The sequence below is a fragment of the Streptomyces sp. NPDC019224 genome, from assembly GCF_040632605.1.
Lineage (GTDB): Bacteria > Actinomycetota > Actinomycetes > Streptomycetales > Streptomycetaceae > Streptomyces.
The window spans coordinates 1-56,079 of sequence record NZ_JBEYCF010000009.1; the positions used below are offsets into that span (position 1 = coordinate 1).

The following is a 56,079-nucleotide window of genomic DNA, read 5'->3' on the forward strand; positions in this document are numbered from 1 at the left end:
TTTCCCTTTCCGGCGACTCCGACTCTATCAGATCCTTTCGGGCCCGATTCCCAGTCAGCGGGATTTGCCTTCCCGGCCGTTGGGCCGTTCCGACGAGTGAGACATTAGCGGAATCCGGGGCCCCGACGCTAATCGGGGTCGCGTTCCTTCGAACGCGGATTCCTCATTCCGTACAGGCGCACGTAAAGACATGCGACAACTGTCGCGTGCTCGTTGTGTTTACTGCGGAATGGCTGTCCGGGGACCAACCTGAGTCGGCGCTCACGTCGGACAACTCGGAGCACACTACGGATCCGGAGGGGGCGTGTCAACCCCCGGGTGCGCCGGGGGTGACGGGGCCCTGGTCAGCCGTTGCCGGAGGCCAGTTCGCGGCTGCGGTCGCGGGCCGCTTCGAGTGCGGCGATGAGGGCCGCGCGTACGCCGTGGTTCTCCAGTTCGCGGATGGCGCTGATGGTGGTGCCGGCCGGACTGGTGACGGCCTCGCGGAGCTTGACCGGGTGCTCACCGCTGTCGCGGAGCATCACGGCGGCGCCGATCGCGGCCTGGACGATGAGGTCGTGGGCCTGGGCGCGCGGCAGGCCGAGCAGGATGCCGGCGTCCGTCATCGCCTCGACGAGGAAGTAGAAGTACGCGGGGCCCGAGCCGGACAGGGCGGTGGCCGCGTCCTGCTGGGACTCGGGAACGCGCAGGGTCTTGCCCACCCCCTTGAAGATGGCCTCCGCCGAGGCGAGGTGCTCGCCGGTGGCGTGACTGCCTCCGGAGATGACGGACATGCCCTCGTCGACCAGGACGGGGGTGTTCGGCATGACGCGGACGACCGGGGTGCCCGCGCCGAGGCGGTCCTCGATGAAGGCGGTCGTGATGCCGGCCGCCGCGCTGACGACCAGGCGGTCGGCGGTGAGGTGCGGGGCGAGTTCGTCGAGGAGGCGGCCCATGTCCTGGGGCTTGACCGCGAGGATGAGGATGTCGGCCTGCTTGGCGGCCTCCGCGTTGGTCACCGCGTCCACGCCGTAGCGGTCGCGCAGTTCGGCGGCCCGGTCCGAGCGGCGGGTGGTGACCAGCAGGTTCGACGGGCGCCAGCCGGCCCGGATCATCCCGCTGAGCAGGGCCTCGCCGATCTTGCCGGTGCCGAGGACTGCAACTGTCTGGGTCATGCCGTTCACCCTCCGGGCGGTGCTCGATGTGCGCGGTGCTCAGTGCTCGTCGGCGTCATCTTCGCACCGCCCCGTCAGGCGGTGCGGCGGCGGAGGGTGGCCGCGCCGAGCGCCAGTACGAGCAGGGCGCAGCCCGCCACGATGAGTACGTCGCGGACGAAGTCGCCGGTGACGTCGGCGTGGTGGAGGACCTCGTTCATGCCGTCCACGGCGTACGACATGGGCAGCACGTCCGAGACGGCCTCCAGGAACGGGGCCATCCGGTCGCGGGGGATGAAGAGGCCGCAGAGCAGCAGCTGCGGGAAGATCACCGCCGGCATGAACTGGACGGCCTGGAACTCGGAGGCCGCGAACGCCGAGACGAACAGCCCGAGAGCCGTGCCGAGCAGCGCGTCGAGCAGGGCGACCAGGAGCAGCAGCCACGGCGACCCCATGACGTCCAGGCCGAGGGCCCACACCGACAGGGCGGTGGCCAGGAGCGACTGGAGGACGGCGACCGCGCCGAAGGCGAGCGCGTAACCGGCGATGAGGTCGCCCTTGCCGAGCGGCATGGCGAGCAGGCGCTCCAGGGTGCCGGAGGTGCGCTCGCGCAGGGTGGCGATCGAGGTGACCAGGAACATCGTGATCAGCGGGAAGATGCCGAGCAGTGAGGCCCCGACCGAGTCGAAGGTCTGCGGGCTGCCGTCGAAGACGTACCGCAGCAGGGTGATCAGGAGGACCGGGACCAGCAGGAGCAGCGCGACCGTGCGGGGGTCGTGGGCGAGCTGGCGCAGGACGCGGGCGGCGGTGGCGAGGGTGCGGGCCGGGCTCAGGGGTGCGGTGCCGGTGGTGGTGCTCATCGGGCGTTCTCCTTGCGGGTGGCGGCCGCGTCGACCAGGTGGAGGAAGGCCGCTTCGACGGTGTCGGTGCCGGCGGTGGCGCGCAGGGCCTCGGGGGTGTCGTCGGCGAGGATCTCGCCCTCGCGCATCAGGAGGAGGCGGTGGCAGCGCTCGGCCTCGTCCATGACGTGGGAGGAGATGAGGAGCGTGGTGCCGCGTTCGGCGGCGAGGGTGTGGAACAGCTGCCACAGGTCGCGGCGCAGGACCGGGTCCAGGCCGACGGTCGGCTCGTCGAGGACGAGCAGGTCGGGGGTGCCGAGCAGGGCGACGGCGAGGGAGACGCGGGTGCGCTGGCCGCCGGAGAGGTTGCCGGCGAGGGCGTCCTCGTGGCTGGTCAGGTCGACCTCGGTGAGTGCGCGGGTGACGGCTTCGTGGCGGGCGTCGCGGTGGGCGCGGCCGGGCTGGAGGACCGCCGCGAAGTAGTCGAGGTTCTGGCGGACGGTGAGGTCGGCGTAGACGGAGGGCGCCTGGGTGACGTACCCGACGCGGGGGCGCAGGGAGGGGTGGCCGGCGGGGCTGCCGAGGACCTGGAGGGTGCCGGTGACCTTGGCCTGGGTGCCGACGACGGCACGCATGAGGGTGGATTTGCCGCATCCGGAGGGGCCGAGGAGGCCGGTGATCCTGCCGGGTTCGACGGTGAAGTCGAGGTCCCTGAGGACCGTGCGGCTGCCTCGTCGGACGGTGAGGCCATGGGCCTCGACGGGGACGCCCGAGTAATTCATCATGTGATGAATATTGGCTCCGCGGGGCACCGCCGTCAAGGGACGGGGCGGGGCTGTCTCGGCTCAGCGCACGGCCGCGTGCAGCTCGACGACGTACGCCTCCTCCACCGTGCCGTCCGGGAACTCCGCCAGGAGCCGGGCCCGCTCCTCGGCGAGGAAGCCGCGGGCCGCCTCGTCGTCGGTGGTCAGGAACGCGGAGTGACTGCCGAGGTTGTCGAGGTGGGTGGCGAGGGGGACGCGCCGGGTCCACGGGATGCACCGGTGCGTGAAGGCGAGATCCGGCGGCAGGGCGCGGTCCTGGGCGGCCGAGCCGTGGGCGCTGCGGTCGTCGCCCGTCTCGGTGCCGAAGAACCGGAGGAGCCGCGCCTCCTGCCGGGCGAGCCACGGAACCGTGCGGTCGGCGACGTTCCACCAGAGGGCGAGCGCGCCGCCCGGCCTCAGGACGCGCCGGGCCTCGGCGGCCGAGCGGGCGGGGTCGGTCCAGTGCCAGGACTGGGCGTACGTGATCAGGTCGGCGGTCCCGTCGGCGAAGGGCAGCCGGTTGCCGTCGCCGCGCACGAGCGGGACGTCCGGGAGGCCCCGGCGCAGTTCGGCGGCCATGCCGGGGCCTGGTTCGACGGCGACGACCCGGGCGCCGCGGTCGCGGAGGCGGCGGGTGGAGATGCCGGTGCCCGCGCCCACGTCGAGAATGCGGGCTCCTCGCAGGAGGCGGCCGGCCATGTCCTCGACGGCCTCGAAAAGCGCGTCCGGGTAGCCGGGACGGGCGGCGGCGTACTGGGCGGCGGCCCGGTCGAAGGACAGGGCGCGCGAAGGCGCGGACGAGGCGGCCGGAGAACGTGTCGCGGTCATGGGGCCATCGTGCCCGCGCCGGGGCGGGTCAGGCGCGAGGGCGCTTCTTCCTGCGGGCCGCCGGGTTGCCGGTGCGGGACGCGCGGCGCTTCGTGTAGCGGGCGAGGGCCTCCTCGTACTCCGTGCGCCGCAGCTTCTCGCCGGGCGCCTCGGTGAACGTACGGAAGAAGTACGCGAGCAGGGAGCCGACGAAGCCGATGGCCTTCAGGCCGCGCAGGGCCTCCTCGCGGGCCGGGTCGGCCGGGCGGCGGCTGAAGCCCTCCCAGGTCTTGCGGAAGGCGATCGCGCTGCAGACGGCGAACATCAGGACCACCAGCACGTTGACGAAGCTGCCGATGTCGGCGATCTCCAGGCCCTCGTAGGCGAAGCGCAGGAGGAAGCAGGCGGCGACGGCCGCGGCGAGCGCGCCGACGGCGGCTCCGGCCCGGCGCAGGCCGTAGTGGCCGTCGTGGGCGACCCAGGTGGTGCCGAAGAAGCGGAGGGGCTCGGGCTGCGGGCCCTGCGGGGTCGCGGGGGCACCGGCGGAGGCCGCCGCGGTCTCGGACGGGCCGGAGGCCATTCCGTCGGGGGTCTCGCTGTTCTCGCTCACGGGGTCGAGTATCCCGCAGCCGGGGGCGGGGCCCGGGGGCGGTTACTGCCGGCCGTGCGTGCGGCCCCCGCGCCGGCGGGGGCCGCGTGCCGGGGTCAGCCCAGCTTCGAGACGTCGCGGACGGCGCCGCGGTCCGCGCTCGTCGCCATCGCCGCGTACGCGCGCAGCGCGGCCGAGACCTTGCGTTCGCGGTTCTTCGGCGCGTACACGCCGTTCAGCGCCGCGCGGCGGGTGGCCAGCTCGTCGTCGGAGACCAGGAGCTCGATCGAGCGGTTCGGGATGTCGATCCGGATGCGGTCGCCGTCCTCGACGAGCGCGATCGCGCCGCCGGAGGCAGCCTCGGGCGAGGCGTGGCCGATGGACAGGCCCGACGTACCACCGGAGAAGCGGCCGTCGGTGATCAGGGCGCAGGTCTTGCCGAGGCCGCGGCCCTTCAGGAAGGACGTCGGGTAGAGCATCTCCTGCATGCCGGGGCCGCCGCGCGGGCCCTCGTAGCGGATGACGACGACGTCGCCGTGCGTGATCTCCTTGCGGAGGATCTTGTCGACGGCCTCCTCCTGCGACTCGCAGACGACCGCCGGGCCCTCGAAGGTCCAGATCGACTCGTCGACGCCGGCCGTCTTCACGACGCAGCCGTCCAGGGCGAGGTTGCCCTTGAGGACCGCGAGGCCGCCGTCCTCGGAGTACGCGTGGGCGACGTCGCGGATGCAGCCGCCCTCGGCGTCCAGGTCGAGGGTGTCCCAGCGCTCCGACTGCGAGAAGGCGGTGGCGGAGCGGACGCAGCCGGGGGCCGCGTGCCACAGCTCGACGGCCTCGGGCGACGGGGAGCCGCCGCGCACGTCCCAGTTCTTCAGCCACTCGGCGAGGGTGTCGGCGTGCACCGCGTGCACGTCCTCGTTGAGCAGTCCGCCGCGGTTCAGCTCGCCCAGGAGGGCGGGGATGCCGCCGGCCCGGTGCACGTCCTCCATGTAGTACGTCCCGCCGGGCGCCACGTTGGGGGCGACCTTGGAGAGGCAGGGGACGCGGCGGGAGACCTCGTTGATGTCGTCGAGGTCGAAGTCCAGCTCCGCCTCCTGGGCGGCGGCCAGCAGGTGCAGGATCGTGTTGGTGGAGCCGCCCATGGCGATGTCCAGCGCCATGGCGTTCTCGAACGCGGCGCGGGTGCCGATGGAGCGCGGCAGGACCGTCGCGTCGTCCTGCTCGTAGTACCGCTTGGTGATGTCGACGATCGTGCGGCCGGCGTTCTCGTACAGCGCCCTGCGGGCCGTGTGCGTGGCGAGGACCGAGCCGTTGCCGGGGAGGGAGAGGCCGAGGGCCTCGGTCAGGCAGTTCATCGAGTTGGCGGTGAACATGCCGGAACAGCTGCCGCAGGTGGGACAGGCGTTCTCCTCGATACGGAGCATGTCCTCGTCGGAGATGCTCTCGTCGACCGCGTCGCTGATCGCGTTGACCAGGTCCAGCTTGCGGACCGTGCCGTCGACGAGGGTGGCCTTGCCGGCCTCCATCGGGCCGCCGGAGACGAAGACGGTCGGGATGTTCAGGCGCATCGCGGCCATGAGCATGCCCGGGGTGATCTTGTCGCAGTTCGAGATGCAGATGAGGGCGTCGGCGCAGTGGGCCTCGACCATGTACTCGACGCTGTCGGCGATCAGGTCGCGGGAGGGCAGGCTGTAGAGCATGCCGCCGTGGCCCATGGCGATGCCGTCGTCCACCGCGATGGTGTTGAACTCGCGGGGCACCGCGCCGGCGGCCTTGATCGCCTCGGAGACGATGCGGCCGACGGGGGCGAGGTGGGTGTGGCCGGGGACGAACTCGGTGAAGGAGTTGGCGACGGCGATGATCGGCTTGCCGATGTCCTCGCTCGCTACGCCGGACGCTCGCATGAGGGCGCGGGCGCCGGCCATGTTGCGGCCGTGGGTGACTGTGCGGGACCTCAGCGTGGGCATCGTCTTTCGCTCCTTCTGCGTCTAAGACTGTTCTTGAGGGTACGGCGTTCGGGCCAGGATGTGGGCCGGGTGTCCGCTATGCGGAAGCCTTCGGTGGGGGCGGGGGCGTGGGGCGGTGCGGGGGCGTTGCGCCTGCGGCGGGCTTGTTCCCCGCCCCGCCCCTTCCCGTACCCGGGGCTCCGCCCCGGACCCCGCGCCTCAAACGCCGGCGGGGCTGGGAGGGTCGACGCCGGGGCTGGGAGGTTCAGCGGCGGGGAGGGAAGGTTCCGCGGCGGGGCCGGGAGAACGGCTGGAAGGTTCGGCGGCTGGGACGGGAGGTTCGGCGCCGGGGGGATCGGGGGAACGGGTGGGGGGTTCGGCGGCGGGGGCCGGGGGGGTGGGGTCCGCCAGGTAGTGCTGAAGCGTGGGGGCCACCATCGTGATGATCTTTTCGGGGGGCGTCGACGCCAGCGGTTCCGCCTTCAGTACGTATCTCAGTATCGCGATGCCCACCATGTGCGAGGCGGCCAGCTCCGCACGGAAGGTGGCGTCCGGGACGTTCAGCCCGGCCGCCACGCGTTCCAGGAGGCGGCGGAGTACGAAGTCTCGGAGGACCTCGGCGGCCGCCTCGTTGGTGAGGGCGGAGCGGAGGACGGCCAGGAGGGGGGCGCGGGCGGCCGGGTTCTCCCAGATCGCGATGAAGGCGCGGGCCAGGCGTTCGCCCACGTCACGGGTGCCGCCTTCGAGGACCGCCGGGATCAGCAGGGCGGGCTCGAAGGACAGCTCGATCGCGGCGGCGAAGACCTCGTCCTTCGTACCGAAGTAGTGGTGGACCAGTGCGGAGTCCACGCCGGCCGCCCGGGCGATGCCCCGGACCGAGGTCCTGTCGTAACCACGCTCGGCGAACTCCGTGCGGGCGGCCTCCAGGATGCGGGTCCGCGCGTCCGGGCCGCTGTCCGCCGCGGCACGGGCGGGGCGGCCCCGGCGCCTGGGGGCCGGCGCGTCCGGGGTCATGGGCGGGGGGCCCGCTCGGCGGACGAGGCGAGGTGGAGCCGGGTGAAGGCGAGCGCTTCGGCGAGGTCGGCCTCGCGTTCGGCGGTGGACATCGCGCGGCGGGTGTTGACCTCGATGACCACGTGGCCGTCGAAGCCGGAACCCGCCAGCCGCTCCAGCAACTCCGCGCAGGGCTGGTCGCCCCGGCCGGGCACCAGGTGCTCGTCCTTGTTGGAGCCCTTGCCGTCGGCCAGGTGGACGTGGGCGAGCCGGTCGCCCATCCGGTCGACCATGGCCAGGCCGTCCGTGCGGGCGGTCGCGGTGTGCGACAGGTCCACCGTGAAGTGGCGGTAGTCGTCGTTGGTGACGTCCCAGTCGGGGGCGTACGCGAGCATCTCGCGGTCCCGGTAGCGCCACGGGTACATGTTCTCGACGGCGAACCGGACGTCCGTCTCGTCGGCCATCCGCCAGATCCCGGTGACGAAGTCGCGGGCGTAGTTGCGCTGCCACCGGAACGGGGGATGGACGACGACCGTGGACGCGCCGAGCTTCTCGGCCGCGGCCCGGGCCCGCTGGAGCTTGACCCACGGGTCGGTGGACCAGACCCGCTGGGTGATCAGCAGACAGGGCGCGTGGACGGCGAGGATCGGCACCTGGTGGTAGTCGGAGAGCCGGCGCAGGGCCTCGATGTCCTGGCTGACCGGGTCGGTCCAGACCATGACCTCGACACCGTCGTAGCCGAGGCGCGCGGCGATCTCGAAGGCCGTCGCCGTCGACTCCGGATAGACCGAGGCCGTCGACAGGGCGACCTTCGCATCCGGGACGCGCACCACTGGTTCTGCCACGCAGACAGCGTACGGGCAGTGGTGCGCCCCACCGAGGGAGTGCGGCGGAAAGTGAGAAGGGCCATGGGCCCGGACCCCGCCGGTGCGGCGGTCAGTTCAGGGCGGCGGCCTCGCGCGACGGCAGGTGGTCCAGGCGGCGCAGGATCACGCCCTCGCGCAGCGCCCAGGGGCAGATCTCCAGCTCCTCGACGTCCAGCAGGTCCATCGCTCCCTCCGCCACCAGCGCCCCGGCCAGCAGCTGCGCGGCGCGGCCCTCGGAGACGCCGGGCAGGGTGCCGCGCTCCTCCGCGGTCATCGCGGCCAGCTTCGGCACCCACTCCTCCAGCGCCTTGCGGCTGAGGGTGCGCGGCACGTACTGGCCCTCGGTGGAACGGGCCGCGCCCGCGATCCTGGCGAGCTGCTTGAACGTCTTGGAGGTGGCCACGACGTGGTCCGGGCGGCCGATGCGGGCGAAGTCGCCGACGCTGCGGGCGATGCGCGCCCGTACGTGCCGGCGCAGCGCCTTGACCTCCGCCGGATCCGGCGGGTCGCCCGGCAGCCAGCCCGCGGTGAGGCGCCCGGCGCCCAGCGGCAGCGACACGGCGGCGGCCGGTTCCTCGTCCATCCCGTACGCGATCTCCAGCGAGCCGCCGCCGATGTCCAGGACCAGCAGCTTCCCGGCCGACCAGCCGTACCAGCGGCGGGCGGCGAGGAAGGTGAGCCGGGCCTCCTCCGTGCCGCTGAGGACCGCGAGGTCGACGCCCGTCTCGTCCCGTACCCGTTCGAGCACCTGGTCGGCGTTGCTCGCGTCACGTACCGCGGAGGTCGCGAAGGCGAGGACGTCCTCGCAGCCCTTGTCCTCGGCGGCGTCGAGCGCGGCGGCGATCGTCCCGACCAGCCGGTCCACGCCGAGCGGGCCGATCGCGCCGTCCTCGTCGAGAAGTTCGGCCAGGCGCAGCTCGGCCTTGTGCGAGTGCGCGGGCAGCGGGCGGGCGCCGGGGTGCGCGTCGACCACCAGCAGATGAACCGTGTTCGACCCCACGTCGAGGACTCCGAGTCTCATACGGGGAACGCTACTGCGGGCGGCGGACTTACTCTGGGCGCGTGCCAAAGACGAAAAAGGCGAAGCCGGGCAAAGCCGCGAAGAAGCAGGACCGCGCGCAGGACATCAAGCACGTGGAGAAGGTGGAGATGCGGGTACCGGCGACGACGGAGCCCGATCCCTCCGACGAGACGGAGCTCGACTTCCCGCGCGCCTGGGTGGAGTTCCCCGACCCCGCCGACGACGAGCAGGTCTTCCGCTGCGACCTGACCTGGCTGACGTCCAGGTGGACGTGCATCTTCGGCAGCGGCTGCCAGGGCATCCAGGCGGGCCGCGCGGACGACGGCTGCTGCACGCTGGGCGCCCATTTCTCGGACGAGGACGACGAGAAGCGGGTGGCCGGTCATGTCGCGCGCCTCACTCCGGAGCTGTGGCAGTTCCACGACGTGGGTACGGAGACGGGCTGGACCCAGACCGACGACGACGGGGAGCGGCAGACGCGGCGCTGGCAGGGCTCGTGCATCTTCCAGAACCGGCCGGGTTTCCCCGGCGGGGCCGGTTGCTCGCTGCACATCCTGGCGCTGCGGGAGGGCCGGGAGCCGCTGGAGACCAAGCCGGACGTGTGCTGGCAGCTGCCCGTGCGGCGTACGTACGAGTGGATCGACCGCCCCGACGACACGCGGGTGCTCCAGGTCTCGATCGGTGAGTACGACCGGCGGGGCTGGGGGCCGGGCGGCCACGACCTGCACTGGTGGTGCACGTCGGCGACCTCGGCGCACGGCGGCGGTGAGCCGGTGTACGTGTCCTACCGGCCGGAGCTGATCGAGCTGATGGGCAAGGAGGCGTACGGCAAGCTGACCGAGCTGTGCGAGCAGCGGCTCGCCTCGCTGCTGCCGATGGCCCCGCACCCGGCGGACCCGGCGTAGGCCCCGGGGCCGCCGCCCCGCACGGTCAGTCCGCGCGGGGCGGGGTGCTCGGGCCCTTCGGCGGGGCGGGCGGTTCGGACGAGCCGGCCGGGTCCGGGGTGGGGTCCGGCCCGGTCTCCGTGGGCGTCGGGGTGGGCGTGGGGTCCGGTGGGTCGGGCGTCGGGGCGGAGGGGTCCGGGGTGGGCTCCGGCTCCGGCGATGTGGGCGTGGGGTCGGCGGGGACCGGCGGGTGCGGGTGGAGGTTGCCGCGCGGGTGGCCGGTGCGTGGCGAGGGGCCTGGGGCCGGTGGCTCGGCCCCGTGGCCGTGCAGGGCGACGACCGCGCCCGAGGGGGCGAGGGTGAGGTGGGCGGTCCAGGGGCCGGCGGGCTCCCGGGCGTGGTCCACGAGGGCGCGGATCGTGATGCTGCCGCCCGCGGGGAGCTTCCCGGAGGATTGGCTCAGGCGCACCCAGGACCGGTCGGTGGCCGCGGACCAGGAGACCGGTCCGGCCTTGGACGCGGTGAGCGTGACGAAGGTGGTGGAGCCGGAGGTGCGGGCCTCGACGGTGAGCCGGCCCTCGCCGTGGCCCGCGGGGTCGCGGGACGGGCCGGCACCCGGGCTGATGATCTCGGCGGAGACCTCCGGCAGGGTGTCCCCGTCCGTGAAGGGGCTGCCGGCGTCGGGGCGGGCGTTGCCGGCGTTCTCGTAGGGGGCGTAGGGGGTCTCGTCGGCGCCGGTGTCGCTGTCGGCGGCGCTGACCGTGGAGCCGTCGCGGCCCTCGCCGGTGAGCGGCGCCCCCCGGTAGGCGGACCACAGGGCGATGACGGGGGCGGCGACGACGGTGGCGACGACCGTCGTCGTCATGACCCGGGAGCGCAGCCGGTCGCGGCGCGCGGCGTGGTCCTTGGGGTCCATGGGGAAGCCGGTGCGGTCGAAACGCGGAGTGGCGGACCGATTCTTCTGGTGTTTCTGCGCATGCAGCATGGCCACGTAAGCGGAGGGGCGCGGTGCCTCCACGACCGGCAGCACGGCGGCCGGCGTCACCGTCTTCCCGGGCCACGGCCCCTCGGCGCCGGCCCGCTCGGCGGCGCGGCGGCAGCGCGGGCAGTCGTCCACGTGCCGCACCAGCTCGCGGCGCAGGGTGGCGGAGAGCAGCGCGCGGTGGTCGCCGGTGAGCCGGCCGGCCGTGGGGCAGTTGCCCTTCTCGACGACGGCCAGGGCGGCCCGGGTGCGCTCGACCTCGCAGGCGGCGCCGGCCAGCAGCTCGCGGGCGGACGTGGGGTCGAGGCCGAGGACGGCGGCGACCGCGCGCGGGGTCAGTCCGTGCCGTACGGCCAGCTCCAGGGCCTCGCGCTGCTCCGGCGTGGTGCCCGCCGCCTCGGGCCAGGCCAGCTGGGCCAGCTCCCGGCGGTGCGCCTCGGTGGCGGCGGGGCTCTCCGGCTCGGCGGGGGCCGGGTCCTTGGGGGCGTGGACCGCGGGCGGTGCGGTGCGGGGCGTGCGGCGGGCGGTTCGGGGTGCGGGCGGGGCGGGGCGGTCCTCGGCGGCGGGCCTGCGGTGCGGGCGGGCGCCGTCGGGGCGGCGGTGGGCGCGGCGGCCCTGCTTCTGCTCGGTGAGCCGGCGCAGACACGTCCACCTCGCCAGGGCGTACAGCCAGGTTTTACGTTCCTCCTCGTCGGCCGGGCAGCGGGCGCCCTGCCGTTCGGCCAGGGCCAGGACCCCGCCGAGCGCCTCGGTGGCGGCGTCGTGGTCGCAGAGGACGGAGAGGCAGTAGGTGAACAGGCCGTCGAGATGCGGCTCGTAACGGGCGGGCGGCCGCTTCGGCGAGGAGTGGGGCGCGCGATGCTGCCCCCGGTGCGCGCCGGGGGTGTCCGTGGGCGTCTCCAGCCTGCTGCTCGTCACCTTGCGACCGTAGGCAGGGCGGGGCGGGCGCCCCGTGCTCCCCGAGGAGATTTAACCCTTACGGGTGAATGTATCGCGCGATAAAGGACAGGAGTTCCCCGCCCCACTGTCCGACCCCACCTATACGGTGGCGCCATGGCTGCCCGTACGAAATCCGCGAAGGACCGGCCGTCCTACCGCTGCACCGAATGCGGCTGGACCACCGCGAAGTGGCTCGGCCGTTGCCCCGAGTGCCAGGCGTGGGGGACGGTCGAGGAGTTCGGCGGTGCCACCGCCGTCCGGACCACGGCGGCGGGCCGCGTCTCCACCGCCGCGCTCCCCATCGGCCAGGTCGACAGCCGGCAGGCCACCGCCCGCCCCACCGGTGTGGGCGAGCTGGACCGGGTGCTGGGCGGTGGTCTGGTGCCCGGGGCCGTGGTGCTGCTCGCGGGCGAGCCGGGCGTCGGCAAGTCCACGCTGCTGCTCGACGTCGCGGCGAAGGCGGCGAGCGACGAGCACCGCACGCTGTACGTGACCGGCGAGGAGTCCGCTTCCCAGGTCCGGATGCGGGCCGACCGCATCCGGGCGATCGACGACCACCTGTATCTGGCGGCGGAGACCGATCTGTCGGCGGTGCTCGCCCACCTCGACGCGGTCAAGCCCTCGCTGCTGGTCCTGGACTCGGTGCAGACCGTGGCCTCGCCGGAGATCGAGGGGGCGCCGGGTGGGATGGCCCAGGTCCGCGAGGTGGCGGGGGCGCTGATCCGGGCCTCCAAGGAGCGGGGGATGTCGACGCTGCTCGTCGGCCATGTGACCAAGGAGGGCGCGATCGCCGGGCCCCGGCTCCTTGAGCACCTGGTCGACGTGGTGCTGTCGTTCGAGGGCGACCGACATGCCCGGCTGCGTCTGGTGCGCGGCGTCAAGAACCGGTACGGGGCGACCGACGAGGTCGGCTGCTTCGAGCTGCACGACGAGGGCATCACGGGTCTGGCCGACCCGTCCGGCCTCTTCCTCACGCGGCGCGACGAGCCGGTGCCGGGCACCTGCCTCACCGTGACCCTGGAGGGCAAGCGGCCCCTGGTCGCGGAGGTGCAGGCGCTCACGGTGGACTCCCAGATCCCTTCGCCGCGGCGCACCACGTCGGGCCTGGAGACGTCCCGGGTGTCGATGATGCTCGCGGTCCTGGAGCAGCGCGGCCGGATCAGTTCGCTGGGCAAGCGGGACATCTACAGCGCGACGGTGGGCGGCGTGAAGCTGTCCGAGCCGGCCGCGGACCTGGCCATCGCGCTGGCGCTGGCGAGCGCGGCGAGCGACACACCGCTGCCGAAGAACCTGGTGGCGATCGGCGAGGTGGGGCTCGCGGGCGAGGTCAGGCGGGTCACGGGGGTGCAGCGGCGGCTGGCCGAGGCGCACCGGCTGGGTTTCACGCACGCCCTGGTGCCGACCGATCCGGGCAGGGTCCCGGCCGGTATGAAGGTCACGGAAGTGGCCGACATGGGCGACGCACTCAGAGCACTCCCGCGCCGGACCCGTGCCCAGGCCCCCGGGGAGGGCGACGCGCGCCGGTAGACTTTGCCCTGGTCTCGCCCGTCCGTACGAACGGTACGAGGGACCACGGGGATGTGTCAGACACCCCTGGGTCCTTCGATTGGATCCGGCCTGCTCCGAGAGACAGGCCCCGAGGGCACCGCAAACCTGTGACCGGAGGAGTGCAGTGGCAGCCAGCGACCGGGCAGCATCGCCCGGAAAGTCCGGCCAAACCACCGGTAACGAGGCGCTGATGCGCGCCTCGTTGAGCGCCGTCGCGCCCGGTATGGCCCTGCGGGACGGCCTGGAGCGCATTCTCCGCGGCAACACCGGGGGTCTGATCGTGCTCGGCATGGACAAGACCGTCGAATCGATGTGCACCGGCGGCTTCGTGCTGGACGTGGAGTTCACCGCGACCCGGCTGCGGGAGCTGGCGAAGCTCGACGGGGCCCTGATCCTCGACAAGGACATGACCAAGATCCTGCGGGCCGGGGTGCAGCTGGTCCCGGACGCGTCGATCCCCACCGAGGAGACCGGTACCCGCCACCGCACGGCGGACCGGGTCTCCAAGCAGTGCAACTTCCCGGTCGTCTCGGTCTCCCAGTCGATGCGCCTGATCGCGCTGTACGTGAACGGGGAGCGCCGGGTCCTGGAGGAGTCGGCGGCGATCCTGTCCCGCGCCAACCAGGCGCTCGCGACGCTGGAGCGGTACAAGCTGCGGCTCGACGAGGTCGCCGGGACGCTCTCCGCGCTGGAGATCGAGGACCTGGTGACCGTCCGGGACGTGACGGCGGTGGCGCAGCGCCTGGAGATGGTCCGCCGGATCGCGACGGAGATCGCGGAGTACGTGGTGGAGCTCGGCACCGACGGCCGGCTGCTGTCGCTCCAGCTGGACGAGTTGATCGCGGGCGTGGAGCCGGAGCGCGAGCTGGTCGTGCGCGACTACGTGCCGGAGCCGACCGCGAAGCGTTCGCGCACGGTGGCGGAGGCGCTGACCGAGCTGGACTCGCTGACCCACACGGAGCTGCTCGAACTCCCGGTCGTGGCGCGGGCGCTGGGCTACAGCGGCTCGCCCGAGACGCTGGACTCGGCGGTGTCGCCGCGCGGTTTCCGGCTGCTGGCGAAGGTGCCGCGGCTGCCGGGCGCGATCATCGACCGGCTCGTGGAGCACTTCGGCGGTCTGCAGAAGCTGCTCGCGGCGAGCGTGGACGACCTCCAGACGGTGGACGGGGTCGGCGAGGCCCGGGCGCGCAGCGTGCGCGAGGGCCTGTCCCGGCTGGCCGAGTCCTCGATCCTCGAACGGTACGTGTAGGCCCCGGGCCCGGGCCCTCTCCGGCCCGGCCCGTGGCCGCGTTCAGTCCTTCGCGAGGACGAACGAGGCGCGCTGCACGGGCTCTCCCGGCGCCTTGGCCTCCACGAGGTACGTGCCCGGCTTGGCCTTCCCCGGCGGCGGCGTCGCGCACTTGGGGGCGCTCCTGGCCCGGTCCCACTCCACGGTGTGCACGACGGTCGTCCCGGCGGGCACCTCCAGGAGTACGGGCGCCGGTTTGCGCGGGCAGTCCTTCGACGACCACACCTCGTCGTCGTCCCCGCCCGCCTCGGTGACGGTGAGCACCGCGTTCTTCGGGCCGAAGTCGGCCTTGCAGGCGGTGGACGAGGTGTTCGTGGCGAACAGGCGGAACTTCGGCTTCTGGTCGGGCCCGTAGCTGAGTTCGGTCTTCAGGCCGAGCCGGATCGCGCCCGGGGCGCAGTCGGGGAGCGAGGAGCCCGCCGGCACCGGCCGTGCGGCCTTCACGACGCCGCCGGAACCGGGGACGGAGCCCGAACCGGAAGCGGGACCCGAACCGGTGTCCTGGCCACCGCCGTTGGCGTCCGCGGCGTCCGAGCCGCCGCCCGTACCGGCGGAACCGCCGTCCGAACTGCCGTCCTTGTCACCGCCGCTGCCGCCGGAGCCGTCCGACTCGTCGCGCCCGCCGGGCTGTTCGCTGATCGCCGGACCGGAACCGGAAGGTCCTGGGGTGATCGAATCGACGGGGCTGGAGCCGGGCGCCTTGGAGTCGTCGTGGGGATCCCCCTTGCCGCCACCGGAGGTGACGGCCCATGCGATCAGCAGCGCGAGCAGCACGACCAGGGCCGCCGCGACCGCCCTCCGGCGCCAGTAGATGCTGGAGGGTAGCGGCCCGATCGGATTACGCAGAGTTCCCACGGCGCAAACTGTACGAGAGATCCGGCCCAACTCCCGCCCCACCCGCCGCCTTGGCCTCCAAGTTTTGCGGATCATCATTCCGCGACGGCCAGTTCGGCCACCGAGCGGGCCCGATATTCCTCTCAGTGACCCGTCAATCACTTGGAGGCATCAGTTCCGGCCGGGGCGGATCCAGCCCGTGGGCCAGTTGCCGCAACGGCTCGCGGCGCGTGGGGCCACTTGCCGGAACGCCGGGGCCACCCGGGCCGGCTTCGAACTCCCCTCCCCCGCGCCCGCTCTCCGGGCGAGGAGGGGAGTTCGCGGACGGGCCCCGGGCCGGGGGCAGACGGGTGGCGTTATCACTCCAAGGGCTCGTTCGCGGCGTGACACCCCCGTGCCCGTGACCTCCGTCCGCCCTTCCGTGTCAGGATCGACGGTGCGATGACTGCCACGACTGCGACCCAGATGCCCCCCTCCTCCCTCCACACCCCCGTCATCGGGTGGTTCGACCAGCACGCCCGCGATCTGCCCTGGCGCCGCCCCGAAGCGGGGGCCTGGGGTGTGATGGTGAGCGAGTTCATGCTGCAGCAGACCCCCGTCAACCGGGTCCTCCCGGTGTACGAGCAGTGGCTGGCCCGCTGGCCGCGCCCCGCCGACCTCGCGGCCGAGCCGCCCGGCGAGGCGGTCCGCGCCTGGGGCCGACTCGGCTACCCCCGCCGGGCCCTGCGCCTGCACGGGGCCGCCCAGGCGATAACGGAACGCCACGGCGGCGACGTACCGAGCGAGCACGCCCAGCTGCTCGCGCTGCCCGGCATCGGCGAGTACACGGCGGCGGCCGTGGCCTCGTTCGCCTACCGGCAGCGGCACGCCGTCCTGGACACCAACGTCCGCCGGGTCTTCGCCCGGGCCGCGACCGGCATCCAGTACCCGCCGAACGCGACCACCGCAGCAGAACGCAGGCTCGCCCGGGAGCTGCTGCCCGACGAGGACGAGCGGGCGGCCCGCTGGGCGGCGGCCACGATGGAGTTGGGCGCCCTCGTCTGCACCGCGAAGAACGAGGACTGCTCGCGCTGCCCGATCGCGGAGCAGTGCGCCTGGCGGCTCGCCGGGAAGCCCGCGCACCAGGGGCCGCCGCGCCGGGGCCAGACCTACGCCGGCACGGACCGGCAGGTGCGCGGCAGGCTCCTCGCCGTGCTGCGCGACGCCGTCGGGCCGGTGCCGCAGACGGCGCTCGACGCGGTGTGGGACGAGCCGGTGCAGCGGGCCCGCGCGCTGGACGGCCTGGTCTCCGACGGGCTGGTCGAGCCGCTGGCCGGCGGCCGCTACCGGCTGCCGCTCACCTGACGGGCCGGGCCCGGCCCGTCTTCGCGACCAGGAGACGACCGGGCCCGCCCGCCTTCGTGACACCTGCGGACAGGGCCCGTCCGCCTCGTGACGTCGACGAGGCGGACGGGCCCTGTCCGCGTCCGGCGCGGGGCCCTTTGTCCGGTCTCCTCCCTGCGCTGTTACACAACCGATGGCCAGCCGTGCGCCCTCCTACGGCTGCTCCGCACAGCCCCGTGACAACAGCTCCGTAGCGTCTGCGACGTCGGCCGCACGACCAGCGGCCGGCAGCGGTACGAGCGGTACTACGGGGTTCCACGGGGATGGAGGCGGTTGTGATGGCGCAGAGCGAGGTGCTCGGCTTCGAGGAGTACGTACGGACCCGGCAGGAGGCGCTGTTGCGCAGCGCGCGCCGGCTCGTGCCGGACCCCGTGGACGCCCAGGACCTGCTGCAGACCGCGCTGGCCCGCACCTACGGCCGCTGGGACCGCATCGAGGACAAGTCCCTCGCCGACGCCTATCTGCGCCGCGTCATGATCAACACCCGGACCGAGTGGTGGCGGGCCCGCAAGCTCGACGAGGTCCCCACCGAGCAGCTGCCCGACGCCAGCATCGAGGACGGCACCGAACAGCGCGCCGACCGCGCCCTGCTGATGGACATTCTGGGCGTGCTGGCTCCCAAGCAGCGCAGTGTCGTCGTCCTGCGACACTGGGAGCAGATGAGCACGGAGGAGACGGCGGCGGCGCTCGGCATGTCGGCCGGTACGGTGAAGAGCACGCTGCACCGTGCGCTGGCACGACTGCGCCAGGAGCTGGAGAACAGGGAAGCGGCGGGCCGGGAGGCCCGGCTCGCCGAGGAGCGGGGGCGGGAGCGGTGCGCGGCCTGACAGGCAGCGGTGACGACGGGACGGTCACCGGCACAACGGGCGGCGCCGGCAGGCGCCCGCTGACCGGCTGGGCGGCGAGCAGCGCGGCCCTGGCCGGGATCGCCGTCTTCGGACTGTTCGCCGTCAGCTGCTCCACCGGTGGCACGGGCACGCGGGACGAGGGTCCGGCGGGCACCGAGCCGGTCGCCCAGCTCACGCCGAGCACGGCGGCGTCCTCCACGGCGCGTCCCGCGCCCCGGGTGGACGCGGTGGCGCTGCTCAAGGCGGACCCGAAGGTGAGCGGGCGGGTCCGGATGGACCTGAAGCCGTGCAGCGGTGACGAGTACCCGGTGGACACCTCGTACGGGAAGCTCACCGGCGGCCCGTCCGCCGACGTCGTGGTGAACGTGCTGACCTGCGGCGACTCGGTGGGGGTCGGCACCTATGTGTACCGGCCGCGCGCCGACGGCACGTACGCGAACGTCTTCTCCGTCGAGCAGCCCGCCGTCTACGGCACCATCGACCGGGGGGACCTGGTGGTGACGACCCAGTTGTACGAGAAGAAGGACTCGGTGGTCTATCCCTCGGGCGAGGAAGTGATCACGTACCACTGGGCGAGCGGCCGGTTCGGCGAGGAGGACCGGGTGCACAACGACTTCAACCGAGCCGTGGGCGCGGGCGACGAAGACCTCCCCGAGCCCACGGAACCGCCGAAGAACTGAGGGCTTTCCGATGGCCGAGACCCATGTGCTGTTCGTCGAGGACGACGACGTCATCCGCGAGGCCACCCAGCTGGCACTGGAGCGGGACGGCTTCGCGGTCACCGCGGTGCCCGACGGGCTGAGGGGCCTGGAGGCGTTCCGGGCGGACCGGCCCGACATCGCCCTGCTCGACGTCATGGTGCCCGGACTGGACGGGGTCAGCCTCTGCCGCCGCATCCGCGACGAGTCGACGGTCCCCGTGATCATGCTGTCGGCGCGGGCCGACTCGATCGACGTGGTCCTCGGCCTGGAGGCCGGTGCCGACGACTACGTCACCAAGCCCTTCGACGGGGCGGTCCTGGTGGCCCGGATCAGGGCCGTGCTGCGCCGCTTCGGCCATGCGTCGGGCGGCGCGGCCGGCGGCGGGCGGCCGGAGCCCGCGGCCGGGGGCGGGGGCGGGGTGCTGGTCTTCGGGGAGCTGGAGGTCGACACCGAGGGCATGGAGGTCCGCAGGGGCGGTGCGCAGGTGGGGCTGACCCCGACCGAGATGCGGCTGCTCCTGGAGTTCTCGTCCGCGCCCGGCACGGTGCTCTCCCGCGACAAGCTGCTGGAGCGGGTCTGGGACTACGGCTGGGGCGGCGACACCCGGGTCGTGGACGTCCATGTACAGCGGCTGCGGACGAAGATCGGACAGGACCGCATCGAGACGGTCCGCGGTTTCGGCTACAAGCTCCGGGCATGAGGCGCCTCTCCCTGCGGACGGGCGTCCGCTGGAAGATCAGCATCGCGATCGCGGCGGTCGGCGCGCTGATCGCGGTCGCGCTGAGCCTGGTGGTGCACAACGCGGCCCGCGTCTCGATGCTGGAGAACGCCCGTGAGGTCCAGCTGGAGCGGCTGACGTACGCGCAGCTGCTCTACGAGGCGAAGAAGACGCAGAAGGCCGACCCCCGGTTCGGGGCGAAGCTCAACGACCCGACGATGCCGCGGAGCCTGCGCCAGGAGACCCGGCGCAACCGCCGCGCCACGCACGTCGAGGACTCCGGCGGGGCGCCCGACGTCTGGGCGGCCGTCCCGGTGGGCAGCGGGAACGTGCTGTCGCTGCACACCCGGCTCGCGGACCGCTCGATCACGGTGATGGGCGATCTGGACCGGGCCCTGCTCATCGGTTCGGTCTCGGTGGTCCTGGGCGGCTCCGCGCTGGGCGTGCTGATCGGCGGTCAGCTCTCGCGCCGGCTGCGCAAGGCGGCTACGGCGGCGGGCAAGGTCGCCCAAGGCCACACGGACGTCCGGGTAGGGGAGGCGGTCGGCGGTGTGGTGCGGGACGAGACCGATGAGCTGGCCCGTGCGGTGGACGCGCTGACCGACGCCCTGAACGAGCGGATCGAGGCCGAGCGCCGGGTCACCGCGGACATCGCGCACGAGCTGCGCACCCCCGTGACCGGGCTGCTGACGGCGGCCGAACTGCTGCCGCCGGGCCGCCCCACGGAGCTGGTGCGCGACCGGGCGCAGGCGATGCGCACGCTGGTCGAGGACGTGCTGGAGGTGGCCCGGCTGGACAGCGCGTCGGAGCGGGCCGAGCTCCAGGAGATCGCGCTCGGCGAGTTCGTCAGCCGCCGGGTGGCACTGCTGGACCCGGACGTACGGGTGCAGGTGGTCCACGAGTCGTGGGTGAACACAGATCCGCGCCGCCTGGAACGCATCCTGGGCAACCTGCTGGGCAACGCGGCCAGGCACGGGTCGACCCCGGTGGAGGTCACGGTCGAAGGCCGGGTGGTCCGGGTACGCGATCACGGGCCGGGGTTTCCGGCGGCGCTGCTGCGGGAGGGGCCGAGCCGGTTCCGTACCGGGTCGACCGACCGGGCCGGGCAGGGGCACGGGCTGGGGCTGACGATCGCGGCCGGGCAGGCGCGGGTGCTCGGGGCCCGGCTGACCTTCCGCAACGCGGCCCCGGAGGGTGCGGCGGAGGGCAGCGGCGGGGCGGTCGCGGTGCTGTGGCTGCCCGAGCACGCGCCGACGGCCACGGGCAGCTATCCCATGCTCCAGTTCGCGGAACAGCGGTCCCCCGAGCCGGAGGGCGGCGGGCGGAAGGTCGGCGGCGGGCGGTGACACGGGCGAGGGCCCCGGGGTGTGCCCCGGGGCCCTCGCCCGGCTCCGTGCGCGGCCTGAAGCCCGCCTGAAAGACGTCGACGGCGACCCCGAGGAGAAGCGGCGAGGCCGCTCTCGAAGTCGCCGTCGAACCGGTCACCCGGGCTCAGGTCCCGCAGGCCCCGGTGGCCGGGGGTGTCACGGGCGGATCAGACGTTGATGCCGTGGTTGTGCAGGAAGTTGACCGGGTTGATCGCCGAACCGTAGTTCGGGGTGGTCCGGATCTCGAAGTGCAGGTGCGGGCCGCTGGAGTTGCCGGTGTTGCCGGACAGGGCGATCTTCTGGCCCTTCTCCACGTGCTGGCCGACGTGCACGTCGATCTGCGACAGGTGCGCGTACTGCGAGTACGTACCGTTGCCGTGCTTGATCACGATGGCGTTGCCGTACGCGGGGCCGTCACCGGCGCCGTTCGGGCCGGCCTTCACGACGGTGCCCTCGTGGGCGGCCTCGACCGGGGTGCCGATCGGCACGGCGAAGTCCTGGCCGGAGTGCTTGTGCGCCCAGCGGCTGCCGTCGTTGCCGAAGCTCGCGCTCAGCTGGTACTGGTCGACCGGGGCCTCCCAGGCGAGCTTCGCGGCGCGCTTGGTGGCGGCCTCCTTCTTGGCGTCCGCCTTCTTCTTGGCCTCCTCCGCCTTCTTGGCGGCGGTGTGCTCGGCGGCCTTGCCCTGCGCGGCCGCCTGCTGGGCGACCGAGTCGGCGGTGGCCGTGGTCACCAGGCTCGAGGCCTGGGGGGCGTCCGCAGTGCCGGCGGCGAACGCAGCACCCGCACCGAGAACCATCGACGTCCCCACACCGGCTGCCACCACGGCGCCTCGAACACGGGAGACGGACGGGCGGCGGGACTGGAACGTAACGCGCTTCGACATAAGCGGAAAACCTCCGGAGATGGCTGGACCCGGCGGTGCGCCGGGCTGGCCATACCTTGGTAACCCGCACCCCCAGCTGGGCTCAAACACCCCATCTACGATCAAAAGCCGTAGAAAGCTCCCCGGGAATTCGCCCGGCAGGTCCCCGCCCGAGCCCCTCCGGAAGACCGCCGAAAGTCCTCGCCGGAACAGGTTTAAGCCCAGTTCCAACCCGCCCTATCCGGACATACGCCGCTTCTGCGGGCATTCGGCACCTCGCATACCGAGGGCCCGCCCGCCGTAGGGCCGAAAGACCCCCGACGGATCGGGCCCGCTTCTCCTAAGGCGGCTAGTAGGCCTCGAATGGCCTGTGCGCCTTGTCACCGGCGGTGGGACCGAAGGCCGTCCGTTTCGGGACCTTCGGCCCGGTGCCGATCGCTACCCGACGGGCAGCGCGGTCACCTTCTCGGCGTGCAGCGCCACCAGCTGCTTGCCGCCCGAGGCCAGGTACCAGCGGTCGATGTCACCGGAGCCGTCGTTGTACGTCCAGAGCACCTTGCCGTCGGCCGGGTCGAAGGCGTGGACGCCGCCGTTCTTGTCGAACTGGGTCGCCCCGTAGAGGACGTCGCCCACCTTGGCGAACTGCCACGGGGCGGCCACGTCCAGGCTTCCCTTGTTGTGCCAGTGACGCTTTCCGGTCGCCGGGTCGACCGCCCACAGGGCGTGGACGGTGTCGGAGACGTAGAGGACGCCGTCCAGCACCGCCGGGTCGTTGAACCGGCTGTACTCCTCGGTCGCGAAGGACCAGCGCTCCGCACCGGTCTCCAGGTCGAAGGCGCGCATCCGCTCGCCGGTCGCGATGATGACGAGGCCCCCGTGGACAGCGAAGCCCCGGTTGGCTGTGCGGCCGATCTTCTTCGTCCAGACCTGGTGGCCGGTGGCGGTGTCGCGGACCGTGAGGTTCTCGCGGAAGTCCGTGTAGACGAGGCGCTTGCCGGAGACCTGCGCGGTGATGCCGTTCTGCTCGGTGCCGTGGTCGCGCCGCTCGCGCCAGACGACCTTGCCCGAGCCGGTGGAGATGGCGGCGATCACGTTGTCCGGGGTCCGGAAGTTCTTGTCCAGGATTCCCGCGACGACGTAGACGTGGTCGGCGTCCGCGGCGATGACCCGGGGCTGGGAGTACTCCTTGTCGCCCAGCCGGCTGCGCCAGGTGTCCCGGCCGGTCTTGGGGTCGAGCCCGATGATGTTGCCGTCGTACCGGGCGCTGGCCAGGTAGAGGGTGCCGTCGCCGATCAGCATGCTCGCGCCCGGGGTGGTGACCTCCGCGCGGGACCAGATCTCCTTGCCGGTGGTCAGGTCGCGGGCCACCAGCGGGTCACCGGAGACGAGCACCACGTCGTCGACCACGGCGACCGCGGATATCCAGGCCAGTCCGTCGAAGGTGGTGGCGTGCTGCCAGGCGGGCTTCGGCTTCCCACCCGGCGCGGGGGCCGCGCCCCCGGGCTTCCGAGAGCCCGAGCCGCCGTCTTCGACCGGCTCCTCCACCGGCCCGCAGGCCGCGGTCCCGGCCCCCAGCAGAGCCAGACCCGCTCCGGCCCCGGCCAGCTTGATCATCCGCCTGCGTGACACATCGCCTCTGCCCATGGCGTGCCCATCCCCCTCGCTGTTCATCTCTCGGGTCCTTCGTTTGCGAACGAGAACCTCCCCCGGGCAGGTCGCCCGAGGCCGGGCCAGACTAACCAGCGAATTTCGGCCAACGCGCGTAGCGAACGCGACCGGGACGTTCCTGTGACGCTTCTGTCACCGTGCCGCACGCGCGAAAGAAGCGGTGCCGAACGCGAAGAGGGGCGGCCCCGGACCGGTCGAAACCGGTCCGGGGCCGCCCCTTGACCACGTGCGGGCCCTACCGCCCCGAAGGGCGGCAGACGCCTGTCACGCTTCCTTCGTCAGGTTCGGGCCGGTGCCGCCCGCAGCCTGCTCGATCGGCGGGACGTCGGGCAGAGCCGACTTCTCCTCGCCGCGGAAGGTGAACTTCTGCTCGTCACCCTCGCCCTCGCTGCCGACGACCACGATGTGGCCGGGGCGCAGCTCGCCGAAGAGGATCTTCTCGGAGAGGACGTCCTCGATCTCGCGCTGGATCGTCCGGCGCAGCGGCCGGGCGCCCATCACGGGGTCGTAGCCCTTCTTCGCGAGCAGCTTCTTGGCGTCCGTGCTGAGCTCGATGCCCATGTCACGGTCCTTGAGCCGCTCGTCCACCTTCGCGATCATCAGGTCGACGATCTGGATGATGTCTTCCTGGCTGAGCTGGTGGAAGACGACCGTGTCGTCGACACGGTTGAGGAACTCGGGCCGGAAGTGCTGCTTGAGCTCTTCGTTGACCTTGACCTTCATCCGCTCGTAGTTCGTCTTGACGTCGCCCTGGGCGGCGAAGCCCAGGTTGAAGCCCTTGGAGATGTCCCGGGTCCCGAGGTTGGTCGTCATGATGATGACCGTGTTCTTGAAGTCCACGACCCGGCCCTGGGAGTCGGTCAGGCGACCGTCCTCCAGGATCTGGAGCAGGGAGTTGAAGATGTCGGGGTGGGCCTTCTCGACCTCGTCGAAGAGGACGACGGAGAACGGCTTGCGGCGCACCTTCTCGGTGAGCTGCCCGCCCTCCTCGTAGCCCACGTAGCCGGGGGGCGAACCGAAGAGGCGCGAGACCGTGTGCTTCTCGCTGAACTCCGACATGTCGAGGGAGATCAGCGCGTCCTCGTCACCGAAGAGGAACTCGGCGAGCGTCTTGGACAGCTCCGTCTTACCGACACCGGACGGGCCGGCGAAGATGAACGAGCCACCGGGGCGCTTCGGGTCCTTCAGGCCGGCCCGCGTACGGCGGATCGCCTGCGAGAGGGCCTTGATGGCGTCCTTCTGCCCGATGACGCGCTTGTGGAGCTCGTCCTCCATGCGCAGCAGCCGGGAGGACTCCTCCTCGGTCAGCTTGAAGACCGGGATGCCGGTGGCGGTGGCGAGGACCTCGGCGATGAGCTCGCCGTCGACCTCGGCCACGACGTCCATGTCGCCGGCCTTCCACTCCTTCTCGCGCTTGGTCTTCGCCGCCAGCAGCTGCTTCTCCTTGTCGCGGAGAGAGGCCGCCTTCTCGAAGTCCTGGGAGTCGATGGCCGACTCCTTGTCGCGGCGCACGCCCGCGATCTTCTCGTCGAACTCGCGGAGGTCCGGCGGCGCGGTCATCCGGCGGATGCGCATCCGGGAACCGGCCTCGTCGATCAGGTCGATCGCCTTGTCCGGCAGGAAGCGGTCCGAGATGTAGCGGTCGGCCAGCGTCGCGGCCTGGACCAGCGCCTCGTCCGTGATGGACACGCGGTGGTGGGCCTCGTAGCGGTCGCGCAGACCCTTGAGGATCTCGATGGTGTGCGGCAGCGACGGCTCCGCGACCTGGATGGGCTGGAAGCGGCGCTCGAGCGCGGCGTCCTTCTCCAGGTGCTTGCGGTACTCGTCGAGCGTGGTGGCACCGATGGTCTGCAGCTCGCCTCGCGCCAGCATGGGCTTGAGGATGCTCGCGGCGTCGATCGCGCCCTCGGCGGCGCCCGCACCCACCAGGGTGTGGAGCTCGTCGATGAACAGGATGATGTCGCCGCGGGTGCGGATCTCCTTGAGGACCTTCTTCAGGCGCTCCTCGAAGTCACCGCGGTAGCGGGAGCCGGCGACCAGCGCGCCGAGGTCCAGGGTGTAGAGGTGCTTGTCCTTGAGGGTCTCGGGCACCTCGCCCTTGACGATGGCCTGTGCCAGGCCCTCGACGACCGCCGTCTTGCCGACGCCGGGCTCGCCGATGAGGACCGGGTTGTTCTTCGTACGGCGGGAGAGCACCTGCATGACCCGCTCGATCTCCTTCTCGCGCCCGATGACCGGGTCGAGCTTGGATTCGCGAGCGGCCTGCGTGAGGTTGCGGCCGAACTGGTCGAGCACCAGCGACGTGGAGGGCGTGCCCTCCGCGGGGCCGCCGGCGGTGGCCGCCTCCTTGCCGCCCGAGTAGCCGGACAGCAGCTGGATGACCTGCTGGCGCACCCGGTTAAGGTCGGCGCCCAGCTTCACGAGGACCTGGGCGGCGACGCCCTCGCCCTCGCGGATCAGGCCGAGCAGGATGTGCTCCGTGCCGATGTAGTTGTGGCCGAGCTGGAGGGCCTCGCGGAGCGACAGCTCCAGGACCTTCTTGGCTCGGGGCGTGAAGGGGATGTGACCGGACGGGGCCTGCTGCCCCTGGCCGATGATCTCCTCCACCTGCTGGCGGACCGCCTCGAGCGAAATCCCGAGGCTCTCCAGGGCCTTAGCGGCGACACCCTCACCCTCGTGGATCAGGCCCAGGAGGATGTGCTCGGTGCCGATGTAGTTGTGGTTGAGCATCCGGGCTTCTTCCTGAGCCAGGACGACAACCCGCCGCGCGCGGTCGGTGAACCTCTCGAACATCGTTAATCGCTCCTCAGAGCGGTCAGGCAGTAAGGGGTCGGTCCCCTCCCTGTCCTTCCGCAGCTTAGTCCCGCAAGCGGGGACCGCTCATTTCAACTGCCGACACCCGATCGATGGCCTCCTGCCCCGAACGCCGACAACTGCTCCAACCCGATGGTGCGAGACGATGTTCCCGCAGGCCAGACAGATACCCCAGTCGCCAGTACGCCGATGGCGAACGTGAGACGTGCATGGCTTGCGTGTCGCCCCTCCCCACTAGGGATGTCTTACCCGCAATTACAGACAGTCCATGCGGCGTACGCGGGTTCCCTCCGCTACGGGCGAACATCTTCGTACTCCTGAATGCGCCCGTACGCCCCCAACTCGGACACCCTATGTGTTCGGACGTGCGCGTCGCGTAACCCGAAGGGCCGGCCGGGGGTTGTTCCGTCATGGCTCTCATCGTTCCGCCCCGTGTCCCGCCGCCCGCCGAGCGGGGCGGTGAGGTACGGAACGAGCCGTGGGACGGGTGGTACCAGCGGGAGCTCGGCTGGGCCACGGCGGGCGGCTCGCCGGTGCGGCTGCTGACCGGCTTGCGGTTCGACGCGCTCGTCGTCCCCGCCGTCGCCGGGCACGCCGCGCTGCGACGGGTGGGCCGGACGGGGCCGGTGGCGCTCGCGGGGCTGCGGATGAGCCTGCTGGTGGCGCCGGGCAGCGCGGAGGAGCTGCCGGGGCTGCTCGACTGGCTGGAGTGGGGCGGGGTCGCACTCTCGCTGAGCTGTCTGGGCGCGGGCGGCCGGATCACCGCACCGCCCCCGCCGGGCCGTCCGGTGCCGCCGGGGGCCGCCTCCTGGCTGCGGCCCCCCGGGCCGTCACGGGAACAGGACGAAGCGCCGGCTCTCCCGGCCTTCTCCGGCTTCGGGAGCAGGCGCGGCGGTGCTCCCGATCTCGTCCGGCTCGTGGACGCCGTGGCGACGGAATGCCACCGGGCCCGGCTGACGCGCGCCCGGGCGGGCGTCCTCCCCGAGGGGCCCGCTCAGCCGTTGGCCTTCTCGTAGGCCTCGCGGATCCCGGCGGGAACGCGGCCGCGGTCGTTCACGTCGTGGCCGTTCTCGCGGGCCCACTTGCGGATCTCGGCGGTGTCCTTGCTGCCACCGGAGACGGCGCGGCCCTTGCCGCGGCCCGACGCCGCACGGCCACCGGTACGCCGGCCGTTCTTCGCGTAGGGCTCGAGGAGGGAACGCAGCTTGTCCGCGTTGCTGGTGGTGAGGTCGATCTCGTAGGACTTGCCGTCCAGCGCGAACGTCACCGTCTCGTCCGCCTCGCCACCGTCGAGGTCGTCAACAAGAAGGACCTGAACCTTCTGTGCCACCGGATTTCCTTTCATCGAAAATGGAGTACGCGGAAAGGAAACCGCTTTTCCCCGGAAAACACAAACCCCCGGGAGAGGTTCAGCAGCGCAAGGAGACGGGAAACGTGCGCGATTCGGACATAGGGATCGCCCTTCTTCCCGCGGTCACAGGTGCAGAAGCATCCGGCTGTTGCCCAAGGTGTTCGGCTTCACTCGTTCGAGACCGAGGAACTCCGCGACTCCCTCGTCATAGGAACGCAGCAGCTCGCTGTAGACATCTCCGTCGACCGGCGTCTCGCCGATCTCCACGAAGCCGTGCTTCGCGAAGAAGTCGACTTCGAAGGTGAGACAGAAAACCCGGCGGACGCCGAGCCAGCGGGCGGTCCGCAGCAGCTTGTCCAGGACTTGGTGCCCCACTCCGGCGCCCTTGATGCCGTGGTCGACGGCGAGCGTACGGACTTCGGCGAGGTCTTCCCACATCACGTGCAGTGCGCCGCAGCCGACGACCGCGGCGTCCTCGTCGCGTTCGGCGATCCAGAACTCCTGGATGTCCTCGTAAAGCGTCACCGTGGCTTTGTCGAGGAGGATGCCTTCCCGTACGTAGCCGTCGAGGAGACGGCGGACGGCCGGCACATCGCTCGTCCGCGCGCGCCGGACGGTGATGGCCACGTTTATAACCGACGGTTCGGTCTGGGAATCGGTTTGCGGAAGCTCTGAGGACATACGCAGACGCTATCGCCCGGACTCCGGCTCCGCGTCATCGGCCGCTTCCCCGGCCTCGGCCGCGGGGGCCGTGCCGTCCTCGGGAAGAGTGGGCAGAACGATCCGCATCGCGTCCCGCAGCGCCTCGCGCTGCTCGGCCGACATCATCCCGAAGAACGCGACCAGCGCGGCCGCCGGGTTGTCGCTGAGCGACCAGGCTTCGTTCATCAGGGCGGCGGCGTACGCGGCGCGGGTGGAGACGGCCGTATATCGATATGCGCGGCCCTCCACTTCGCGGCGGACCCAGCCCTTCTGATGGAGATTGTCCATTACCGTCATGACGGTGGTGTAGGCGATGGACCGCTCCTGCTGAAGGTCCTCCAGGACTTCCCGCACAGTGACCGGGCGGTTCCATTCCCAGACCCGTGTCATCACGGCGTCCTCGAGCTCTCCCAATTGACGGGGCACAGCGTCACCTTAGTCCCGGATGTCTGGAATGCGTAGCTATTTACATAACGAAAGGGCGTACAGCTCCTCGGGAGCCGTACGCCCTTTCGTACGCCGGGTGCGCCGTACGCGCCTCGGAGGGTCAGGCCCCTTCGGCGCGCGGGGTCTGCCGGACCGACTCGGCGCGGCTGATCGCCGCGTCCACCGCCGCGTCCTCCTTGGCCTTGTTGGGGCCGCCCTGGCTCTTGACGATCGTCACGACCAGGCCGATGAAGAAGGCGGCCATCACCACGGGGGGCACGAGCGCGGATACGTAGTCCATGCCGTCCAGAGTAGCGAGCCGTTCCCGGCCCTCCGGAGAGGCCCTACCCCACGGCGCGCTGCGGGGGCCGGGGTGCGGGCCGGCGCGGCGGGAAGACCTCAGAGGGCTTCGGGGCCGGCCGCTCGGACGGCGGGCCGGGGCGGGCCGGGGCCGCCGGCGCCTTCGGCTCGTCCGGCTCCGCGGCGCGCCCGCCGGGCAGCGCGAGCAGCCGGCTGCGCGGCGCGGGAGCCATCGCGGGCACGGCCCGTCCGGCGAGCCGGGCGCGCACCGAGCCCTCCGCGATCACCTGGCAGCGCTCCAGGAGCGCGGCGGCGAGGGGGCCGCCGCGCAGGGCGCGCAACGCGGCCAGGTCCTCGGGGCGGGGGTCGTATCCGGCGGCCAGGGCGTCCTGGAGGAGTTCCAGGTACCCGGTGAGCGAGCCGGGGAGGGCGTCGCGGTAGCGGACGAGGTCGGCGAGGAGGAAGGCGCGCAGCCGTCCGGCCTCGGCGACCACCTCGTCCACACTGCCCGCCAGCCGCAGGCAGTCCTGGACGTCCTCTTCGGGCAGGGGCGCGGGGTGCAGGGCGAAGGCGAGGGCGCGTCGGAGCACTCGCAGCTCGTCCGCGCTGAACGCCATACCGCCGCGTGATCCGTAGGGCGTGGGCATGACGCGACAATACGTGCTAAAGGGACAAAATCCGCTTAACTGGCCGTCCATGGCGCGGCGGCTCCGGAGCGCCGCCGGGCACGGAGCCGCCGGTCAGAGGCCGTTTGCCAGGGGTGCCCTGCCGGTCGGGGCCGGATCGGGCCGCGGCGTCCGGCGCGGCGCACGGCAAGGCACCGGGGCGCCCTGATGGCGGAGCCGTTCGGACGTTCCGGCAACGCCGCGAGGGCCGGGGCCCTCTGCTCGGACGGAGTGGAGAGCTCCGGGAAGTGCCGGGCGTCGCGACCCGGCCCCGACCGGCAGGACGCCCCCTACAGGCGCGACACGTTGCGCTCGTACACCAGGCGCAGTCCGATGAGGGTCAGCCAGGGCTCGTGCTCGTCGATGACGGAGGACTCGCCCAGCACCATCGGAGCAAGGCCGCCCGTCGCGATGACGGTGACGTCGTCCGGGTCGGCGGCCAGTTCCTTCTTCATCCGCTCGACGACCCCGTCGACCTGGCCCGCGAAGCCGTAGATGATGCCCGCCTGCATGGCCTCGACGGTGTTCTTGCCGATGACGCTGCGCGGCCGGGCGAGCTCGATCTTGCGCAGCTGGGCGCCCTTGACGCCCAGTGCCTCGACCGAGATCTCGATACCGGGCGCGATGACCCCGCCGGTGTACTCGCCCCGGGCCGAGACCGCGTCGAAGGTGGTGGCCGTGCCGAAGTCGACGACGATCGCCGGACCGCCGTACAGGTCGACGGCGGCGACCGCGTTGATGATGCGGTCCGCGCCGACCTCCTTCGGGTTGTCCATCAGGATCGGCACCCCGGTCTTGATGCCCGGCTCCACGAGCACGGCGGGGACGTCGCCGTAGTAGCGGCGGGTCACCTCGCGCAGCTCGTGCAGCACGGCCGGGACCGTGGAGCAGATCGCGATGCCCTCGATGCCGTCGCCCAGTTCCATGCCGAGCAGCGGGTGCATGCCCATCAGGCCCTGGAGCAGCACGGCGAGCTCGTCGGCGGTGCGGCGGGCGTCGGTGGAGATCCGCCAGTGCTCGACGATCTCCTCGCCGTCGAAGAGGCCGAGGACGGTGTGGGTGTTCCCGACGTCGATGGTGAGCAGCATCAGGCGCCGGCCCCGTCGGTGTCGCGGAAGTCCAGGCCGATGTCCAGGATCGGCGAGGAGTGGGTCAGCGCGCCGACGGCCAGGTAGTCGACCCCGGCCTCCGCGTAGGCGCGGGCCGAGTCGAGGGTGAGCCGGCCGGAGGACTCCAGGACCGCGCGCCCGCCGGTCAGGGCGACCGCGTCGGCGGTCTCGGCCGGGGTGAAGTTGTCCAGCAGGATCAGGTCGGCGCCCGCGTCCAGCACCTCGGTGAGCTGGGCCGGCGTGTCCACCTCGACCTCGATCGGCACGTCCGGGAACTCCCCCCTGACCCGCTTGAACGCCTCGGCGACCCCGCCCGCCGCGATGACGTGGTTGTCCTTGACGAGCGCGGCGTCGGACAGCGAGAAGCGGTGGTTGACGCCGCCGCCGCAGCGCACCGCGTACTTCTCCAGGGCGCGCAGGCCCGGCGTCGTCTTGCGGGTGTCGCGGACCTTGGCCTTCGTGCCCTCCAGCGCATCGGCCCAGGCGCGGGTCGCGGTGGCGATCCCGGAGAGCCGGCAGAGCAGGTTGAGGGCGCTGCGCTCGCCGGTGAGCAGGTCCCGGGTGCGGGTGGTGACGGTCAGCAGCTTCTGGCCGGGGGCGACGCGGTCGCCGTCCTCGACGTGCCGCTCGACCTCGAACTCGGAGGTGCAGACGATCGACAGGACCGCCTCCGCCACGCGCAGCCCGGCCACCACACCGGCCTCGCGGGCGGTGAAGTCACCGGTGGCCGTGGCGTCCTCGGCGACGGTGGCGACGGTCGTGACGTCCACCCCGCCGTCCAGGTCCTCCGCGATGGCCAGGTGCGCCACGTCCTCGACCTGGACCGGGTCCAGACCGGCCTCGGCGATGAGCTGGGCGAGCGCGGGGTCGAGCCCGCACTCCTCGTACTCCTCGTCCCCGCCGCAGCCGCAGCCGTCCCCGCAGCCGCCCGCGGCGGGGGCGGGCGCGCCGACCCGGATCAGCGGTACGTCCACGGGAGTGGGGCGCGGATTCTCTTCGGGCGTGCTCACGGTTACGGCTCCTCGGGAGTGGGGTGGGTGGTGCTCGTCGCTGCGCAGTCTGCTGCCCCGGGCGCGTCCACGGGCCCGAACGCCTCGGTATCCGTCCGACGGAGGACGAGGCCGCCGTCGGGGCCGAGCCGGACGACGAGGTGGCGGCGCCAGTTCGCGTCGTCGCGCTCGGGCCGGTCCTCGCGCCAGTGGCAGCCGCGGGTCTCCTCGCGGCGGCGGGCGGCGGCGACCAGGACCCGGGAGACCAGCAGCAGGTTGGTGGCCTCCCACGTCTCGACCCCGGGCACGGCGGGCTTCGGCTCGCCGGCCCCGGCATCGGGGCCGGCGGTGCGGTGCAGGGTGTCGAGCGCCTCGTCGGCGGCGGCCAGGCTCTCGCCGGAGCGCAGCACTCCGGCCCCCCGGCTCATGACGCGCTGGATCGTGGTGCGGGTCTCGGGGGCCAGGAGCGGGACGGGCGTCCGGGCCTCCTCGACGGCCTCGCCCGCGCGGGGACGGGTGGCGACGATGTCGGCCGCGATGCGCTCGGCGAAGACCAGGCCTTCGAGCAGCGAGTTGGACGCCAGCCGGTTGGCCCCCTGGACCCCGGTGCAGGCGACCTCGCCGCAGGCGTACAGGCCGGGCACGGTCGTACGGCCCCGGAGGTCGGTGCGGACTCCGCCGGAGGCGTAGTGCGCGGCCGGCGCGACCGGGATCGGCTCGGTGACCGGGTCGATGCCGTGGGCACGGCAGGCGGCCAGGATGGTCGGGAAGCGCTGCTCCCACATCTCGGCGCCGAAGTGGCGGGCGTCCAGATACATGTGCTCGGTGCCGGTGAGCTGCATCTGGCGGGTGATGCCCTTGGCGACGATGTCGCGCGGGGCCAGCTCCGCCAGCTCGTGCTGCCCGAGCATGAAGCGCGTACCGGAGGCGTCGACGAGGTGGGCGCCCTCGCCCCGTACCGCTTCGGAGACCAGGGGCTGCTGGCCCTCGGAGCCGGCGCCGAGGAAGAGCACGGTGGGGTGGAACTGGACGAATTCCAGGTCCGAGACCTCCGCGCCGGCCCGCAGCGCCAGCGCCACGCCGTCGCCGGTGGAGACCGAGGGGTTGGTGGTGGCGGAGAAGACCTGGCCCATGCCACCGGTGGCCAGGACCACGGCCGGGGCGTTGACCGCGCCGACGCCGTCGTGCTGGCCCTCGCCCATGACGTGCAGGGTGACGCCGGCGGTACGGCCTTCGGCGTCGGTGAGGAGGTCGAGCACGAGGGCGTTCTCGACGGTGTGCAGGGCGGCCGCGCGGACCGCGTCCACCAGGGCGCGGGAGACCTCGGCGCCGGTCGCGTCGCCGCCCGCGTGGACGATGCGGCGGCGGTGGTGGCCGCCCTCGCGGGTCAGGGCTACGGAGCCGTCCTCGGCGGTGTCGAAGCGTGCGCCGGTCGCCATGAGCCGGCGCACCGCGTCCGGGCCGTCGGTGACCAGGGCGCGCACGGCCTCCTCGTCGCAGAGGCCCGCGCCGGCGACCAGGGTGTCGTCCAGGTGCTGTTCGGGGGTGTCGCCCTCGCCGAGGGCCGCGGCGATGCCGCCCTGGGCCCAGCGGGTGGAGCCGGCGTCGAGGCGGGCCTTGGTCACCACGACGGTGGCGAGGCCCGCCGCCGCGCAGCGCAGGGCGGTGGTGAGCCCGGCGACGCCGGAGCCGACGACCACGACATCGGCGTCGATGGACCAGCCGGGTGCGGGGGCGGTCAGCCGTATTCCGGTCACGGGGTCGCTCCGAAGGTGAGGGGGATGTTGTCGATGAGACGGGTGGTGCCGACCCGGGCGGCGACGGCGAGGACCGCCTCGCCGACCGCCCGGTCCTCGGGGATCTCGGTGAAGTCGGCCGGGTCCACGAGCGCCACGTAGTCCAGGTCGAGCGGCGGGCTCGCGGCCCCCGCCTCCTCCAGGACCGAACGGGCCGCGGCGCGCACGGCGGCGGGCCCGGCGTCCGGGCGGGCGCGGGCCACCGCCTGGGCGTCGGCCGCGAGGCGGGCCTCGCCGAGCCGGTTGAGCCCGGCGGCCCGGTCCTCGGTCGCGCCGGTGGCCTGCGCGCGGGCGTGCAGGGCCTGCTGGGCGGCGAGCCGGTCGCGGGCCGCGAACAGGGCCCTGGAGAGGGCGAGCGCGGTGCGGCGCTCGTGCGGGTCGAGGAAGCGGTTGCGGCTGGAGAGCGCGAGGCCGTCGGGCTCCCGGACCGTCTCGACGCCGACGATCTCCACCGGGAAGTTCAGGTCGCGGACCATGCGCCGGATCAGCGCCAGCTGCTGGGCGTCCTTCTGCCCGTAGAACGCGGTGTCGGGGCGGGTGAGGTGGAGCAGCTTGGCGACGACGGTGAGCATGCCGTCGAAGTGCCCGGGGCGCGAGGCCCCCTCCAGGCGCTCGCCCATCGGGCCCGCCGAGATCCGGACCTGCGGCTCGCCGCCCGGGTAGACCTCGTCGACGGACGGCGCGAAGACCACGTCGGCGCCCGCCGCGCCGGCCACCGCGAGATCGGCGTCGAGCGTGCGCGGGTAGCGGTCGAGGTCGGCGGCCTCGCCGAACTGGAGCGGGTTGACGAAGACGGTGACGACGACCTGCCCGGCGGGGCCCGCGTGGGCGCGGGCGGCGCGGATCAGCGAGGCGTGGCCCTCGTGCAGCGCGCCCATCGTCATGACGACGGCCCGCCGCCCCTCGGGGGCGTAGGCGTGCAGCTCGGCGGCCGTGTCCAGCAGGGCCGGAGTGGACGTGGTCGCGGTCATCAGGACTCCTCCGGTCCGCTGCCGGTACCGCCGGAAGGGTTCTGGCCGCCGGGGCCGGGCGGGCCGCCCGCCCCCCGGACTCGCCCGTCGTCCGCCAGGACGCCGAGCAGGTCCTCCGCCAGCTCCGGCTTGAGCAGGCCGTGGGCGAGGGCGCGGTCCGCCGTGGCGCGGGCCATCGCGACGTAACCGGCGACCGCCTGCGGGGCGTGGGTGCGCAGCTCGCCGATGTGCGCGGCGACCGTGCCGGCGTCGCCGCGGGCGACGGGGCCGGTGAGCGCCGCGTCGCCGGAGCGCAGGGCGTTGTCCAGGGCCGCGCCGAGCAGGGGGCCGAGCATGCGGTCGGGGGCGGCGACCCCGGCGGTGCGCAGCAGCTCCATCGACTGGGCGACCAGCGTGACCAGGTGGTTCGCGCCGAGGGCGAGGGCCGCGTGGTAGAGCGGACGGGACTCCTCCGCGACCCATTCCGGCTCCCCGCCCATCTCGATGACCAGCGCCTCGGCGGCGAGCCGCAGTTCGTCGGGGGCGGTGACGCCGAAGGAGCAGCCGGCCAGCCGCTGGACGTCCACGGAGGTGCCGGTGAACGTCATCGCCGGGTGCAGGGCGAGCGGCAGGGCGCCGGCCCGCCGCGCGGGGTCCAGCACCTTCGTCCCGTACCGGCCCGAGGTGTGGACGAGGAGCTGTCCCGGGCGGACCGCGCCGGTCTCGGCCAGGCCCTCGACGAGCCCGGGGAGGGCGTCGTCGGGGACGGTCAGCAGGACGAGCTCGGCGCGCGCGAGGACGTCGGCGGGCGTCACGAGGGGGACGTCGGGGAGCAGGGCGGCGGCGCGCCGCACCGAGGCGTCGGAGACACCCGAGACGGCTACCGGGCGGTGCCCGGCGAGGGCGAGGGAGGCGGCCAGGGCGGGGCCGACACGGCCCGCCCCCACCACGCCGACGGTGAGCCGGGCGGGGCGGTCCCGCGCGTCGAGGGGGTCCTTGGGAGCTGTTGCGTTCACACTGCGGGCCTTCCGTTCCAGTCCGCGGGGGGTACCGGACGATTCCTCTGCATGCTACGCCAGCGCCCGCCCCGCCATCCCGGCCGTCCACAGGCTGTGGACGGCGTTCCCGGCGGGCGCGGGAACGGGTGGCGGGTCCGGCGTTCTGCGTGATGATCGTCCCATGACAGACATGAACACGCAGGTGACGGACGAGGCGGCCGACGGGGCGACAAAACCGGAAGACGGCGAGGAGGCCCGGCGGCTGCGCCTGCACACCGCGTGGCGGAAGGCCCGGCGCAGCCTGTCCCGCCTCCCGCAGGACCGCACGCTCGGCGAACAGCTGGCCGCCCTGGCCGCGGAGGCCGGGACGGTCACCGGCCTCGACCGGCCGGCGGACATCTACGGGGACGGCGTCGTCGGCGAGCTGGAGCAGCGGGTGGCCGGGTTGCTGGGCACGGAGGCCGCCGTGTTCTTCCCGACCGGGACGATGGCCCAGCAGGTCGCGCTGCGCTGCTGGGCGGGCCGCACCGGCAACCCCGTGGTGGCGCTGCACCCGCTCGCCCACCCGGAGGTGCACGAGGGCGGCGCCCTGGGGGCGGTGAGCGGGCTGCGCACCGTCCACCCGACCTCCGCCCCGAGGCTGCCGACCGCGGAGGAGATCCGCGACTTCCCGGAGCCGTTCGGCACGCTGATGCTGGAGCTGCCGCTGCGGGACGCCGGTTTCGTGCTGCCCTCCTGGGAGGAGCTGGAGGCCGTGGTGGGCGCCGCGCGCGACCGCGACGCGGTGGTCCACCTCGACGGGGCCCGGCTGTGGGAGTGCGCCACGCACTTCGGGCGCGGGCTGCCGGAGATCGCCGCGCTCGCGGACAGCGTGTACGTGTCGTTCTACAAGTCCCTGGGCGGGATCTCCGGGGCCGTGCTCGCCGGTTCCGCCTCGCTGGCCGAGGAGGCCCGCGTCTGGCGGCACCGGTACGGGGGACAGCTCTTCCAGCAGTTCCCGGCGGCGGTCGCGGCCCTGGCCGGCCTGGACCGGGAGCTGCCGAACCTGCCCTCGTACGTGGCGCACGCCAAGGTGGTGGCCGGGGCGCTGGCCGACGGGTTCGAGGCGGCCGGGAGGGGCTGGTTCCGGGTGTATCCGGAACCCCCGCAGACCCACCAGTTCCAGGTGTGGCTGCCGTACGGGGCGGACGAGCTGACGGAGGCGTCGGTGCGGCTGGCGGAGGAGACGGGCACGGTGCTCTTCCGCCGGTGGCGCACGCCCGGCACCGGCGCGCCCGGGGTGGCGTTCACCGAGGTGACCGTGGGGCGGGCGGGGCTGGAGTGGACGGCCCAGGACGTACGGGACGCGGTGACCGCGTTTCTGGAGCGGGTGGCGGGGAAGGGCTGAGGCGCCCCGGTCACCCGGACGAGTCCGGCCGAGGACGCGGATTGACGGCCCCCGCCAATCCGCGTCCGGGCTGTCGGACCCACCCGGCACCATGGACGGGTGAGCGTCACCATCGACATCGCGGGGCTCGACCCCGCCCGCATCGTCTTCGCGACCTCCCCGCTCGTCGAGCTGGGGGTCGCCCTGCACGCGCTCTCCGAGCCGGGGCACCATCCGGGTCTGCACGGCTGGGCGACGGCCACCACCACGGCCCTGGAGCCCGACCTCGCCGACCGGCTGCACGAGGCGGAGTTCCTGTGGCGGAACACCTTCTCGGACATCTTCATGCCGTTCGCCGGGGTCCTCGGCGGCGACGGCGCGACGGGTGCCGACCTCGCCGCCGACCTGGACATCCTGGACCGGCTCGACGACGACCGGTTCGTCTCCGCCGCCCTGGAGTTCACCTGCACCGCCCTCTACGGGACCGGCGCGGCCTCCCCGCTGCGCAACGCCGGCGCGCGCGCCCGGGCCCTGGAGATGGCGGCGGCGCGCGGCCCGCAGCAGGTGGAGTTCACCCAGCGGCTGCTGACCGACCCCGCCCCCGTACGCCGCTGGCTGCGCCGCCTGTTCGAGGACTGCGACCGGGCGTTCTTCGCGGACACCTGGGAGCGGGTGCGCTTCCAGCTGGTGGCGGACGCACGGCACAAGACGGACCTGCTGCGGCGCAAGGGGCTCGACGAGGCGATACGGGCGGTCTCCCCCGCGCTCTCCCTCGATGCGGACGGCGGCCGGATCAGCGTCGACAAGCTGGCCGAGGGGGCGACCGACGCCACGGACCCCGTCATCGGCCCCGGGCTCACGCTCATCCCGACCAGTTTCGGCTGGCCCCATCTGATGGTGCTGCACGCCCCGGGCTGGCGCCCGGTGATCCACTACCCGGTGCACCGGCCGGAACTGCCCGCGCCCGCCTCGGTGGAGCTGCTCCAGCTGCGGATGGAGGCGCTGGCCCACCCGATGCGGATGCGGCTGTGCCGGAACATCGCGCGTTCCCCGTACACGACCGGCGAACTCGCCGACACCAACGGGATCACGGCGCCCGAGGTCTCCCGCCATCTGGGGGTGCTCAAGAAGGCCGGTCTCGTCACGACCCGGCGGCGTGGCCGTTACGTGCTGCACCAGCTGGACCTGACGGTGGTGGCCCGGCTCGGCAGTGACTTCCTGGAGGGCATCCTGCGCTGAGCGGGCCGGGGCCCGTGCCTCAGCCGCCGCCGGCGCGCACCAGCCCCGTCTCGTACGCGAGGACGACGACCTGCACCCGGTCGCGCAGGGACAGCTTGGTCAGGATGCGGCCGACGTGCGTCTTCACGGTCGCCTCGGAGAGCACCAGGCGTCCCGCGATCTCGCCGTTCGACAGGCCCTGGGCGACCAGCAGCATCACCTCGCGTTCGCGTTCGGTGAGCTTGGCGACGTTCTTGTGCTGCGGTTCCGGCGTACCGCTGGGGAGCATCGGCGAGAACCGGTCGAGCAGCCGGCGGGTGGTGGACGGGGCGACGACCGCGTCCCCGCTGTGCACGGAGCGGATCGCGGCGAGCAGTTCGCCCGGCGGCACGTCCTTCAGCATGAAACCGCTGGCCCCGGCCTTCAGCCCGGAGAACGCGTACTCGTCCAGGTCGAACGTCGTCAGGATCAGCACCTTCGGCGGGTCGGGCTGGGCGCAGATGCGGCGGGTGGCCTCGACACCGTCCAGCTTGGGCATGCGCACGTCCATCAGCACCACGTCCACGGCGGTGGCGCGCAGGATCTCGATCGCCTCGGCGCCGTCGCCGGCCTCGGCGACCACCTCCATGTCGGGCTGGGCTGCGAGCACCATCCTGAAGCCGGTGCGCAGCAGCACCTGGTCGTCGACGAGCATCACGCGGATCGCCATGGGGGTCGTCTCTCCTCGTTCGTTCAGCGGTCGGCGGCCTTGAGCGGCAGCAGCGCGCTGATCCGGAATCCTCCGCCCGGGCGCGGCCCGGCGTCCAGTGTGCCGCCGACCATGCCGACCCGTTCCCGCATGCCGATCATGCCGTGGCCCGCTCCGTCGGCGCCCCCGTCCTCGTACAGTTCGTGTGCCGCGCCCCGGCCGTCGTCCTCGACCAGCAGGCCGAGCCCGTCGTCGAAGTAGACCAGCCGCACACTGGCCCCGGCGTGCGGACCGCCGTGCTTGCGGGTGTTGGTCAGGGCCTCCTGCACGATGCGGTAGGCGGTCAGCTCGACGCCGCTGGGCAGCGGGCGCGCGGTCCCCTCGATCTTGAAGTCCACCGCCAGGCCGGCCTTCCTGACCTGGCCGATCAGCTCCTCGATCTGCTCGACGTCGGGCTGCGGGACGTAATCCCCGCTCTCCTCCGCGTCCCCCGTCCGCAGCACCCCGAGCAGCCGGCGCATCTCCGCGAGCGCCTGCCTGCCGGTGCCGGAGATGGTCTCCAGCGCCTGCCGGGCCTGGTCGGGCGCCGCGTCCATGACGTAGGCGGCACCGTCGGCCTGCACCACCATCACGGAGACGTTGTGCGCGACGACGTCGTGGAGCTCGCGGGCGATACGGGCCCGCTCGGCGGCCACCGCGACCTTCGACTGGGCCTCGCGCTCCCGCTCCAGGCGGGCCGCCCGCTCCTCCAGCTGGTCGAAGTAGGCCCGCCGGGTACGCATCGAGTCGCCGAGCACCCAGGCCAGCACGAACGGCACCGTCAGCACGACGACGACGAACACCGTCTGCGCCCAGCCGCGCGGCGCGCCCTCCTCGTCCGGCCAGCGGAGCTGGGCCACCGTGGCCGCGCCGAGGCTGCACACCAGGGCGAGCCGGGAGGCCCAGCGCTCACCGACGGTGGCCACCGTGAAGGTGATGACGAGCATGGCGAAGTTCACGACGGTCGGCCGGACGCCGCAGACCAACTGGACGACACCCATCGCGATGGCGAGCAGCAGCATCTTCTCCGGCGCGCGCCGACGCAGGGCGACGACGAGGCAGAGACCGATGACGACCGGCACGGTCGCGATACGTTCGAGGCGGCCGCCGTGCCCGACGTCGCCGACCACGATGGTCATGCCGGAGAGCCCGAGGAGGAAGACAGCCCAGAAGCTGTCGACGCCCGTGGGGTGTCTGCGGATGAAATCGTAGAGGCGCTGCACGTGACCCAGCGTAAAGAAGGCCGGGGGGTGGCGGGTCAGCCGAAGGGGCGATCCGGGTCCCGGGACCGTACTCCCCAAGGTGGAGACTGGGAAACGTGATGGATGAGTGGCGCGGGTGGCAGGAGGCGGCCCAGACGGCGCTCTACGGTGACAAGGGTTTCTACCGGCGCCCCGAGGGCCCTGCGGGCCACTTCCGTACCTCGGTGCACGCCTCCCCGCTGTTCGCCGCCGCCGTCGCCCGCCTGCTGGTACGGACGGCGGCGGAACTGGACACCGCTGACGTGGACCTGGTCGACATGGGCGCCGGCCGCGGGGAACTGGTCTCCGGGGTGCTCGCCGCGCTGCCGGCCGAGGGCGGGGCGGGCCTCACCGTACGGGCGTACGCCGTCGAACTCGCCGCCCGTCCCGACGGCCTGGACCCCCGGGTGGAGTGGTGCGCAAGGCCGCCGCACGGGGTGCGCGGGCTGCTGTTCGCCAACGAGTGGCTGGACAACGTGCCGCTGCCCGTCGCGGAGACGGACGCCGAGGGCGTCGAACGGTACGTCGAGGTGCGCCCCTTCGACGGCGCGGAACGGCTGGGCGCGCGGGTGTCCGGGGCCGATGCGGCGTGGCTGCGGCGCTGGTGGCCGTCGGCCGGTCCGGGCAGCCGGGCGGAGATCGGCCGCCCCCGCGACGAGGCGTGGGCGGCCGCGGTGTCGTCCCTGTCCGCGGGGCTGGCGGTGGCGGTGGACTACACGCATGTACGCGGACAGCGCCCGCCCTACGGAACGCTCACCGGTTTCCGGGCGGGGCGCGAGGTGCGGCCGGTGCCGGACGGCGGCTGCGACCTGACGGCGCACGTGGCGCTGGACGCGTGCGCGGCGGCGGGCGGGCCGCACGCGGAACTGCGCACCCAGCGCGAAGCTCTGGCGGAGCTGGGCGTCAGCGGCGAACGCCCGCCACTGGCCCTGGCGTCGACGGACCCCGCCGCGTATGTCCGCGCCCTGTCCTCGGCGGGCGAGGCGGCGGAACTCACGGCCCGGGGCGGGCTGGGCGACTTCGGCTGGCTGACGCAGCGCGTGTGAGCCCCCGGCGATCGAGGAGCGGGGTCCGGGGCGGAGCCCCGGGGCGCGGCGGCGCACGCGATACTGGCCCCATGACGGAGACGACCATCGGCATCGGCGGCGCAGCCGAAAGCACCGACATGGTGCTCAACATCGGCCCGCAGCACCCCTCCACCCACGGCGTTCTCCGGCTCCGCATCGTCCTGGACGGCGAGCGCATCCAGCACGCCGAACCGGTCGTCGGCTATATGCACCGGGGCGCGGAAAAGCTGTTCGAGGCCCGCGACTACCGTCAGATCATCATGCTCGCCAACCGCCACGACTGGCTGTCGGCGTTCTCCAACGAGCTGGGCGTCGTGATGGCCGTCGAGCGCATGCTCGGCATGGAGGTCCCCGAGCGGGCGGTCTGGACCCGCACGCTGCTCGCCGAGCTGAACCGGGTCCTCAACCACCTGATGTTCCTCGGCTCGTACCCGCTGGAACTGGGCGGGATCACCCCGGTGTTCCACGCGTTCCGGGAGCGCGAGGAGCTGCAGGCGGTGATGGAGGAGGTCTCCGGCGGCCGCATGCACTACATGTTCAACCGGGTGGGGGGCCTCAAGGAGGACCTGCCGGCCGGCTGGCTGGGCCGCACCCGGGACGCCGTCGCCTCGGTCCGCTCCCGGATGGACGTCTACGACGGGCTGGTGCTCGGCAACGAGATCTTCCGGGGCCGCACCCGGGGCGTCGGCGTGCTGTCGGCGCAGGCGGTGCACGCGTACGGGGTGTCGGGGCCGATCGCCCGCGCCTCCGGCGTCGACTTCGACCTGCGGCGCGACGAGCCGTATCTCGCGTACGGGGAGCTGCAGGGCACCCTGAAGGTCGTCACCCGGACCGAGGGCGACTGCCTGGCCCGGTTCGAGTGCCTGCTGGAGCAGACGCACAACGCCCTGGACCTCGCGGACGCCTGCCTGGACCGGCTGGCCGGCCTCGCGCCCGGGCCGGTCAACCAGCGGCTGCCCAAGGTCCTCAAGGCCCCCGAGGGCCACACCTACGCCTGGACCGAGAACCCGCTCGGCGTCAACGGCTACTACCTGGTGTCCAAGGGCGAGAAGACCCCGTACCGGCTGAAGCTGCGCTCGGCGTCGTTCAACAACATCCAGGCGCTCACCGAGCTGCTGCCGGGCACGCTGGTCGCCGACATGGTGGCGATCCTGGGGTCGCTGTTCTTCGTCGTCGGCGACATCGACAAGTAGGCGGGCGGGAACGCGACGACGGCCGCCGCCCGGAGTCCGGGTGGCGGCCGTCGTACTGCCTCGCGCTGTGCGCCGTTACGAGATCGCGCTGCGCAGCTCCGCCACGTCGAGCTGCTCCGTCTCGTCGTGCGCGGTGAGGTCGATGACCTTGCCGACGGCACGGTCCCGCGTCGCGTCCGAGCGGTGCGCTGCCAGGGCTTCCTCGCCCACCACGTCGGCCAGGTCCTCGTTCTGCACGGACTCGATCGCGGCGGGCGCCGCCTTCTGCGTACCGAAGAAGTCGAAGCTGCCCTGCGGCACCAGGTGCCGGCGGGACGCCGCGTACGGGACGACCGCGCCGGCGGCCGGCAGCGGACGAGAGGGGGACGCCTGCGCGGCGGGCGCGGGCGCGGCGGGCGCGGGCGCGGCGGGCGCGACGGCCGGCAGCGGACGAGGGGCGGACGCCTGCGCGGGCAGGGCTGCCGGCGGGCGGCGGTCCTGGCCGGTCCCGGCCCCGGCGGCCCCGGTGCGGTCCGCGCCGGTTCCGGACGGCCCGGCCGCCGCGTGCTTCCCCTGCCGCTCCTCCGTCTCCCGGGCGCGCTCCGCGAGGCCCCGCCGCCCGGCCTCCTCGGCGGTGCGCCGGGCCGCCTGGAGCGCCGCGTTGCGCGGGAGGTCGGCCAGTGCGCGGGCGGCGCGGGCGTACGCCTCGGGGGTGGGGGTGGAGCGGGCGGCGGGCAGTTCGCGGACGGGCGCGGCCGCCTCGATCGCGAGCTGCCGCCGGCTCTCCAGGACACTGGCGCGCTCGGTCTCGGCGTTGGCGTACCGCCGCAGCAGCGCGGCGTGCTCGCCCCGCAGCCCGGCCAGCTCCACGCGCTTGCGGCGCAGCTTCGTCTCCAGGCGGGCGCGGATCTCGCGCGCCTCCTCCAGATCCGCCTCGAGCTCCGCCGCACGTTCCTCGGCACGCCACTCGTCGCCGGCCCGGGCGCGCGTCAGCTCGGCGACGCGGCGGCCCGCCTCGCGGTCCCAGCTGCGCATCAGGACCGCACCGGTGACGGCGGCGGCCGCGGCGGCGGCGACCAGGGCGCGCAGGACCATGGGCTCGGTCAGCAGCCAGGCTCCCGCGGCACAGACGACCGACGCTCCGGCGACTGCCGAAGGCGGAAGGATTCTGTGCAGTGGTGGCGAATGGCGATGGCGTCCACGTGGCATGACCCGAAATTTACCGTGTGTGCGGCGTACTTGGGGAGCCGCCCGGCAATCTGTGCCCGGCAAGTTGTCCGGCGGCTCCCCCAGAGGTGCCGGCCCTTCTCCTGGCGCCTTCCCTACTTCTTGATCAGACCTTTCGACTGCAGGTATTCGCGGGCCGCGTCGGCGGGCTTGGCACGCTCCGCGTCGACCTTGCGGTTCAGCTGGGCGAGGTCCTCGGTGGTGAGTGCGCCGGTGAGCCTGCCGAGTGCGTCGGCTATGTCCTGGGCGCCGGCGTCCTTGGCGTTGAGAACCGGCAGGACGTTGTCCGCGTTCTGGAGCTTCTTGTCGTCCTCCAGAAACACCAGGTCGTAGGTGTCCAGCACCGCGTCGGTGGTCGTGGTGAGAACGAGCTGGTCCTTGCCGTCCTTGACCGCCTGCTTGGACTGCGGGGTGCCGACGCCCTTGGGGTCGATTCCGGTGACGTCGATGCCGTACGTCTTCTCGAGACCGGGCGCGCAGAACGGCCGCACCTCGCACTCGTCGCCCGCCGCGATCTTGACGCCGATCTTCGCCGCGCCGAGATCGGAAAGGGTCGTCAGCTTGTGCTTGTCGGCGAATTCCCTGGTCACCGCGAACGCGTTCTGGTCGACGGCCTTCCCCGCCGGAAGCACCTTCAGTCCGCGCGGCTCGGCGAGCTTCTCCAGGGCGGCCACGGTGGCGGCGGTGTCGCCCGAGGCGACCGGCTTCGACGCGGCGGCCTTCGCTCCGTTCACCTTGGCGTTGAGGAATTCCGCGATCGTCGCCGCGTATTCCGGCACGACGTCGATCTCGCCCTTCTCCAGGGACGGTTCGTAGAGTTCGCGGTTCTTCACCGTGGTGACCGAGGTGCTGTACCCGGCGTCCTCGAGGATCTGCGCGTACAGCTCGGCGAGCACCTTGGACTCGGTGAAGGCGGCGGCGCCGACGACGAGCGAGCCCTTCTTGCCGGAGTCCTCGCCCCCGGCCGGGGCGCCCTTGTCCTCCTCCAGACTGTCTCCGCCGCACGCGGCGAGCGAGCCCGCCAGCGCGAGGATGCCGATGACGGCGCCGGCCATGCGTGAGGTCCTGGTCATGTTCTTCTCCGTCCACGGCGGCTAGGCCGTATGCGACAAGTGGCGGGTGTGCGGCAAGCGTGACGAGTCGGGTGGGCCGGTGTGGCGCGTCGGTGCGGGCCGGTTCGGTGCCGTCACGCCGGCCGGCGGCGGCGCAACGGGGACAGCAGGCGGTCGACGGCCACCAGGGCGGCCTCCACCAGCAGCGCGAGCACGGCCACCAGCAGCGCCCCCGCCACCACCTGCGCGGTGTCGTACGTGTTGAATCCGGCGGTGATGATGCGGCCGAGGCCGCCCTGGCCGACCATGGCCGCGATCGTCGCCGTGGCCACGACCTGGACGGCGGCCGACCGCAGCCCGGTCATGATCAGCGGGTACGCCAGCGGGAGCTCGACGCGCAGGAAGAGCTGGCCGCCCGACATGCCCATCCCGCGCGCGGCCTCCACGACCGAACGGTCCACCTCGGTCATCCCGACATAGGCGTTGGTCAGCAGCGGCGGCACGGCGAACAGCACCAGGGCGGTGATCGTGGGTATGTACCCCGCGTTGCGCAGGGGCGAGACCATGAAGAGGGCCAGCACCGCGAAGACGGGGACCGCCCGGCCCGCGTTGGCCAGGTTGACCGCGAGCGCGCCGCCCTTCCGGATGTGGCCCAGGTACAGCGCGACGGGCAGAGCGACGGCGCAGGACAGGACGAGCGCCACGCCACTGACGTACAGATGCTCGCTCAGCCGGTGGCCGACCCCGCTCTCCCCCGACCAGTTGGCGCCGGTGGTGAGCCAGGCCCAGGCGTCCTGGAGAACTCCCATGTCAGACCGCCTTCGCCGGGCCGGATGCGCCCGCGCCGCCGTGCGGGGCGCGTATGCGGGTCCAGGGCGTCAGCAGCCGTTGCAGGCCGAGGAGCAGCAGGTCCGCGACCACCGCGAGCAGTACGCAGAGCACCGAGGCGGCCAGCACCTGGGCCTTGAAGAAGCTCGGCAGCGCGTCCTCGATGAGATTGCCGAGACCGCCCCGGCCGACGATCGACCCGACCGTGGTCAGCGCGATCGTGGACACCGTGGCGATCCGTATGCCCGCCATCAACGCGGGCAGGGCGAGCGGCAGTTCCACTTCCCACAGCAGTCGGGCCGGCCCGTATCCCATGCCGTGCGCGGCCTCCTTCGCCTCCTCGGGCACCGCTTCGAGGCCCGCCAGGATGTTGCGTACGAGGATGGTCAGCGAATACAGCACGAGCCCGGTGACCACCAGCGCGGCGGAGAGCCCGAACAGGGGCAGCAGCAGCGAGAACATCGCGAGCGAGGGCACGGTGTAGAGCACCGTCGTCAGCCCGAGGACCGGTCCGGCGAACCGTCGGCCGCGGCGGGCGAGGAGCGCCAGCGGGAAGGCCACGGCCACCCCGACCGCGACCGAGACGGCGGTGATCCAGATGTGCTGGACCGTCGCGTCCGTCAACTCCTGGCTGCGGGAACGGAGATACTCCCCGCAGATCCAGTCGTTCGTCACCAGGCAGTTCCGTCCGGCCATCCGTCCCCCCACCCCCCGTTCGGCCTCTCGTACTGATGTCCGGCGAGCCTATCCTCGACCACTGACAATCGCCGGAGCCGTTGTATTCCAGCAACACGTCCTTCACAGAACACGCGCGAAAATGGGGAGCCATGATCCGTTTCGAGCACGTCACCAAGCGGTATGCGGACGGCACCACCGCCGTCGACGACCTTTCCTTCGAGGTCGCCGAGGGTGAACTGGTCACGCTCGTCGGACCGTCGGGCTGCGGCAAGACGACCACCATGAAGATGGTGAACCGGCTGATCGAACCGACCGAGGGGCGGATATTCCTCGACGGGGACGACATATCCGCCATCGACCCCGTCCAACTGCGCCGCCGTATCGGCTATGTGATCCAGCAAGTGGGCCTCTTCCCGCACAGGACGGTCCTGGAGAACACCGCCACCGTTCCCCATCTCCTCGGATGGAAACGCCAAAAGGGCCGCGCCCGCGCCGCGGAACTCCTCGATCTGGTCGGACTCGACCCTTCCGTTTATGGCGACCGTTATCCGGAACAGCTCTCCGGCGGGCAGCGCCAACGTGTCGGTGTGGCAAGGGCACTGGCGGCCGACCCGCCGGTCCTGCTGATGGACGAGCCCTTCGGCGCGGTGGACCCGGTGGTGCGCGAGCACCTCCAGAACGAATTCCTGAAACTGCAGGAGAAGGTCCGCAAAACCGTCCTGTTCGTCACCCACGACATCGAGGAAGCGGTCCGTCTCGGCGACCGCATCGCCGTCTACGGGCAGGGCTCGATCGAGCAGTTCGACACCCCCGCCACCGTGCTCGGCGCCCCCGCCACCGGCTATGTCGCGGACTTCGTCGGCGCCGACCGGGGCCTGAAACGGCTCTCGGTCACCCCCGTCGAGGAGAGCGACCTCGACCACCCGCCGGTCGTCCACCTCGACGACCCACTGGCCGCCGCGACCGGACGCCTCCGCGCCGGGGGCGCCCGCTGGGCCGTCGTCCTGGACGGCGACGAGCACCTGCACGGCTGGATCCCCGCCGACGGCACACGCACCGGCGACCAGGGCACCGTCCGCGATCACGCCCGCCGGATGGAGGCGTGGCTTCCCCTCGGCGCCCCGCTCAAACAGGCATTCGCCACCATGCTCCAGCACGACGCCGGCTGGATCGCCGTCATCGACGAGGCGGGCGAGGGCCGGTTCCTGGGCGTGCTCACCCCGGCCCGCCTCCACGAGGCGCTGCGGCGCTCGGTCGGCGCGGACGGCCGCTCGGTACCGCGCGCGGAGGTGACGGTCGAGAGCGTGGCGGGAGCGGCCGGCGTCTGAACCGGCCGGGGCGCGTCGCGGGCGCGGGACCGCGCCGGGGCGAGGTGGTGGAGGGCGGGCACGTCGCGGGCGGGTCCGCGCCCCCTCAGCTCTCGCTCAGCCGGCTGCTCAGCCACTCCAGCGCCGCCGGGATCTCCCGGCGCCACGTGTTGAAGTTGTGGCCGCCGCTGTCCAGCACCATCGACGAGACCTGCGCCGGCGGCTTCACCTTGGCCACGAACCTCCGCGTGTCGGCGTAGTTCGACTCGCCGTGGCGGGAACTCGTGACCAGGAACGACGAGTCCGGCTGCGGCCGGTTGTCCAGGGTCCACAGCAGGTCCGCGCGGCGCCGCGCCACCTCGTCGCCGTGGAAGAGGTCACCCGTCGTCGGGTCCTCTGCCGCCTTGTAGTACGCGGAGAGACCCGCGCTCGCGGCGAACCTGTCCGGGTGGTGCAGCCCGATCTTCAGGGCGCAGTACCCGCCGGTCGAGTTGCCGATGACGCCCCAGTTGCGGGCCCGTTTACCGACCCGGTAACCGGCCGACACCGCCCGGGGCAGGTCCTCGGCGAAGAACGTCTCCGTCTTCGGGCCGCCCTTCACGTCCACGCACTCCGTGTCCCGGGGCGGTGCCACGGTCGGACGCAGCATCACCAGGACCATCGGCTGCGCCCGTCCGGCCCTCACCCGGTCGAGTGCCGTACGCGGATAGCGCAGCCCCTTGATGAGGTTCTCCGAGGTGCCCGGGTAGCCGGTGAGCACCACGACCGCCGGAAACTTCCGCCGCGCGAACGCCGGCTGGAAGTACTCCGGCGGCAGATACACGTACGCCGAACTCTCGATGCCCGACCGCCGGCCCGCGATCACGACCTTGTCGATCCGGCCGCCCACCGTGGGCCGCGCCCCGCCCGGCACGTCCGGCCGCTGCGACCCCACCCGGACGATGTTCTTCGCGGCCGGCGTCCCGGCGGCGTGGTCCATGACCACGCCCAGGTCCTGCTTCCGGCCGAACAGGTCGGCCCAGGAGCCGTAGAAGAGGAAGCTGTTGTTGGCCAGCAGACCGACCGTGGCGAACACCGCCACCTGGGTCGCGAGCAGCATCCCCACCCGGCCGAACACGGCGGGCGCGCTGCGCCGCGCGAGCCTCGGCCAGCACCAGACCGTGGCGGTGAACAGCACGACGGCCAGCGCGCTCGCGAGGATCAGCGTCGGCTTGCCCGTAAGGCCCATGACCGGTGAACTTTCTGTCAGGAAATTTCCGGGAAGCGGGTGAACCCACGGCCCGGAAGCCTCGTCCTAGAGGTCGCACATCGTCCGCAGGGCTCCGGCCGCGGACTCCAGGAATCTCTCGCGGAACCACGGGGAGCGATGTCTGTCACGCTAGATGGGGACAAATCAGGATCGGTTCCCGTTCGCGCACGCAGGTTCGTGCGCGGTCCCCGGCCCGAAGCCGTCCCGACGCTCGTCGGCACCGCCTGCACCGCCGTCGGACTGATCGACGTCGCCGCCGGCGTCTTCCCGCGCTTCCGGCACAGCCGTATGCACAGTCTGGCCGAAGTGCTCCCCGGGGCCCTCGGCCCCTTCGCCGCCGCCCTCTCGCTGAGCGCAGGCGTCCTGCTGCTCCTCCTGGCCCACGGCCTCAAGCGGCACAAGCGCCGCGCCTGGCGGGCCGCCGTCGTGCTGCTGCCGGCCGGTGCGCTGGCCCAGTTCACCTACCGGCACTCGGTCCTCGGCACACTCGTATCGCTGACGCTGTGTTACCTGCTCGTACGCCATCGGAGTGAATTCGCCGCACTGCCCGACCCGCGCAGCCGGTGGCGGGCCCTGGCCAACTTCGTCCTGCTCGGCGCGGGTTCGCTCGGCCTCGGCCTGCTCGTCGTCAACGCCCACCCCCGCCGCCTGGTCGGCAGCCCCAGCATCGCCGACCGCCTCCAGCACGTGCTGTACGGCCTGTTCGGCTTCGAGGGGCCCGTCGACTACACGGGGGACACCTCCTGGACCGTCGCCTACTCGCTGGGCGCCCTCGGCCTGCTGACCGCCGTCACCACCATCTACCTGGCCTTCCGCCCCGAACACCCGGCCGCCCGCCTCACCGAGGACGACGAGGCCCGGCTGCGCGCCCTGCTGGAGCGGCACGGCGGCCGCGACTCGCTCGGCCACTTCGCGCTCCGCCGCGACAAGGCCGTGGTCTTCTCGCCCAGCGGCAAGGCCGCCGTCTGCTACCGCGTGGTCTCCGGCGTGATGCTGGCCAGCGGCGACCCGATCGGTGACGTGGAGGCATGGCCCGGCGCCATCGAACGCTTCATGGACGAGGCGCGGGCGCACTCCTGGACCCCCGCCGTCATGGGCTGCGGCGAGACCGGCGGCGAGGTCTGGACCCGCGAGACCGGACTCACCGCGCTGGAACTGGGCGACGAGGCGGTCGTCGACGTCGCGGATTTCTCCCTCGCCGGGCGCGCGATGCGCAACGTACGCCAGATGGTGAAGCGCATTGAGCGCGGCGGCTACGAGACCCGCGTCCGGCGCGTGGCCGACATCGGCGAGACCGAACTCGCCCGCATCCGCCGGGCCGCCGCCGACTGGCGCGGCACCGACACCGAACGCGGCTTCTCCATGGCGCTCGGCCGGATCGGCGACACGGCCGACCGGGACTGCTTCGTCGCCACCGCCCACAAGGCCGGTGAAGACGGGACCGACTCCCCCTACGGCGATCTGAAGGCCGTCCTCCACTTCGTGCCCTGGGGCACCGACGGCATGTCCCTCGACCTCATGCGCCGCGACCGGTCCGCCGACCCCGGCATGAACGAACTGCTCATCGTCGCCTCCCTCCAGGCCGCGCCCCGGCTCGGCATCGGCCGCGTCTCGCTGAACTTCGCGATGTTCCGCTCCGCCCTCGCCCGGGGCGAGAAGCTGGGCGCGGGCCCCGTCCTGCGGGTCTGGCGCGGGCTGCTGATCTTCCTCTCGCGCTGGTTCCAGATCGAGTCGCTGTACAAGTTCAACGCCAAGTTCCACCCGCGCTGGGAACCCCGCTTCGTGGTCTACCGGAACGCCCGCGACCTGCCCCGCATCTCCTTCGCCGCGATGCAGGCCGAGGGCTTCGTGAACCTCGCGCTCCCCCGCACCCTGGCCCGCCGCCTCCCGCTCGGCCCCCGCCGCCCCTGCGCCCACGTGAGGCCGCCGGCGGGCGGGCGGGGCGCCCGGGCGGCGTGAGAGGCCCCGTACGGGCCTACGCTGGTCATATGAGCACATTGCGTGGAACGGTCCAGGGTCTGCCGGAATGGGACCGCTGCGCGGTCATGGGAGTCGTCAACGTGACCCCCGACTCCTTCTCCGACGGAGGCCGCTGGTTCGACACCACGACGGCCGTCAAGCACGGCCTCGACCTGGTCGGCGAGGGCGCCGACCTCGTCGACGTCGGCGGCGAGTCCACCCGCCCCGGCGCCAGCAGGGTGGACGAGTCCGAGGAGCTGCGCCGGGTGATCCCGGTGGTCCGCGGCCTGGCGTCGGAAGGGGTCACGGTCTCCGTCGACACCATGCGCGCCCGCGTCGCCGAGCAGGCGATCGCCGCCGGCGCGGTCCTCGTCAACGACGTGAGCGGCGGCCGGGCCGACCCGGACATGGTCCCCGTCGTCGCCGCCGCCGGAGCACCCTTCGTCGTCATGCACTGGCGCGGCCTCAGCGAGTCGATGAACAGCAGGGCGGTGTACGGGGACGTGGTCGGCGAGGTCGTCGACGAGCTGCGCGCCCGGATGGACGCGGTGGTCAACGGCGGCATCGCCCCGGAACGCCTCGTGATCGACCCCGGGCTCGGCTTCGCCAAGGACGCCCCCCACGACCTCTCGCTCCTCGCCCGGCTGGACGCGCTGCACGCCCTCGGCCGCCCCCTGCTGGTCGCCGCGTCCCGCAAGCGGTTCCTCGGCCGCGTGCTGGCCCGTGAGGGGGCCGCCCCGCCGCCGGCCCGTGAGCGCGACGCGGCCACCGCCGCCGTCTCCGCGCTCTCCGCCCGGGCCGGCGCCTGGGCCGTCCGCGTCCACGAGGTACGGGCGACCGCCGACGCCGTACGGGTCGCCCGCGCCATCGAGGGAGCCGCGTGACCGGGCCGGGGGACGACCACGCGGAGGCCGCCGCCGACATCGCGGCCGTGGAGCAGGCCAACACCGCCTACTACGAGGCCGTGGAACGCGGCGACCTCGAAGCGCTGACCGCGGCCTGGCTCCCCGGCGAGGACCTCACGGTCTCCTGTGTCCACCCCGGCTGGCCGGTGCTCAGCGGCCGGGGCGAGGTGCTGCGCAGCTACGCGCTGATCATGGCGAACACCGAGTACATCCAGTTCTTCCTGACCGACGTCGGCGTCTCCATGACGGGCGACACCGCCCTGGTGACCTGCACCGAGAACATCCTCAGCGGCGGCCCCGCCGAGGAGGGCGCCTCGCTCGGCCCGCTCGTCGGACAGCTCGTGGTCGCCACGAATGTGTTCCGCCGCACACCGGACGGCTGGAAGCTCTGGTCCCACCACGGTTCGCCCGTACTGGCCGAAACCGGTGAGGAAGAGGACGAAGACACCCCGTCCTGAACCGGCCCGCACCCCCTCGGGGAGGGAAGCCGGCCCGGCGAGGTTGGAAGCCGCCGTATCGGGGTATCAGCGGCTATCCGTTCCGTGCCCGCATGCCCGGGGCCCCGCGGGGGAGGCTTGTCCGTGCTCGCAGGTAGATTCGAAATCGGGCACCCGGCCGCCGCACGCGGCCCCGTGCCCTACGACCAACGACAGCAGGAGTGATTCGCGTGGATCGTGTCGCGCTGCGCGGCCTCAAGGCCCGTGGGCACCATGGCGTCTTCCCCCGGGAACGGGAAGAGGGACAGACGTTCATCGTGGACCTGGTGCTCGGCCTCGACACCCGCCCCGCGGCAGCCGCCGACGACCTGACGAAGACCGTGCACTACGGCGTGGTCGCGGAAGAGGTCGTCGGAGTGGTCCAGGGCGAGCCGGTCGACCTGATCGAGACGCTCGCGGAGCGCATCGCCCAGAAGTGCCTCAAGCACGACGGCGTCGAGGAGGTGGAGGTCGTGGTGCACAAGCCGGACGCGCCCATCACCGTCCCCTTCGACGACGTCACCATCACCATCACCCGGAGCCGAGCATGACTGCATTTTCCACCGAAGGGCAGAGCGACCCGACCGTACAGCCGGTGCCCGCCTCCGTGGTCGAGCAGGTGGACGCGGCGGACATCACCCTTTCCAACCCCAAACTCGCCGTGCTCTCGCTCGGCGCCAACCTGGGCAACCGCCTGGAGACCCTCCAGGGCGCCATCGACGCCCTGGAGGACACGCCCGGCCTCCGGGTCAAGGCGGTCTCCCCGGTGTACGAGACGGAGCCCTGGGGCGTCGCCCCCGGCTCCCAGCCGTCGTACTTCAACGCGGTGGTCGTCGTGAAGACGACGCTGCCCCCGTCCTCCCTCCTGGAACGCGGCCAGGCCATCGAGGAAGCCTTCGAACGGGTCCGCGAGGAGCGCTGGGGGCCCCGCACCATCGACGTCGACATCGTCTCCTACGCCGACGTCGTCTCGGACGACCCCGTGCTCACCCTCCCCCACCCCCGGGCCCGTGAGCGCGCCTTCGTCCTCGCCCCGTGGCACGACGTGGACCCCGACGCCCAGCTGCCCGGCGCCGGCCCGGTCGCGGAGCTGCTGGCCGGTGTCGGGCGTGCCGGGGTGCTCCCCCGGGCCGACCTGGAACTCCGGCTGCCCGAGTAGTCGTTAGGCTCACAGCACACAGCACCACGGACCACAGGCGGCGAAGGGCGGCTCACCCGGTGAAGCAACTACGGCTCGGAGTCCTGGCCGGCCTCTTCGCCGCCGCCGGGGTCCTGTCCTGGGGCGGCGCCCGCCTCTGGGACTCCCTGGGCACCCTGCCGAGCGTCCCGCTGTTCGCGCCCATCGTGCTCGCGGCGATCGCCGTCGTCCTGCTGGCCACCGCCCTGTCCATCCGCGCCCGCCTTCGCGCCCAGCGCGAACGCCGGCCGGGCGCGAAGGGTGTCGAACCCCTGATGGCCGCGCGTGCCCTGGTCTTCGCCCAGGCGAGCGCCCTCGTCGTCGCCCTGGTGTCCGGCATGTACGGCGGCACGGCCGTCTTCCTGCTCGGCTCCCTCGACATCCCGCCCCGCCGCGACCAGGCCATCTACGCCGCCTTCGCGGTCCTGGCCGGCATCGCGGTCATCGCCGCCGCCCTGTTCCTGGAACACGTCTGCAAGCTCCCGGACGACAAGGACGACAGCAAACCGGACGCGGCGGCGGCTTAGGCCGACGCCGCCGGGTCCGGCTCGGAGGCTCGGTCAGCGGGCCATGATGAGGCTCATGGCCTCGGCGCGCGTCGCGGGGTCGCGGAGCTGTCCGCGGACCGCGGACGTCAGGGTCTTGGCGCCCGGCTTCCGGATGCCGCGCACGGACATACACATGTGCTCCGCCTCGACGACGACGATCGCACCGCGCGCCTCCAGGATCCGCATCAGCGAATCCGCGACCTGCGTGGTCAGCCGCTCCTGTACCTGCGGTCGCCGGGCGAAGACTTCGACCAAACGCGCCAGCTTGGACAGCCCCGTGATCTTGCCGCTCTCCGCAGGGATGTACCCGACGTGCGCCACCCCGTGGAACGGAAGCAGGTGGTGTTCGCAGAGGCTCACGATCTCGATGTCCTTCACCAGGACCATCTCGTCGTGCCCCAGGTCGAAAGTCGTCGTCAGAACGTCCTCGGGCTCCTGACGCAGACCAGCCAGGATCTCCTTGTACGCCCGCGCCACCCGGGCCGGCGTCTCCTTCAGGCCCTCGCGGTCGGGGTCCTCTCCCACGGCGAGGAGCAGCTCTCGGACTGCGGCTTCGGCACGCTTTTCGTCGAACTCGCCGATCGGGCCCCGGGGGTCCAGCGTCACCGGGTCGGTCATGTGTGCCTCGTTCCTTGAGCTGTCACTACGGGAAATCCGCGCAGGTGTACGAAAATGCCGCGCCCCCAACAGGCTAGAACCTGGGGGACGCGGCATCCATTCCGGGCCCGGTGGAAGCCCCGTGACAGGGGCCACACCGGGTCGGCGACTAGCTCTCGGGGCGCTCCTCGGGAAGCGTCTCGGTGGTCGGGACGGTGTCCGTGACCGAGCCGGCCGCCGTGCTCGCGCCGTTGGTGAGAGCGAGCTCCTTCGGAGAGAGGACCGGGGGACGGGTGGACGGGGTACGCCGGGCGGAGCCGGTCCACGCGGGGCGGGCCGGGCGCTTGACGATCGGGGCGAAGATCTCGGCGATCTCCTCCTTGCCCAGGGTCTCCTTCTCCAGGAGGCGGAGGACCAGGGTGTCCAGCACGTCGCGGTTCTCGACGAGGATCTCCCACGCGTCGTTGTGGGCGGTCTCGATGAGCTTCTTGACCTCTTCGTCGACCAGCGCGGCGACCTCTTCCGAGTAGTCGCGCTGGTGGCCCATCTCGCGGCCCACGAAGGGTTCGGTGTTGTCGCCGCCGAACTTGATCGCGCCGAGCCGCTCCGTCATGCCGTACTGCGTGACCATCGCGCGTGCCGTCGCCGTGGCCTTCTCGATGTCGTTCGCGGCGCCGGTCGTCGGGTCGTGGAAGACCAGCTCCTCGGCCGCGCGCCCGCCCAGCATGTACGCCAGCTGGTCGAGCATCTCGTTGCGCGTCGTGGAGTACTTGTCCTCCTCCGGGAGCACCATCGTGTAACCGAGGGCGCGGCCGCGGGAGAGGATCGTGATCTTGTGGACCGGGTCCGACTGGGGAGAGGCCGCCGCGACCAGGGCGTGTCCGCCCTCGTGGTACGCGGTGATCTTCTTCTCCTTCTCGGACATGATCCGGGTCCGCTTCTGCGGGCCCGCCACGACACGGTCGATGGCCTCGTCCAGCGTGGCGTTGTCGATGAGCTTCTGGTTGCCGCGCGCCGTCAGGAGCGCGGCCTCGTTCAGCACGTTCGACAGGTCGGCACCGGTGAAGCCGGGCGTGCGGCGGGCGACGGCGCCGAGGTCGACGTCCGGGGCGACCGGCTTGCCCTTCTGGTGGACCTTCAGGATCTCCAGACGGCCCTGCATGTCCGGGCGGTCGACCGCGATCTGCCGGTCGAAGCGGCCCGGGCGCAGCAGCGCCGGGTCGAGGATGTCCGGGCGGTTCGTGGCGGCGATCAGGATGACGCCGCCCTTCACGTCGAAGCCGTCCATCTCCACGAGCAGCTGGTTCAGCGTCTGCTCGCGCTCGTCGTGACCGCCGCCCATACCGGCGCCGCGGTGGCGGCCGACGGCGTCGATCTCGTCGACGAAGACGATCGCCGGGGCGTTCGCCTTGGCCTGCTCGAAGAGGTCGCGGACCCGGGAGGCACCGACACCGACGAACATCTCGACGAAGTCGGAACCGGAGATTGAGTAGAACGGGACGCCCGCCTCGCCCGCGACGGCACGCGCGAGCAGGGTCTTGCCCGTACCGGGGGGCCCGTACAGCAGGACACCCTTGGGGATCTTGGCGCCGACGGCCTGGAACTTCGCCGGCTCCTGGAGGAACTCCTTGATCTCGTGGAGCTCCTCGACCGCCTCGTCCGAGCCCGCCACGTCGGCGAACGTCGTCTTCGGGGTGTCCTTGGTGATCAGCTTGGCCTTGGACTTGCCGAACTGCATGACCTTGGAGCCGCCGCCCTGCATCTGGTTCATCAGGAACAGGAAGACGACCACGATGAGGACGAACGGCAGCAGCGAGAACAGGATCGAGACGAACGGGGACTGCTTCGAGGGCGAGACGGTGTAGCCGTTCTTGATGTCACCGCTCTCGAACTTCTTCTGGAGCATGTCGGCGAGCTGGACGCCCTGGTTGCCGATGTAGCTCGCCTGGAACTTGCTGCCGGACTCGCCGGCCAGCTTCTGGCCGTCCTTCAGCTCAATCTTGAGGATTTGATCGTCACCGGTGGTGAGCTTGGCCTCGTCCACCTGGTTCTTGCTGATCGCCTGGATCACCTTGCCGGTGTCCACCGTCTTGTAGCCGCCGCCCGAGCCGACGACATTCATCAACACGACCACGGCGAGGACGGCCAGCACGATCCACATGACC

Annotated in this window: 52 protein-coding genes and 1 pseudogene (1 of these 53 only partly in view); 20 read left to right on the forward strand and 33 right to left on the reverse strand. The window is 72.6% G+C overall.

Annotated elements, in window-relative coordinates:
- Nucleotides 1-344: 344 nt before the first annotated feature.
- The 9 genes and pseudogenes from proC to ABZ564_RS08015 all read right to left on the reverse strand — a co-directional run bounded on the left by proC (nt 345) and on the right by ABZ564_RS08015 (nt 8,997).
- Entirely contained in the window at nt 345-1,154 is an 810-nt protein-coding gene (proC, locus tag ABZ564_RS07975; RefSeq protein ID WP_360851334.1) for a pyrroline-5-carboxylate reductase, read from the reverse strand.
- A gap of 74 nt (nt 1,155-1,228) precedes the next feature.
- Nucleotides 1,229-1,993: an ABC transporter permease gene (locus tag ABZ564_RS07980; protein WP_360851337.1), complete on the reverse strand. Its 765-nt coding sequence runs from the start codon at nt 1,991-1,993 to the stop codon at nt 1,229-1,231.
- Nucleotides 1,990-2,757, reverse strand: coding sequence for an ABC transporter ATP-binding protein (locus ABZ564_RS07985; RefSeq protein ID WP_360851340.1), 768 nt, complete (start codon nt 2,755-2,757; stop codon nt 1,990-1,992). Before ABZ564_RS07985 ends, ABZ564_RS07980 begins: the two co-directional genes overlap by 4 nt.
- Before the next feature lie 60 nt (nt 2,758-2,817).
- Nucleotides 2,818-3,603, reverse strand: coding sequence for a class I SAM-dependent methyltransferase (locus ABZ564_RS07990; RefSeq protein WP_360851343.1), 786 nt, complete (start codon nt 3,601-3,603; stop codon nt 2,818-2,820).
- 28 nt (nt 3,604-3,631) lie between these two features.
- Nucleotides 3,632-4,192, reverse strand: a complete 561-nt coding sequence (locus tag ABZ564_RS07995) for a hypothetical protein (protein ID WP_360851346.1) — start codon at nt 4,190-4,192, stop codon at nt 3,632-3,634.
- A 95-nt stretch (nt 4,193-4,287) separates the two neighbouring features.
- Nucleotides 4,288-6,138: a dihydroxy-acid dehydratase gene (ilvD, locus tag ABZ564_RS08000; RefSeq protein WP_360851349.1), complete on the reverse strand. Its 1,851-nt coding sequence runs from the start codon at nt 6,136-6,138 to the stop codon at nt 4,288-4,290.
- A gap of 381 nt (nt 6,139-6,519) precedes the next feature.
- Nucleotides 6,520-7,131: pseudogene (locus tag ABZ564_RS08005) on the reverse strand (TetR family transcriptional regulator); the annotation flags it as partial.
- A complete protein-coding gene (locus tag ABZ564_RS08010; protein WP_360851352.1) occupies nt 7,128-7,955 on the reverse strand; it encodes a sugar phosphate isomerase/epimerase in 828 nt (275 codons plus the stop codon). The gene ABZ564_RS08010 and the pseudogene ABZ564_RS08005, both read right to left, overlap by 4 nt.
- Before the next feature lie 91 nt (nt 7,956-8,046).
- Complete coding sequence (locus ABZ564_RS08015; RefSeq protein WP_360851355.1) at nt 8,047-8,997, reverse strand: Ppx/GppA phosphatase family protein; 951 nt, start codon at nt 8,995-8,997, stop codon at nt 8,047-8,049.
- A 41-nt stretch (nt 8,998-9,038) separates the two neighbouring features.
- On the opposite strand from ABZ564_RS08015, the gene ABZ564_RS08020 reads away from it, so the two are divergent.
- Nucleotides 9,039-9,902, forward strand: coding sequence for a hypothetical protein (locus ABZ564_RS08020; RefSeq protein ID WP_360851358.1), 864 nt, complete (start codon nt 9,039-9,041; stop codon nt 9,900-9,902).
- Between the two features lie 25 nt (nt 9,903-9,927).
- On the opposite strand, the gene ABZ564_RS08025 is transcribed toward ABZ564_RS08020, so the two are convergent.
- Complete coding sequence (locus ABZ564_RS08025; RefSeq protein ID WP_360851361.1) at nt 9,928-11,781, reverse strand: hypothetical protein; 1,854 nt, start codon at nt 11,779-11,781, stop codon at nt 9,928-9,930.
- Nucleotides 11,782-11,916: 135 nt separating this feature from the next.
- Between ABZ564_RS08025 and radA the strand changes: the two genes are divergently transcribed.
- The gene (gene radA / locus ABZ564_RS08030; protein WP_360851365.1) at nt 11,917-13,329 is read left to right on the forward strand and encodes a DNA repair protein RadA; all 1,413 of its coding nucleotides are present in this window, start codon (nt 11,917-11,919) and stop codon (nt 13,327-13,329) included.
- 145 nt (nt 13,330-13,474) lie between these two features.
- Nucleotides 13,475-14,599 (forward strand): DNA integrity scanning diadenylate cyclase DisA, encoded by a 1,125-nt coding sequence (gene disA, locus ABZ564_RS08035; protein WP_026171409.1) that lies wholly within the window; start codon nt 13,475-13,477, stop codon nt 14,597-14,599.
- Nucleotides 14,600-14,641: 42 nt separating this feature from the next.
- Here disA and ABZ564_RS08040 read toward each other — a convergent pair whose 3' ends face one another.
- Nucleotides 14,642-15,412 carry a hypothetical protein gene (locus tag ABZ564_RS08040; protein ID WP_360851703.1) on the reverse strand — a complete coding sequence of 257 codons (771 nt, stop codon included), beginning with the start codon at nt 15,410-15,412 and terminating at the stop codon, nt 14,642-14,644.
- A 501-nt stretch (nt 15,413-15,913) separates the two neighbouring features.
- On the opposite strand from ABZ564_RS08040, the gene ABZ564_RS08045 reads away from it, so the two are divergent.
- The 5 genes from ABZ564_RS08045 (at nt 15,914) to cseC (ending at nt 20,468) form a co-directional block, all read left to right on the forward strand.
- On the forward strand, nt 15,914-16,816 hold the full coding sequence (locus tag ABZ564_RS08045) for an A/G-specific adenine glycosylase (protein WP_360851369.1): 903 nt from the start codon (nt 15,914-15,916) through the stop codon (nt 16,814-16,816).
- Between the two features lie 317 nt (nt 16,817-17,133).
- Nucleotides 17,134-17,682 (forward strand): SigE family RNA polymerase sigma factor, encoded by a 549-nt coding sequence (locus tag ABZ564_RS08050; RefSeq protein WP_360851372.1) that lies wholly within the window; start codon nt 17,134-17,136, stop codon nt 17,680-17,682.
- A complete protein-coding gene (locus tag ABZ564_RS08055) occupies nt 17,670-18,383 on the forward strand; it encodes a hypothetical protein (RefSeq protein WP_360851374.1) in 714 nt (237 codons plus the stop codon). Before ABZ564_RS08050 ends, ABZ564_RS08055 begins: the two co-directional genes overlap by 13 nt.
- Nucleotides 18,384-18,393: 10 nt before the next feature.
- Nucleotides 18,394-19,104, forward strand: coding sequence for a two-component system response regulator CseB (cseB, locus tag ABZ564_RS08060; RefSeq protein ID WP_360851378.1), 711 nt, complete (start codon nt 18,394-18,396; stop codon nt 19,102-19,104).
- On the forward strand, nt 19,101-20,468 hold the full coding sequence (gene cseC / locus ABZ564_RS08065) for a two-component system sensor histidine kinase CseC (protein WP_360851381.1): 1,368 nt from the start codon (nt 19,101-19,103) through the stop codon (nt 20,466-20,468). The genes cseB and cseC overlap by 4 nt, the downstream gene beginning before the upstream one ends.
- A 188-nt stretch (nt 20,469-20,656) precedes the next feature.
- On the opposite strand, the gene ABZ564_RS08070 is transcribed toward cseC, so the two are convergent.
- The 3 genes from ABZ564_RS08070 to ABZ564_RS08080 form a co-directional block, all read right to left on the reverse strand.
- On the reverse strand, nt 20,657-21,373 hold the full coding sequence (locus tag ABZ564_RS08070) for a M23 family metallopeptidase (RefSeq protein ID WP_360851384.1): 717 nt from the start codon (nt 21,371-21,373) through the stop codon (nt 20,657-20,659).
- Between the two features lie 417 nt (nt 21,374-21,790).
- Complete coding sequence (locus tag ABZ564_RS08075; RefSeq protein WP_360851387.1) at nt 21,791-23,023, reverse strand: PQQ-binding-like beta-propeller repeat protein; 1,233 nt, start codon at nt 23,021-23,023, stop codon at nt 21,791-21,793.
- Between the two features lie 261 nt (nt 23,024-23,284).
- Nucleotides 23,285-25,813: an ATP-dependent Clp protease ATP-binding subunit gene (locus ABZ564_RS08080; protein ID WP_360851390.1), complete on the reverse strand. Its 2,529-nt coding sequence runs from the start codon at nt 25,811-25,813 to the stop codon at nt 23,285-23,287.
- Between the two features lie 431 nt (nt 25,814-26,244).
- On the opposite strand from ABZ564_RS08080, the gene ABZ564_RS08085 reads away from it, so the two are divergent.
- Nucleotides 26,245-26,850, forward strand: coding sequence for an SCO3374 family protein (locus ABZ564_RS08085; protein ID WP_360851393.1), 606 nt, complete (start codon nt 26,245-26,247; stop codon nt 26,848-26,850).
- On the opposite strand, the gene ABZ564_RS08090 is transcribed toward ABZ564_RS08085, so the two are convergent.
- The 10 genes from ABZ564_RS08090 to ABZ564_RS08135 all read right to left on the reverse strand — a co-directional run bounded on the left by ABZ564_RS08090 (nt 26,829) and on the right by ABZ564_RS08135 (nt 35,138).
- Nucleotides 26,829-27,164, reverse strand: coding sequence for an Lsr2 family protein (locus ABZ564_RS08090; RefSeq protein ID WP_360851396.1), 336 nt, complete (start codon nt 27,162-27,164; stop codon nt 26,829-26,831). The genes ABZ564_RS08085 and ABZ564_RS08090 overlap by 22 nt on opposite strands.
- Nucleotides 27,165-27,308: 144 nt before the next feature.
- Nucleotides 27,309-27,866: an amino-acid N-acetyltransferase gene (locus tag ABZ564_RS08095; RefSeq protein ID WP_360851399.1), complete on the reverse strand. Its 558-nt coding sequence runs from the start codon at nt 27,864-27,866 to the stop codon at nt 27,309-27,311.
- Nucleotides 27,867-27,875: 9 nt separating this feature from the next.
- Complete coding sequence (locus tag ABZ564_RS08100) at nt 27,876-28,313, reverse strand: BlaI/MecI/CopY family transcriptional regulator (protein ID WP_360851402.1); 438 nt, start codon at nt 28,311-28,313, stop codon at nt 27,876-27,878.
- 121 nt (nt 28,314-28,434) lie between these two features.
- Nucleotides 28,435-28,614, reverse strand: a complete 180-nt coding sequence (locus ABZ564_RS08105) for a hypothetical protein (protein ID WP_360851405.1) — start codon at nt 28,612-28,614, stop codon at nt 28,435-28,437.
- Nucleotides 28,615-28,657: 43 nt separating this feature from the next.
- A complete protein-coding gene (locus ABZ564_RS08110; protein ID WP_360851706.1) occupies nt 28,658-29,230 on the reverse strand; it encodes a hypothetical protein in 573 nt (190 codons plus the stop codon).
- A gap of 338 nt (nt 29,231-29,568) precedes the next feature.
- Nucleotides 29,569-30,366 (reverse strand): type III pantothenate kinase, encoded by a 798-nt coding sequence (locus ABZ564_RS08115; protein ID WP_018102267.1) that lies wholly within the window; start codon nt 30,364-30,366, stop codon nt 29,569-29,571.
- Complete coding sequence (nadC, locus tag ABZ564_RS08120; RefSeq protein WP_360851409.1) at nt 30,366-31,397, reverse strand: carboxylating nicotinate-nucleotide diphosphorylase; 1,032 nt, start codon at nt 31,395-31,397, stop codon at nt 30,366-30,368. The genes ABZ564_RS08115 and nadC overlap by 1 nt, the downstream gene beginning before the upstream one ends.
- A 2-nt stretch (nt 31,398-31,399) precedes the next feature.
- Entirely contained in the window at nt 31,400-33,133 is a 1,734-nt protein-coding gene (locus tag ABZ564_RS08125; RefSeq protein ID WP_360851413.1) for an L-aspartate oxidase, read from the reverse strand.
- Nucleotides 33,130-34,143 (reverse strand): pantoate--beta-alanine ligase, encoded by a 1,014-nt coding sequence (gene panC, locus ABZ564_RS08130; protein ID WP_360851416.1) that lies wholly within the window; start codon nt 34,141-34,143, stop codon nt 33,130-33,132. Before panC ends, ABZ564_RS08125 begins: the two co-directional genes overlap by 4 nt.
- On the reverse strand, nt 34,143-35,138 hold the full coding sequence (locus ABZ564_RS08135) for a DUF2520 domain-containing protein (protein WP_360851419.1): 996 nt from the start codon (nt 35,136-35,138) through the stop codon (nt 34,143-34,145). Before ABZ564_RS08135 ends, panC begins: the two co-directional genes overlap by 1 nt.
- Before the next feature lie 163 nt (nt 35,139-35,301).
- On the opposite strand from ABZ564_RS08135, the gene ABZ564_RS08140 reads away from it, so the two are divergent.
- Both ABZ564_RS08140 and ABZ564_RS08145 read left to right on the forward strand, forming a co-directional pair.
- Nucleotides 35,302-36,507, forward strand: coding sequence for a beta-eliminating lyase-related protein (locus ABZ564_RS08140; protein ID WP_360851422.1), 1,206 nt, complete (start codon nt 35,302-35,304; stop codon nt 36,505-36,507).
- A gap of 99 nt (nt 36,508-36,606) precedes the next feature.
- Nucleotides 36,607-37,725: a DUF5937 family protein gene (locus ABZ564_RS08145; protein ID WP_360851425.1), complete on the forward strand. Its 1,119-nt coding sequence runs from the start codon at nt 36,607-36,609 to the stop codon at nt 37,723-37,725.
- A 19-nt stretch (nt 37,726-37,744) separates the two neighbouring features.
- Here ABZ564_RS08145 and ABZ564_RS08150 read toward each other — a convergent pair whose 3' ends face one another.
- Both ABZ564_RS08150 and ABZ564_RS08155 read right to left on the reverse strand, forming a co-directional pair.
- Nucleotides 37,745-38,413, reverse strand: a complete 669-nt coding sequence (locus ABZ564_RS08150) for a response regulator transcription factor (RefSeq protein WP_360851429.1) — start codon at nt 38,411-38,413, stop codon at nt 37,745-37,747.
- Nucleotides 38,414-38,436: 23 nt separating this feature from the next.
- Nucleotides 38,437-39,654 carry a sensor histidine kinase gene (locus tag ABZ564_RS08155; protein WP_360851432.1) on the reverse strand — a complete coding sequence of 406 codons (1,218 nt, stop codon included), beginning with the start codon at nt 39,652-39,654 and terminating at the stop codon, nt 38,437-38,439.
- 95 nt (nt 39,655-39,749) lie between these two features.
- Between ABZ564_RS08155 and ABZ564_RS08160 the strand changes: the two genes are divergently transcribed.
- Both ABZ564_RS08160 and ABZ564_RS08165 read left to right on the forward strand, forming a co-directional pair.
- Nucleotides 39,750-40,718, forward strand: coding sequence for an SAM-dependent methyltransferase (locus ABZ564_RS08160; protein WP_360851435.1), 969 nt, complete (start codon nt 39,750-39,752; stop codon nt 40,716-40,718).
- A 71-nt stretch (nt 40,719-40,789) separates the two neighbouring features.
- Nucleotides 40,790-41,932, forward strand: coding sequence for an NADH-quinone oxidoreductase subunit D (locus ABZ564_RS08165; RefSeq protein WP_360851438.1), 1,143 nt, complete (start codon nt 40,790-40,792; stop codon nt 41,930-41,932).
- A gap of 75 nt (nt 41,933-42,007) precedes the next feature.
- Here ABZ564_RS08165 and ABZ564_RS08170 read toward each other — a convergent pair whose 3' ends face one another.
- The 4 genes from ABZ564_RS08170 to ABZ564_RS08185 all read right to left on the reverse strand — a co-directional run bounded on the left by ABZ564_RS08170 (nt 42,008) and on the right by ABZ564_RS08185 (nt 45,714).
- Nucleotides 42,008-43,120, reverse strand: a complete 1,113-nt coding sequence (locus tag ABZ564_RS08170) for a hypothetical protein (protein ID WP_360851441.1) — start codon at nt 43,118-43,120, stop codon at nt 42,008-42,010.
- A gap of 113 nt (nt 43,121-43,233) precedes the next feature.
- On the reverse strand, nt 43,234-44,211 hold the full coding sequence (locus tag ABZ564_RS08175; protein ID WP_360851444.1) for an ABC transporter substrate-binding protein: 978 nt from the start codon (nt 44,209-44,211) through the stop codon (nt 43,234-43,236).
- 113 nt (nt 44,212-44,324) lie between these two features.
- Entirely contained in the window at nt 44,325-44,999 is a 675-nt protein-coding gene (locus ABZ564_RS08180) for an ABC transporter permease (protein WP_360851447.1), read from the reverse strand.
- Between the two features lies 1 nt (nt 45,000).
- Complete coding sequence (locus tag ABZ564_RS08185; protein WP_360851450.1) at nt 45,001-45,714, reverse strand: ABC transporter permease; 714 nt, start codon at nt 45,712-45,714, stop codon at nt 45,001-45,003.
- Between the two features lie 131 nt (nt 45,715-45,845).
- On the opposite strand from ABZ564_RS08185, the gene ABZ564_RS08190 reads away from it, so the two are divergent.
- Entirely contained in the window at nt 45,846-47,024 is a 1,179-nt protein-coding gene (locus ABZ564_RS08190) for a betaine/proline/choline family ABC transporter ATP-binding protein (RefSeq protein ID WP_360851453.1), read from the forward strand.
- 85 nt (nt 47,025-47,109) lie between these two features.
- Here ABZ564_RS08190 and ABZ564_RS08195 read toward each other — a convergent pair whose 3' ends face one another.
- Nucleotides 47,110-48,231, reverse strand: coding sequence for an alpha/beta hydrolase-fold protein (locus ABZ564_RS08195; protein WP_360851456.1), 1,122 nt, complete (start codon nt 48,229-48,231; stop codon nt 47,110-47,112).
- A 138-nt stretch (nt 48,232-48,369) separates the two neighbouring features.
- On the opposite strand from ABZ564_RS08195, the gene ABZ564_RS08200 reads away from it, so the two are divergent.
- The 6 genes from ABZ564_RS08200 (at nt 48,370) to ABZ564_RS08225 (ending at nt 53,296) form a co-directional block, all read left to right on the forward strand.
- Nucleotides 48,370-50,211 (forward strand): phosphatidylglycerol lysyltransferase domain-containing protein, encoded by a 1,842-nt coding sequence (locus tag ABZ564_RS08200; RefSeq protein ID WP_360851459.1) that lies wholly within the window; start codon nt 48,370-48,372, stop codon nt 50,209-50,211.
- 86 nt (nt 50,212-50,297) lie between these two features.
- Entirely contained in the window at nt 50,298-51,095 is a 798-nt protein-coding gene (gene folP / locus ABZ564_RS08205; protein ID WP_360851710.1) for a dihydropteroate synthase, read from the forward strand.
- On the forward strand, nt 51,092-51,574 hold the full coding sequence (locus ABZ564_RS08210; RefSeq protein WP_360851461.1) for a nuclear transport factor 2 family protein: 483 nt from the start codon (nt 51,092-51,094) through the stop codon (nt 51,572-51,574). Before folP ends, ABZ564_RS08210 begins: the two co-directional genes overlap by 4 nt.
- Before the next feature lie 209 nt (nt 51,575-51,783).
- On the forward strand, nt 51,784-52,143 hold the full coding sequence (folB, locus tag ABZ564_RS08215; RefSeq protein WP_360851464.1) for a dihydroneopterin aldolase: 360 nt from the start codon (nt 51,784-51,786) through the stop codon (nt 52,141-52,143).
- Nucleotides 52,140-52,751, forward strand: coding sequence for a 2-amino-4-hydroxy-6-hydroxymethyldihydropteridine diphosphokinase (folK, locus tag ABZ564_RS08220; protein ID WP_360851467.1), 612 nt, complete (start codon nt 52,140-52,142; stop codon nt 52,749-52,751). Before folB ends, folK begins: the two co-directional genes overlap by 4 nt.
- Nucleotides 52,752-52,810: 59 nt before the next feature.
- Nucleotides 52,811-53,296, forward strand: a complete 486-nt coding sequence (locus ABZ564_RS08225; RefSeq protein ID WP_360851470.1) for a DUF3180 domain-containing protein — start codon at nt 52,811-52,813, stop codon at nt 53,294-53,296.
- A gap of 33 nt (nt 53,297-53,329) precedes the next feature.
- Here ABZ564_RS08225 and folE read toward each other — a convergent pair whose 3' ends face one another.
- Nucleotides 53,330-53,935: a GTP cyclohydrolase I FolE gene (folE, locus tag ABZ564_RS08230; protein ID WP_360851473.1), complete on the reverse strand. Its 606-nt coding sequence runs from the start codon at nt 53,933-53,935 to the stop codon at nt 53,330-53,332.
- Nucleotides 53,936-54,083: 148 nt separating this feature from the next.
- Nucleotides 54,084-56,079, reverse strand: partial view of an ATP-dependent zinc metalloprotease FtsH gene (gene ftsH / locus ABZ564_RS08235; RefSeq protein WP_360851476.1) — the 3' portion only. 29 nt of this gene lie beyond the right edge of the window; only the last 1,996 of its 2,025 coding nucleotides appear in the window; the start codon falls outside the window, past its right edge; it ends in the stop codon at nt 54,084-54,086.

Coding starts and splice junctions, on each gene's coding strand:
- ABZ564_RS08185 (WP_360851450.1), bottom strand. CDS start 45,714: ATGGCCGGACGGAACTGCCTGGTGACGAACGACTGGATCTGCGGGGAG.
- ABZ564_RS08170 (WP_360851441.1), bottom strand. CDS start 43,120: ATGCCACGTGGACGCCATCGCCATTCGCCACCACTGCACAGAATCCTT.
- folE (WP_360851473.1), bottom strand. CDS start 53,935: ATGACCGACCCGGTGACGCTGGACCCCCGGGGCCCGATCGGCGAGTTC.
- ABZ564_RS08200 (WP_360851459.1), top strand. CDS start 48,370: ATGTCTGTCACGCTAGATGGGGACAAATCAGGATCGGTTCCCGTTCGC.
- ABZ564_RS08110 (WP_360851706.1), bottom strand. CDS start 29,230: ATGGCGTTCAGCGCGGACGAGCTGCGAGTGCTCCGACGCGCCCTCGCC.
- proC (WP_360851334.1), bottom strand. CDS start 1,154: ATGACCCAGACAGTTGCAGTCCTCGGCACCGGCAAGATCGGCGAGGCC.
- ABZ564_RS08045 (WP_360851369.1), top strand. CDS start 15,914: ATGACTGCCACGACTGCGACCCAGATGCCCCCCTCCTCCCTCCACACC.
- ABZ564_RS08165 (WP_360851438.1), top strand. CDS start 40,790: ATGACGGAGACGACCATCGGCATCGGCGGCGCAGCCGAAAGCACCGAC.
- ABZ564_RS08180 (WP_360851447.1), bottom strand. CDS start 44,999: ATGGGAGTTCTCCAGGACGCCTGGGCCTGGCTCACCACCGGCGCCAAC.
- ABZ564_RS08080 (WP_360851390.1), bottom strand. CDS start 25,813: ATGTTCGAGAGGTTCACCGACCGCGCGCGGCGGGTTGTCGTCCTGGCT.
- cseB (WP_360851378.1), top strand. CDS start 18,394: ATGGCCGAGACCCATGTGCTGTTCGTCGAGGACGACGACGTCATCCGC.
- folK (WP_360851467.1), top strand. CDS start 52,140: ATGACTGCATTTTCCACCGAAGGGCAGAGCGACCCGACCGTACAGCCG.
- ABZ564_RS08190 (WP_360851453.1), top strand. CDS start 45,846: ATGATCCGTTTCGAGCACGTCACCAAGCGGTATGCGGACGGCACCACC.
- ABZ564_RS08050 (WP_360851372.1), top strand. CDS start 17,134: ATGGCGCAGAGCGAGGTGCTCGGCTTCGAGGAGTACGTACGGACCCGG.
- ABZ564_RS08015 (WP_360851355.1), bottom strand. CDS start 8,997: ATGAGACTCGGAGTCCTCGACGTGGGGTCGAACACGGTTCATCTGCTG.
- panC (WP_360851416.1), bottom strand. CDS start 34,143: ATGACCGCGACCACGTCCACTCCGGCCCTGCTGGACACGGCCGCCGAG.
- ABZ564_RS08150 (WP_360851429.1), bottom strand. CDS start 38,413: ATGGCGATCCGCGTGATGCTCGTCGACGACCAGGTGCTGCTGCGCACC.
- ABZ564_RS07980 (WP_360851337.1), bottom strand. CDS start 1,993: ATGAGCACCACCACCGGCACCGCACCCCTGAGCCCGGCCCGCACCCTC.
- ABZ564_RS08195 (WP_360851456.1), bottom strand. CDS start 48,231: ATGGGCCTTACGGGCAAGCCGACGCTGATCCTCGCGAGCGCGCTGGCC.
- ABZ564_RS08070 (WP_360851384.1), bottom strand. CDS start 21,373: ATGTCGAAGCGCGTTACGTTCCAGTCCCGCCGCCCGTCCGTCTCCCGT.
- ABZ564_RS08140 (WP_360851422.1), top strand. CDS start 35,302: ATGACAGACATGAACACGCAGGTGACGGACGAGGCGGCCGACGGGGCG.
- cseC (WP_360851381.1), top strand. CDS start 19,101: ATGAGGCGCCTCTCCCTGCGGACGGGCGTCCGCTGGAAGATCAGCATC.
- ABZ564_RS08085 (WP_360851393.1), top strand. CDS start 26,245: ATGGCTCTCATCGTTCCGCCCCGTGTCCCGCCGCCCGCCGAGCGGGGC.
- folP (WP_360851710.1), top strand. CDS start 50,298: ATGGGAGTCGTCAACGTGACCCCCGACTCCTTCTCCGACGGAGGCCGC.
- ABZ564_RS08115 (WP_018102267.1), bottom strand. CDS start 30,366: ATGCTGCTCACCATCGACGTCGGGAACACCCACACCGTCCTCGGCCTC.
- ABZ564_RS08175 (WP_360851444.1), bottom strand. CDS start 44,211: ATGACCAGGACCTCACGCATGGCCGGCGCCGTCATCGGCATCCTCGCG.
- ilvD (WP_360851349.1), bottom strand. CDS start 6,138: ATGCCCACGCTGAGGTCCCGCACAGTCACCCACGGCCGCAACATGGCC.
- radA (WP_360851365.1), top strand. CDS start 11,917: ATGGCTGCCCGTACGAAATCCGCGAAGGACCGGCCGTCCTACCGCTGC.
- ABZ564_RS08095 (WP_360851399.1), bottom strand. CDS start 27,866: ATGTCCTCAGAGCTTCCGCAAACCGATTCCCAGACCGAACCGTCGGTT.
- ABZ564_RS08075 (WP_360851387.1), bottom strand. CDS start 23,023: ATGAACAGCGAGGGGGATGGGCACGCCATGGGCAGAGGCGATGTGTCA.
- ABZ564_RS07990 (WP_360851343.1), bottom strand. CDS start 3,603: ATGACCGCGACACGTTCTCCGGCCGCCTCGTCCGCGCCTTCGCGCGCC.
- ABZ564_RS07985 (WP_360851340.1), bottom strand. CDS start 2,757: ATGATGAATTACTCGGGCGTCCCCGTCGAGGCCCATGGCCTCACCGTC.
- ABZ564_RS08105 (WP_360851405.1), bottom strand. CDS start 28,614: ATGGACTACGTATCCGCGCTCGTGCCCCCCGTGGTGATGGCCGCCTTC.